Source organism: Pantoea sp. B566 (genome assembly GCF_024793925.1).
Taxonomy (GTDB): Bacteria; Pseudomonadota; Gammaproteobacteria; order Enterobacterales; family Enterobacteriaceae; genus Pantoea; species Pantoea ananatis.
On record NZ_JANUQL010000003.1, the window covers coordinates 2755013 to 2812683 of the forward strand.

General features: G+C 53.0%; 53 protein-coding genes (1 of these 53 cut by a window edge). 41 read left to right on the plus strand and 12 right to left on the minus strand.

The window, feature by feature from the left end:
- The 6 genes from rbsK to NYE92_RS14640 form a co-directional block, all read right to left on the minus strand.
- Positions 1-562, minus strand: partial view of a ribokinase gene (gene rbsK, locus NYE92_RS14615; protein WP_259019106.1) — the 5' portion only. It extends 368 nt beyond the left edge of the window; only the first 562 of its 930 coding nucleotides appear in the window; its start codon is at positions 560-562; the stop codon falls past the left edge of the window.
- A 61-nt stretch (positions 563-623) separates the two neighbouring features.
- The gene (gene rbsB, locus NYE92_RS14620) at positions 624-1499 is read right to left on the minus strand and encodes a ribose ABC transporter substrate-binding protein RbsB (protein WP_026020887.1); all 876 of its coding nucleotides are present in this window, start codon (positions 1497-1499) and stop codon (positions 624-626) included.
- 26 nt (positions 1500-1525) lie between these two features.
- On the minus strand, positions 1526-2497 hold the full coding sequence (gene rbsC, locus NYE92_RS14625) for a ribose ABC transporter permease (protein ID WP_013023916.1): 972 nt from the start codon (positions 2495-2497) through the stop codon (positions 1526-1528).
- A complete protein-coding gene (gene rbsA, locus NYE92_RS14630) occupies positions 2494-4002 on the minus strand; it encodes a ribose ABC transporter ATP-binding protein RbsA (protein ID WP_013023917.1) in 1509 nt (502 codons plus the stop codon). The genes rbsC and rbsA overlap by 4 nt, the downstream gene beginning before the upstream one ends.
- 7 nt (positions 4003-4009) lie before the next feature.
- Positions 4010-4429 carry a D-ribose pyranase gene (gene rbsD / locus NYE92_RS14635; RefSeq protein WP_014594925.1) on the minus strand — a complete coding sequence of 140 codons (420 nt, stop codon included), beginning with the start codon at positions 4427-4429 and terminating at the stop codon, positions 4010-4012.
- Between the two features lie 182 nt (positions 4430-4611).
- Positions 4612-5013: a YgiW/YdeI family stress tolerance OB fold protein gene (locus NYE92_RS14640; protein WP_019104646.1), complete on the minus strand. Its 402-nt coding sequence runs from the start codon at positions 5011-5013 to the stop codon at positions 4612-4614.
- A gap of 160 nt (positions 5014-5173) precedes the next feature.
- Here NYE92_RS14640 and qseB point away from each other — a divergent pair, with 160 nt between their 5' ends.
- Positions 5174-5845 (plus strand): quorum sensing response regulator transcription factor QseB, encoded by a 672-nt coding sequence (qseB, locus tag NYE92_RS14645; protein ID WP_014332976.1) that lies wholly within the window; start codon positions 5174-5176, stop codon positions 5843-5845.
- Positions 5833-7173 carry a quorum sensing histidine kinase QseC gene (qseC, locus tag NYE92_RS14650; RefSeq protein ID WP_104932996.1) on the plus strand — a complete coding sequence of 447 codons (1341 nt, stop codon included), beginning with the start codon at positions 5833-5835 and terminating at the stop codon, positions 7171-7173. Before qseB ends, qseC begins: the two co-directional genes overlap by 13 nt.
- Positions 7174-7204: 31 nt before the next feature.
- On the opposite strand, the gene kup is transcribed toward qseC, so the two are convergent.
- Positions 7205-9073 (minus strand): low affinity potassium transporter Kup, encoded by a 1869-nt coding sequence (kup, locus tag NYE92_RS14655; RefSeq protein WP_014332974.1) that lies wholly within the window; start codon positions 9071-9073, stop codon positions 7205-7207.
- A gap of 270 nt (positions 9074-9343) precedes the next feature.
- Between kup and ravA the strand changes: the two genes are divergently transcribed.
- The 5 genes from ravA (at position 9344) to mioC (ending at position 15672) form a co-directional block, all read left to right on the plus strand.
- Positions 9344-10840, plus strand: coding sequence for an ATPase RavA (gene ravA, locus NYE92_RS14660; protein WP_014332973.1), 1497 nt, complete (start codon positions 9344-9346; stop codon positions 10838-10840).
- Entirely contained in the window at positions 10837-12297 is a 1461-nt protein-coding gene (viaA, locus tag NYE92_RS14665) for an ATPase RavA stimulator ViaA (RefSeq protein ID WP_022623731.1), read from the plus strand. The genes ravA and viaA overlap by 4 nt, the downstream gene beginning before the upstream one ends.
- A 74-nt stretch (positions 12298-12371) precedes the next feature.
- A complete protein-coding gene (gene ovoA, locus NYE92_RS14670) occupies positions 12372-14510 on the plus strand; it encodes a 5-histidylcysteine sulfoxide synthase (protein WP_019104650.1) in 2139 nt (712 codons plus the stop codon).
- A 104-nt stretch (positions 14511-14614) separates the two neighbouring features.
- Entirely contained in the window at positions 14615-15076 is a 462-nt protein-coding gene (gene asnC / locus NYE92_RS14675; protein ID WP_013023927.1) for a transcriptional regulator AsnC, read from the plus strand.
- A gap of 155 nt (positions 15077-15231) precedes the next feature.
- Positions 15232-15672 carry an FMN-binding protein MioC gene (gene mioC / locus NYE92_RS14680; RefSeq protein WP_014594931.1) on the plus strand — a complete coding sequence of 147 codons (441 nt, stop codon included), beginning with the start codon at positions 15232-15234 and terminating at the stop codon, positions 15670-15672.
- A gap of 141 nt (positions 15673-15813) precedes the next feature.
- Here mioC and NYE92_RS14685 read toward each other — a convergent pair whose 3' ends face one another.
- Complete coding sequence (locus tag NYE92_RS14685; protein WP_133242604.1) at positions 15814-16038, minus strand: hypothetical protein; 225 nt, start codon at positions 16036-16038, stop codon at positions 15814-15816.
- Between the two features lie 66 nt (positions 16039-16104).
- Here NYE92_RS14685 and mnmG point away from each other — a divergent pair, with 66 nt between their 5' ends.
- The 13 genes from mnmG (at position 16105) to glmS (ending at position 29826) form a co-directional block, all read left to right on the plus strand.
- A complete protein-coding gene (gene mnmG / locus NYE92_RS14690) occupies positions 16105-17994 on the plus strand; it encodes a tRNA uridine-5-carboxymethylaminomethyl(34) synthesis enzyme MnmG (RefSeq protein ID WP_014332971.1) in 1890 nt (629 codons plus the stop codon).
- Between the two features lie 47 nt (positions 17995-18041).
- Positions 18042-18668 carry a 16S rRNA (guanine(527)-N(7))-methyltransferase RsmG gene (rsmG, locus tag NYE92_RS14695; protein WP_014332970.1) on the plus strand — a complete coding sequence of 209 codons (627 nt, stop codon included), beginning with the start codon at positions 18042-18044 and terminating at the stop codon, positions 18666-18668.
- A 688-nt stretch (positions 18669-19356) separates the two neighbouring features.
- Positions 19357-19737 carry a F0F1 ATP synthase subunit I gene (gene atpI, locus NYE92_RS14700; protein ID WP_014332968.1) on the plus strand — a complete coding sequence of 127 codons (381 nt, stop codon included), beginning with the start codon at positions 19357-19359 and terminating at the stop codon, positions 19735-19737.
- A gap of 8 nt (positions 19738-19745) precedes the next feature.
- Complete coding sequence (atpB, locus tag NYE92_RS14705; RefSeq protein WP_013023932.1) at positions 19746-20564, plus strand: F0F1 ATP synthase subunit A; 819 nt, start codon at positions 19746-19748, stop codon at positions 20562-20564.
- Positions 20565-20612: 48 nt separating this feature from the next.
- On the plus strand, positions 20613-20852 hold the full coding sequence (gene atpE, locus NYE92_RS14710) for a F0F1 ATP synthase subunit C (RefSeq protein ID WP_003849523.1): 240 nt from the start codon (positions 20613-20615) through the stop codon (positions 20850-20852).
- 103 nt (positions 20853-20955) lie between these two features.
- Positions 20956-21426, plus strand: a complete 471-nt coding sequence (gene atpF, locus NYE92_RS14715; protein WP_013023933.1) for a F0F1 ATP synthase subunit B — start codon at positions 20956-20958, stop codon at positions 21424-21426.
- Between the two features lie 14 nt (positions 21427-21440).
- Positions 21441-21974 (plus strand): F0F1 ATP synthase subunit delta, encoded by a 534-nt coding sequence (atpH, locus tag NYE92_RS14720; protein ID WP_006121199.1) that lies wholly within the window; start codon positions 21441-21443, stop codon positions 21972-21974.
- A gap of 14 nt (positions 21975-21988) precedes the next feature.
- The gene (atpA, locus tag NYE92_RS14725) at positions 21989-23530 is read left to right on the plus strand and encodes a F0F1 ATP synthase subunit alpha (RefSeq protein ID WP_013023934.1); all 1542 of its coding nucleotides are present in this window, start codon (positions 21989-21991) and stop codon (positions 23528-23530) included.
- 52 nt (positions 23531-23582) lie between these two features.
- Entirely contained in the window at positions 23583-24449 is an 867-nt protein-coding gene (atpG, locus tag NYE92_RS14730; protein WP_006121201.1) for a F0F1 ATP synthase subunit gamma, read from the plus strand.
- Positions 24450-24479: 30 nt separating this feature from the next.
- Entirely contained in the window at positions 24480-25877 is a 1398-nt protein-coding gene (gene atpD, locus NYE92_RS14735; protein WP_014332967.1) for a F0F1 ATP synthase subunit beta, read from the plus strand.
- 24 nt (positions 25878-25901) lie between these two features.
- Complete coding sequence (locus tag NYE92_RS14740; RefSeq protein ID WP_078829303.1) at positions 25902-26321, plus strand: F0F1 ATP synthase subunit epsilon; 420 nt, start codon at positions 25902-25904, stop codon at positions 26319-26321.
- A gap of 161 nt (positions 26322-26482) precedes the next feature.
- Positions 26483-27853 carry a bifunctional UDP-N-acetylglucosamine diphosphorylase/glucosamine-1-phosphate N-acetyltransferase GlmU gene (gene glmU / locus NYE92_RS14745; RefSeq protein WP_014604723.1) on the plus strand — a complete coding sequence of 457 codons (1371 nt, stop codon included), beginning with the start codon at positions 26483-26485 and terminating at the stop codon, positions 27851-27853.
- A gap of 143 nt (positions 27854-27996) precedes the next feature.
- Complete coding sequence (gene glmS / locus NYE92_RS14750) at positions 27997-29826, plus strand: glutamine--fructose-6-phosphate transaminase (isomerizing) (protein ID WP_014332965.1); 1830 nt, start codon at positions 27997-27999, stop codon at positions 29824-29826.
- A gap of 43 nt (positions 29827-29869) precedes the next feature.
- Here glmS and NYE92_RS14755 read toward each other — a convergent pair whose 3' ends face one another.
- Positions 29870-30253 (minus strand): hypothetical protein, encoded by a 384-nt coding sequence (locus tag NYE92_RS14755; RefSeq protein ID WP_022623732.1) that lies wholly within the window; start codon positions 30251-30253, stop codon positions 29870-29872.
- A 176-nt stretch (positions 30254-30429) separates the two neighbouring features.
- Here NYE92_RS14755 and pstS point away from each other — a divergent pair, with 176 nt between their 5' ends.
- The 6 genes from pstS (at position 30430) to NYE92_RS14785 (ending at position 36329) form a co-directional block, all read left to right on the plus strand.
- Positions 30430-31473: a phosphate ABC transporter substrate-binding protein PstS gene (gene pstS / locus NYE92_RS14760; protein WP_014332963.1), complete on the plus strand. Its 1044-nt coding sequence runs from the start codon at positions 30430-30432 to the stop codon at positions 31471-31473.
- Between the two features lie 86 nt (positions 31474-31559).
- On the plus strand, positions 31560-32522 hold the full coding sequence (pstC, locus tag NYE92_RS14765) for a phosphate ABC transporter permease PstC (protein ID WP_259019109.1): 963 nt from the start codon (positions 31560-31562) through the stop codon (positions 32520-32522).
- The gene (pstA, locus tag NYE92_RS14770; protein ID WP_013023942.1) at positions 32519-33409 is read left to right on the plus strand and encodes a phosphate ABC transporter permease PstA; all 891 of its coding nucleotides are present in this window, start codon (positions 32519-32521) and stop codon (positions 33407-33409) included. Before pstC ends, pstA begins: the two co-directional genes overlap by 4 nt.
- Before the next feature lie 44 nt (positions 33410-33453).
- A complete protein-coding gene (gene pstB, locus NYE92_RS14775; RefSeq protein WP_013023943.1) occupies positions 33454-34227 on the plus strand; it encodes a phosphate ABC transporter ATP-binding protein PstB in 774 nt (257 codons plus the stop codon).
- A gap of 17 nt (positions 34228-34244) precedes the next feature.
- A complete protein-coding gene (phoU, locus tag NYE92_RS14780; RefSeq protein WP_013023944.1) occupies positions 34245-34979 on the plus strand; it encodes a phosphate signaling complex protein PhoU in 735 nt (244 codons plus the stop codon).
- 111 nt (positions 34980-35090) lie between these two features.
- Positions 35091-36329: an MFS transporter gene (locus NYE92_RS14785; protein WP_014332962.1), complete on the plus strand. Its 1239-nt coding sequence runs from the start codon at positions 35091-35093 to the stop codon at positions 36327-36329.
- Between the two features lie 37 nt (positions 36330-36366).
- Here the strand turns inward: NYE92_RS14785 and xylB are convergent, their stop codons facing one another.
- Both xylB and xylA read right to left on the minus strand, forming a co-directional pair.
- Positions 36367-37812: a xylulokinase gene (gene xylB, locus NYE92_RS14790; protein ID WP_259019110.1), complete on the minus strand. Its 1446-nt coding sequence runs from the start codon at positions 37810-37812 to the stop codon at positions 36367-36369.
- A 17-nt stretch (positions 37813-37829) separates the two neighbouring features.
- On the minus strand, positions 37830-39152 hold the full coding sequence (gene xylA / locus NYE92_RS14795) for a xylose isomerase (protein WP_014332960.1): 1323 nt from the start codon (positions 39150-39152) through the stop codon (positions 37830-37832).
- Positions 39153-39506: 354 nt separating this feature from the next.
- On the opposite strand from xylA, the gene xylF reads away from it, so the two are divergent.
- The 12 genes from xylF (at position 39507) to NYE92_RS14855 (ending at position 53115) form a co-directional block, all read left to right on the plus strand.
- The gene (gene xylF, locus NYE92_RS14800; protein WP_019104653.1) at positions 39507-40499 is read left to right on the plus strand and encodes a D-xylose ABC transporter substrate-binding protein; all 993 of its coding nucleotides are present in this window, start codon (positions 39507-39509) and stop codon (positions 40497-40499) included.
- 26 nt (positions 40500-40525) lie between these two features.
- On the plus strand, positions 40526-42046 hold the full coding sequence (locus NYE92_RS14805) for a xylose ABC transporter ATP-binding protein (RefSeq protein WP_022623735.1): 1521 nt from the start codon (positions 40526-40528) through the stop codon (positions 42044-42046).
- Positions 42039-43220, plus strand: a complete 1182-nt coding sequence (gene xylH, locus NYE92_RS14810; RefSeq protein ID WP_259019111.1) for a xylose ABC transporter permease XylH — start codon at positions 42039-42041, stop codon at positions 43218-43220. Before NYE92_RS14805 ends, xylH begins: the two co-directional genes overlap by 8 nt.
- 92 nt (positions 43221-43312) lie before the next feature.
- On the plus strand, positions 43313-44488 hold the full coding sequence (xylR, locus tag NYE92_RS14815) for a D-xylose utilization transcriptional activator XylR (RefSeq protein WP_014332956.1): 1176 nt from the start codon (positions 43313-43315) through the stop codon (positions 44486-44488).
- Between the two features lie 386 nt (positions 44489-44874).
- A complete protein-coding gene (locus NYE92_RS14820) occupies positions 44875-45312 on the plus strand; it encodes a GNAT family N-acetyltransferase (protein ID WP_014332955.1) in 438 nt (145 codons plus the stop codon).
- Between the two features lie 321 nt (positions 45313-45633).
- Entirely contained in the window at positions 45634-46731 is a 1098-nt protein-coding gene (locus tag NYE92_RS14825) for an aldose 1-epimerase family protein (RefSeq protein WP_259019112.1), read from the plus strand.
- Between the two features lie 313 nt (positions 46732-47044).
- Entirely contained in the window at positions 47045-48055 is a 1011-nt protein-coding gene (locus tag NYE92_RS14830; protein ID WP_014332953.1) for an autoinducer 2 ABC transporter substrate-binding protein, read from the plus strand.
- 83 nt (positions 48056-48138) lie between these two features.
- On the plus strand, positions 48139-49623 hold the full coding sequence (locus tag NYE92_RS14835; protein WP_259019113.1) for a sugar ABC transporter ATP-binding protein: 1485 nt from the start codon (positions 48139-48141) through the stop codon (positions 49621-49623).
- Positions 49616-50617: an ABC transporter permease gene (locus NYE92_RS14840; RefSeq protein WP_105092043.1), complete on the plus strand. Its 1002-nt coding sequence runs from the start codon at positions 49616-49618 to the stop codon at positions 50615-50617. Before NYE92_RS14835 ends, NYE92_RS14840 begins: the two co-directional genes overlap by 8 nt.
- Positions 50614-51657 carry an ABC transporter permease gene (locus NYE92_RS14845; protein WP_014594941.1) on the plus strand — a complete coding sequence of 348 codons (1044 nt, stop codon included), beginning with the start codon at positions 50614-50616 and terminating at the stop codon, positions 51655-51657. Before NYE92_RS14840 ends, NYE92_RS14845 begins: the two co-directional genes overlap by 4 nt.
- A gap of 68 nt (positions 51658-51725) precedes the next feature.
- On the plus strand, positions 51726-52625 hold the full coding sequence (locus tag NYE92_RS14850; protein WP_014594942.1) for a MurR/RpiR family transcriptional regulator: 900 nt from the start codon (positions 51726-51728) through the stop codon (positions 52623-52625).
- 28 nt (positions 52626-52653) lie between these two features.
- Positions 52654-53115, plus strand: coding sequence for an OsmC family protein (locus NYE92_RS14855; protein ID WP_029570814.1), 462 nt, complete (start codon positions 52654-52656; stop codon positions 53113-53115).
- A gap of 98 nt (positions 53116-53213) precedes the next feature.
- Here NYE92_RS14855 and NYE92_RS14860 read toward each other — a convergent pair whose 3' ends face one another.
- Positions 53214-54149, minus strand: a complete 936-nt coding sequence (locus NYE92_RS14860) for an omptin family outer membrane protease (RefSeq protein ID WP_014332947.1) — start codon at positions 54147-54149, stop codon at positions 53214-53216.
- A 1094-nt stretch (positions 54150-55243) separates the two neighbouring features.
- Between NYE92_RS14860 and NYE92_RS14865 the strand changes: the two genes are divergently transcribed.
- The 3 genes from NYE92_RS14865 (at position 55244) to NYE92_RS14875 (ending at position 57610) form a co-directional block, all read left to right on the plus strand.
- Positions 55244-55432 carry a YjfB family protein gene (locus NYE92_RS14865; protein ID WP_014332946.1) on the plus strand — a complete coding sequence of 63 codons (189 nt, stop codon included), beginning with the start codon at positions 55244-55246 and terminating at the stop codon, positions 55430-55432.
- A 333-nt stretch (positions 55433-55765) separates the two neighbouring features.
- Entirely contained in the window at positions 55766-55981 is a 216-nt protein-coding gene (locus tag NYE92_RS14870) for a YdgH/BhsA/McbA-like domain containing protein (protein ID WP_013023962.1), read from the plus strand.
- A 306-nt stretch (positions 55982-56287) separates the two neighbouring features.
- Positions 56288-57610 carry a PAS domain-containing methyl-accepting chemotaxis protein gene (locus tag NYE92_RS14875; protein ID WP_014332945.1) on the plus strand — a complete coding sequence of 441 codons (1323 nt, stop codon included), beginning with the start codon at positions 56288-56290 and terminating at the stop codon, positions 57608-57610.
- Positions 57611-57671 lie beyond the last annotated feature (61 nt).

Consider the following 57671-nt stretch of genomic DNA (forward strand, 5'->3'; position numbering starts at 1 on the left):
CATTCGGCGTAATGATGTCGATAAGCGCTAACAAATCATCAGACAGTTTCGTTGCCGGAGCAGGATTTAAAATCACGCGGGTCTGATGCTGTCTGGCCAACGTCGCCGCAGCCAAAACGCTGTCCAGGGGCGATTCCAATTGCATCAGTAAGGCATCCGCCTGGGCAATGACCTGCTGGTGACGTTCAACATACTGCGGCGTCAATGCCGCGTTGGCGCCGGAATAGATGCCAATGTTATTTTCGCCTTCGCCATTCACGAAAATCATCGCCACCCCCGTAGATTTACCCTCGACGGCTTCTACTGGATGCGTATCAATATTGTCCTGCGCGAGCTGCTGGCAAATACGTTCGCCAATGTCATCAGCGCCAACACAGGCTATAAAAGCGATATTCGCACCCGCACGACCCGCGGCAACCGCCTGATTCGCGCCTTTACCGCCAAACGCAATCTGGTATTTCTGCCCGATCACCGTTTCTCCAGGGCGGGGAAAATGAGCCAGATTAAGAATGTGGTCAGCATTAATGCTACCAAGAACGGCCAGTTTTGCGTTTTTGCTCATTGGAGGAGTCCAAAATAAGTGCGCCACCGACGGGTGGCGCAATGCCCTGCTTTTCTTTGATTTATTTGGTAACCAGTTTCAGATCGACCGGATTGACCGCCTGCACTTTTTCACCTTTCAGCACTTTATCAGCAGTCTGAACGCCGATCATGCCAATTTTCTCTGGCATCTGAGCCACGGTTGCGGCCAGCTTGCCACCTTCAACGGCTTTCACGCCATCAGGTGTGCCATCGAAACCGACGACCATCACATCGGTTTTACCTGCAGTTTGCAGTGCACGCAGCGCGCCCAGTGCCATTTCGTCATTCTGTGCAAACACCGCCTGAACATCCGGGTGCGCCTGCAGCAGGTTCTGCATAACGTTCAAACCCTTGGTACGATCAAAGTCTGCCGGCTGGCTGGCCAGGATCTGGAATTTATGTGCGTCAGCAGCCTGTTTAAAACCTTCGCCACGTTCACGCGCAGCAGAGGTCCCTGCGATGCCTTCTAACTCGATCACTTTCGCGTTATCACCCAGTTTACGTGCGATGTAGTCACCCGCCATCTTGCCGCCAAAGCGGTTATCAGATGCAACGTGACTGACTACCGTACCCTGTGCAGCTACGCGGTCCAGGGTGATCACCGGGATCTTCGCCTGGTTAGCCATTTTGATGGCGTTGCCGACAGCGTCAGAATCGGTCGGGTTAATCAACAGCACTTTCGTCCCGCGCACGGTTAAGTCCTGAACGTTAGCCAGTTCTTTTGCCGGGTTGTTCTGTGAATCCAGCACGACCAGGTTGTAGCCCAGTTTATCGGCTTCTTTCTGTGCGCCGTCTTTCAGTGAAACGAAGAACGGGTTGTTCAGCGTAGAGATAACTAAGGCAATGGTATCTTTAGCCATTGCGCTGGCGCTGAGCGTTGCACCAAGGATCACAGCTAATGCAGTTAACTTTTTCATCATTTTATCCTGTATTAAGGTCTGAGTTATTTGCTGCTTTTATTGTCCACCAGCACCGCCAGCAGAATGACTACCGCTTTTACGATCATCTGGTAATACGACGATACACCCATCAGATTTAAACCATTGTTCAAAAAGCCAAGGATTAATGCGCCAATTAAGGTGCCAACAATCCGGCCCTTACCTCCGGCCAGGCTGGTACCGCCTAATACAACGGCGGCAATCGCATCCAGTTCATAGCCTGTTCCGGCTGTCGGCTGCGCGGACGAAAGACGGGCGACTTCGATAGAACCCGCCAGCGCCGCCAGCATGCCAGACAGCGAATAAACAATGACTTTGACCCGATTGACGTTGATACCGGAGAGACGTGTTGCGGCTTCATTCCCCCCCAGTGCATAGATGTAGCGGCCCAACCGCGTGTGGTGCAGCATGTACCAGGCCGCCACGAACACCAGCACCATCAGCCATACGGGTGTAGGAATCCCCAACGGACGACCAATACCAAACCAGCCGAACAGATCGGCATTGTCATTAAAGCCGGTATTCACAGGGCTGCCGTTGGTATAAACCATGGTGACACCGCGCAGTAACAGCATCATCACCAGCGTGGCGATAAAAGCCTGCACCTTACCGCGCGCGACAATGGTACCGGTCACCGCGCCAATGGCTGCGCCCAGCGCCAGCGAGGCCGCAACCGCAACAAAGGCATTCACCTCCATTCCCACCAGCGATGCCGCCACCGCACCTGTGAGCGCCAGTAGCGATCCCACAGAGAGATCGATACCTGACGTCAGAATAACCAGCGTCATGCCCACCGCCATAATGGCGTTGACCGATGTCTGCTGCAAAATGTTGAACAGGTTTGCCACGGTAAAGAAATTAGGGCTCTGGCTGGCGACCACGGCAATCAACACAATCAGCGCAATCAGCGACTTTTGCTCAAGCAGCCAGGCTTTGCTGAACCAGCGACGGTTAGACGGAACGGTTTGGGTGGTCATACAACTAAATCCTCACTGTGTTGCTTACCAACGGCTGCGGCCATCAGGCTTTCCTGGGTAGCGTCTTCACGGGTAAATTCGCCGCTTAAACGGCCTTCATGCATCACGACAATACGGTCACTCATGCCCAGAACTTCTGGCATTTCCGACGACACCAAAATAATGCTCAGCCCTTCTGCCTTAAACTGGTTAATGAGCTGATAGATCTCTTTTTTTGCCCCCACGTCAACACCGCGCGTCGGTTCATCGAGAATCAACACGTTGGGGCGCGTCATTAATCCGCGGGCAATCGCGACTTTCTGTTGATTACCGCCGGATAGCAGGCCAATCGGCTGCTCCATTGACGGGGTTTTAACGTTAAACAGACGGATAAAATCGCTGACGGCGAGCTGCTCTTCAGCGTGCCTGAGCCTGCCGCCCAGGTGACTGAAGTAGCGCAGTGCGGTCAGAGACATGTTCTCTTTGACTGACATGCCCAGCACCAGGCCATCGCGCTTACGGTCCTCCGATATATACACGATGCCATTGGCAAGGCCATCCTGCGGTGAGCGGGTCACCACTTCACGTCCACTCAGCCAGATCTGCCCGGCGCTGCGGGGCGCAGCACCGTAGAGGATTTTCATCAGTTCGGTGCGCCCAGCGCCCATCAGGCCAGACACGCCAAGAATTTCACCTTTGCGCAGGGTAAACGAGACGTTATCGACGCCAGGCCCGCTGAGGTTTTCGACTTTAAGGCGCACGTCGCCAGGCGCCTCGTCCAGATGGGGATACTGATCTTCGAGCTTACGGCCCACCATCATCTCAATGAGGCTTTCTTCGCTCAGATCGCTGACGGCACGCTCAGCAATAAACTGACCATCACGGAACACCGTGACATCATCGCAAATCTCAAAAATCTCTTTCATGCGATGGGAGATATAGACGATGCCGCATCCCTGTGCTTTCAGCTCGTTGATAACGCGGAATAACGACAGGGTTTCGGTATCGGTCAGCGCGTCGGTCGGCTCATCCATAATGATGACTTTCGACTCAAAGCTCAGCACTTTAGCGATCTCGACCATTTGCTGATCGCCGATGGATAAATCGCCCACCAGTTTGTGGCTGTTAAAACGTAAATTCAGGCGCTTTAGCAGCGCGTCAGCTTCAGCATACATCCGTTTCCAGTTGATGCAGCCCAGGCCATTAACGAATTCGCGGCCAAGAAAAATGTTTTCCGCGACGGTTAACTGGGGGATCAGGTTAAGTTCCTGATGGATAATACCAATGCCCGCTTCCTGAGAAGCCTTGGGTCCGCTAAACGTCGTTTCTTCACCCAGCCACAACAGTGAACCGGCATCACGACTGTAAATGCCGGTAAGCACTTTCATCATGGTCGATTTGCCCGCGCCGTTTTCCCCCACCAGCGCCATGACGCGTCCCGGCCAGACTGACAACGATGCGCCATTCAGTGCTTTGACGCCCGGAAATGATTTTTCGATGCCTTTAAGCTGCAGTAACGGTTGCATAATGGCCTCAGAAGGTCACACCTGCGCTCAGGATGACATTCGCAAACGGAGAACACTCTCCGCTGCGAATGACCGCCTGACTACGCTGTGTTTGTTGTTTGAACTGTTCGTGACTGATGTAGTGGATACTAATGGTATTTCCCTGGTGCTGTTGCAATGCGTCGAGCACGGCGATCAGTTCGCTATGGAGCTGCGGATTATGCTGCTTAATTTCTTCCGCGATAAAGGCGCTTTCCACCTGCATCTCATGCGTTACCGCTTCAACCACCTGCATAAATCCTGGCGTACCCGGTATCAGTGCCAGATCGATACGCTGCGTTTCTGCCGGAATCGGCAACCCCGCATCGGCGATCGTCAATGTATCCGTATGGCCCAGGCGGGCGATGACGTAAGAGAGTTCAGCGTTTAACAGGCGACCTTTTTTCATTTTTCCACTCCAGAGCGAAACGTTTCGCTTTCAGGAGTGTATTAAATGAAGGTTACAATTCAACCACTGAATAAGAAATTTGTGATCGCTATCGAAACGTTTCGCTGTTGCAGACCAGAATTTGAGTTAGGGGGCAATCAGAAGGGAAAAATGGACCGCCTGGGCGGTCCATTGGGGCAGAATCAGGGCAACTTTTTGACCTGTTTGACGTCCAGCTCGATGCTGTTGAAATCTTTGTCCAGTTCCCCGGTCAGTTCAACTCGGTCTTTGGGTGAAACGGTCAGCCCATTCCAGCGCTTATGATCGATTTCTACTTTCATCGTGCCGGTCTGATCACGGAACACGTAGTCTTCGTCACCAATCTGCTTTTCAAGCTGGCCACGAACGGTAATCCAGCTATCATCTTTCATCTCTTCAGCCTGTTTCACCGTTACAACACTGCTTTGATCGGTTTTGAAACCGCCCTGCTGCTGATGTGCGGCCGGCGCTGGCGCATTTGGATCAACAAATCCGCCTTGTTGTGCAGCAAAGACCGGCGCGGAAGCCAGCATGGTTACGGCTAATAGTGCAGCATACTTTTTCATTTTGTCACCTCTTGTCCATGAAGCAGTTAGGGTAGTGACTGTAGTAAAACATAGAGTTCTTAACAGGATCTTAAGGCAAAAATAAACGCAGTTTTTAGCCAAACTCACTGTACAACCCCCATTCGCCTTCGTATAAATCGCTTACTAAAAGGGAGAAGCGATGCGAATTTTACTGATTGAAGACGACCGCCTGATTGGAGACGGCATTAAAGCGGGACTCAGTAAGCTGGGATTCAGCGTTGACTGGTTTGTCTCTGGCGAGGCCGGTTTTCAGGCATTAACGGCGGCGCCGTGGGATGCGGTCGTACTCGATTTATCACTGCCTGAGCGTGACGGGCTGGACATATTGCGTCAATGGCGTCAGCAGGGGCACGATGTCCCGGTTCTTATCCTTACCGCCCGCGATGCGCTTGATCAACGCGTTGAAGGATTACAGATGGGGGCTGACGATTACCTGTGCAAACCCTTTGCCCTTACAGAAGTTGCCGCACGCTTACAGGCACTGATTCGCCGCCGCCACGGGCAACTCCAGCCCGAACTGCGTCATGGCGATGTAGTGTTGATTCCCGGTAATCTCAGCGTGGAAAGAAACGGCGAAAATATCGCGTTAAAAAGCCGTGAGCTGGCCCTGCTTGAGCTGTTTATGCGAAATCCGGATCGGGTACTGACGCGAAGCCAGCTCGAAGAAAAGCTCTATACCTGGGATACCGAAGTGTCGAGCAATGCGGTAGAAGTGCATATCCATCATCTGCGTAAAAAACTCGGTAACCGCTTTATCCGCACCATCCACGGCGTGGGCTATACGCTGGGGGAAAGCGAATGCGATCGATGAGTTTGTTTTTACGCCTTGGCATTGGTCTGGTGCTGATACTGGGCATTTGTTGGGGAGCGGCCACGCTCAGCGCCTGGTATAAAACACGTGACACCGTTAACGAGCTGTTTGATACGCAACAGATGCTGCTTGCTAAGCGCCTGCTGACCCTGGACTTCACGACGCTGAACGGCACGTCGCTGCCAAAAACGAAAAAGTTGCTGGATCACAATCGTGGCGAACAGGACGATGACGCGCTGGCTTTCGCGGTATTTGACCGGGAGGGAAAACAGGTCCTCAACGACGGTGATAATGGTAAAGATCTGCCCTTTAATGCGGATCATCAAGGTTTTCAGGATGGCCAGCTTAACGGGGATGACGATCTCTGGCGTTTTGTCTGGCTGACTACGCCCGATCAACGTTACCGCGTCGTGGTGGGTCAGGAATGGGAATACCGTGACGATATGGCAAAAGATCTGGTCGATGCCAGCATGTTGCCCTGGCTGATCTCATTACCTTTTATGTTGCTGATGTTAACGGGCCTGGTGTGGTATGAACTTCATCCGCTGAAGAAACTCAGCCACCAGCTTGCCGGGCGGGCACCTGACGATGATGCGCCCTTGCAGGCCGATCGCGTTCCCAAAGAGGTACGACCGTTAATTGACGCCCTGAACGGCCTGTTCAGCCGTATTCATACCATGATGCAGCGGGAACGCCGTTTTACCTCGGATGCCGCACACGAATTACGCAGCCCGCTCGCCGCACTGCGAGTGCAAAGCGAGGTCATTCAACTGGCCGCCGATGACGAGGCGATGCGCACTCACGCGCTGCAACAGCTGGATGCGGGTATTACCCGCGCCACTCGTCTGGTTGATCAGCTGCTTACCCTTTCCCGCATTGAAGCCGAGGATGTTCGCAATACGTTCCAGCCCGTCATGTTAAAAAAGGTGGCACAGGACACGCTGGCTTCACAGCTGCCACTGGCAGATAAGGCTGACATTACGTTGCGCCTTAACGCTGAAGCCGATCCGGTTATTTCGGGACACGCGTTGCTGCTGTCACTGCTGATCAGAAATCTGTTGGATAACGCTATCCGCTATACACCGCCGGGCAGCCGCGTTGACATCGTGCTCAGCCCGAATACGTTGAGGGTGGAGGATAACGGAAACAGTTTATCGGCAGCGGAGTTGCAGCGTTTAGGCGAACGTTTCTGGCGTCCGCCGGGGCAGGAGAAAAGCGGCAGTGGGCTGGGTTTATCGATCGTACGCAATATTGCCCAGTTGCACGGTATGTCGCTGCACTTCAGTCAACATCCCGGCGGCGGATTGTGCGTCACGCTGCACTGGTGAAACGCTGTGCCTGACAGGCAGGCACAGCCGTTTAAATCTCGACCTGGGTTCCCAGCTCGATGACCCGATTCGGCGGGATCTCAAACTGATCGGGCGCACGCAGCGCATTGCGTTGTAACGTCATAAACAGCTTGCCGCGCAGACGCAAATACCAAGGGCGTTTTCCAATGATCAGCGACTCATGGGACATAAAGAAAGAGGTCTCCATCATGCGGCAGTTAAGTCCTTCCAGGCCACAGCGGTGGAAAATCTCTTCAACGTTCGGCGTTTCACGCCAGCCGTAACTGGCTACCACGCGCCAGAAGGTGGGCGACAACTGCTCAATGGTGACGCGCCTGACGTTGTGTACGTATGGCGCATCTTCGGTACGCAGCGTTAACAGCACGACGCGCTCATGCAGCACCTTGTTATGCTTAAGGTTATGCAACATGGCAAAAGGAATCACGTTCAGCGCGCGAGACATGTAAACCGCAGTGCCGGGTACGCGAACAGGCGGTGACTTTTCCAGAGAAGCAATCATTGCTTCCAGGGAATTGCCGTGCTCATGCATGCGGCGCAGCAACCGAAAGCGTTCACTCTTCCAGGTTGTCATCACAATAAACATCATCAGCGCCAGCGTCAGGGGCAGCCAGCCGCCGGAGAAAATTTTAATCAGGTTGGCCGAGAACAGCGACACATCAATGCACAGCATCGCCACTAAAATCAGCCCCACCAGATAACGATTCCAGTGCCAGTTCAGTATCGCCACGGTCGCACACAGAATGGATGTCAGCACCATGGTGCCCGTGACCGCAATCCCGTAAGCCGCAGCCAGGTTACTCGAATGCTCAAAGCCGATGATGACAATCACGACAGAGAAATAAAGCAGCCAGTTAATCACGGGGATGTAGATCTGCCCCGACTCTTTTTCCGATGTATGGACGATGCGCATTGGCGGCAAATAACCCAGACGTACCGCCTGTCGGGTTAATGAGAAGACCCCGGAAATCACCGCCTGTGAAGCAATAACGGTGGCTAAGGTCGCCAGAATCAGCATGGGGATCAGCGCCCAGTCGGGAGCCAACAGGAAGAACGGGTTTTTAATCGCTTCCGGCTGCTTCAGTAACAGCGCGCCCTGACCAAAGTAGTTGAGCACCAGCGAAGGCAGCACCACCACAAACCATGCCAGCCGGATAGGGAATTTACCAAAGTGCCCCATGTCCGCATACAGCGCTTCGACGCCTGTAATTGCGAGCACCACCGCGCCGAGCGCAAAGAAGGAGACAGACTTGTATTCGACAAAAAAGTGCAGCGCCCAGTAAGGATTGAGCGCCTGCAATACTTCGGGATTATTGAGAATGCTGCGCGCACCCAACACGGCCAGGACAATAAACCACAACAGCATGACGGGCGCGAAGAGTTTACCCACGATGCCGGTCCCGTGTTTTTGAATGACAAACAACAGTGTCAGGACGGCGATGGCCATGGGCACGATGTAGCTATCGAGACTTGGCGCCGCAATTTCCAGACCTTCAATCGCCGACAGGACAGAAACCGCCGGGGTGATCACCACCTCGCCGTAGAAAAAACTGCCGCCAATCAGCCCCATAATCACCAGAATTGCGGTGGCTCGCCCGCCCGTATGTCGCCCCGCCAGGGACATCAGCGTCAAGATGCCGCCTTCTCCGGCATTGTCTGCGCGCATGACGTAGCTGATATATTTCAGCGATACCACCAGCACCAGCAGCCAGAAAATCAGCGAAAGAAAGCCAAAGACCGCATCCCGCTCCACGCCAAAGCCAAACTGCCCCGAAAGACATTCGCGTAAGGTATAAAGCGGGCTGGTGCCGATATCCCCGTAGACGACACCAATGGCAGCCAGCGTTAATCCGCCTAGTGAGTGCTTATTATCCGAGCTCATAAAATTATCTTTTGTTGGAGTCTGAGAGGCGCACAAGCCATCAAAAAGCGCACAGTATGCACGTATTCACAAAAATTCCTACACCGCCGTCCGGGTAACCGATGGTCATTCACTGTTTTTTGGTGCTGCATTAACATTTAAAGTCGCGCTGTCGAACCTTCTGAAACAAAAAAGCTGACATCGATTAACGCTTTCGCGCATCATACCCTATAGAGTATTGCGTTCGCTAAAACGCGGCGGCTCGACGATCGTAAGGACATTGATGTGATTATGGCTCAACCCCATCTTTTGGCAGAAAGAATTTCTCGTCTCAGCAATGCGTTAGAAAAAGGTTTGTATGAGCGACATCATGCCATTCGCCTTTGCCTGCTCGCCGCACTCAGCGGCGAAAGCGTATTTTTGCTGGGTCCGCCAGGCATAGCAAAAAGCCTGATTGCCCGTCGCCTGAAATGCGCCTTCCAGCATGCCCGCGCTTTCGAATATCTGATGACCCGCTTTTCTACTCCGGAAGAAGTCTTTGGTCCGCTGTCTATTCAGGCTTTAAAAGATGAAGGACGCTATCAGCGGCTGACCAAAGGCTATCTCCCCGATGCCGAAATCGTTTTTCTGGATGAGATCTGGAAAGCCGGCCCGGCAATCCTTAACACGCTGCTTACCGCCATCAACGAACGCCGTTTCCGAAATGGCGATAGCGAAGAAAAAATTCCGATGCGCCTGCTGGTCACGGCCTCCAATGAGTTGCCGGAAGCCGATAGCGGGCTCGAAGCCCTGTATGACCGCATGTTAATTCGCCTGTGGCTGGATAACGTGCATGAAAAGCAGAACTTCCGCAGCATGCTGACCCATCATCAGGATGAAAATGACAACCCGGTCGCCGAATCGCTGCGCATCAGCGACGAAGAGTATGTGCGATGGCAGCAAGGCATCAGCCAGGTCACCCTGCCCGATAACGTGTTTGAACTGATCTATCAGTTACGCCAGCAGCTGGAAAAGCTACCCGAGGCGCCTTACATCTCCGATCGCCGCTGGAAAAAGGCCATACATCTGTTGCAAGCCAGCGCCTTTTACAGTGGGCGAAACACCATTGCGCCACTGGATCTGATCTTATTAAAAGACTGTTTGTGGCATGACGTTGCATCCATGCAGCTTCTGGATCGTGAAATCGATCAGCTCATGACTCAACATGCCTGGCAACAGCAGGCGATGTTGCTCAGGTTGCAGCAACTGAAAGCCCGACGTCTGGCCCTGCAACAGCAGCAAAGCGTGGCTGCCGCCATTACGCTTGAGAAGCACAGCGGCATGTTCAGTCGTAAACCGCATTACGACATGCCCGAAAGCCTTACCGACGCGCAGTTAACGCTGATGCTGCAAAAGCCGCTCACGCTGCATGATATGCAGGTCACGCATCTGGTTATTGAGCGTGAAGCCCTGAACCACTGGTTACAGAAAGGCGGCGATATTCGCGGCAAATTAAACGGTATTGGATTTGCTCAAACGGTGGATATGCTGGTGGATGCGCAGCATTGCCTGGCGGTTCGCGATGTCAGCTTACAAACGGCAAGACTGACACTGCCCGGCAGCAGCAGCAGTGAGGCGTTGCCGGAAGAAATCAGTGAAGCGCTGGATGAACTCGACAACCAGCTGCGTCAACAACGCCACCTGTTCAGTCAGCAACAGCGTTGCCTGTTTATCAGTGATGACTGGCTGGCTCGCGTCGAAACCAGCCTGCAGGACGTTGCGGAACAACTTAAACAGGCGCGTAAATGATCTCACTGGAGACGCTGAGTACCCTGCTGTCAATCGGCGAGACCGAGCTGATTGAAGAGTTAATTCTGGCACTCCTCGCGTCTCCACAGCTGGCCCTGTTCTTTGAAAAATTTCCCGGCATGAAAAAGGCGCTGTTACGGGATGTTCCTCGCTGGAAGGCAGAAATTGATGCCGAACTCAAAGCCACGCCGGTCCCGGAAGCACTGGCGGAAGAGTTTCAGTTATTCCAGCGTATTCAGTTACTCAGCGATCGTGAATTCAGCCAGCAGCTTGATGAAACCCTTTCTCACCTTGAACGCCTGGCATCCCCCTTCCAGGAAGAAGCAAAACGACTGCTTCTTCATAACGATCCCGGCCATCTCAGCACTGCCCAGCATACGCTGTTCCTGCAACGCTGGCGGCTCAGCCTTACGCTGCAAACGTTAACGCTTAATGAGCAACTTCTTGAGCAGCAGCGCGAACGTCTGATGGCGGAGTTACAGCAACGTATGGCCCTGAGCGGGCAACTGGCACCTGTGCTGGCAGACGATGACGAAGCGGCAGCCGGACGGTTATGGGATATGGGCAAAGCGCCGCTTCAGCATGGCGATTACCAGTTGATGCTGCAATACGGCGAGTTCCTTGCACAGCAGCCCGAATTAATGAAGCTGGCCCAGCAACTGGGGCGGAGTCGTGAGGCAAAATCGGTTCCCTCCCAGGATGCGCCGATGGAAGCTTTTCATCATCTGGTGCGCGAACCGGATGCCGTACCGGAAGAAGTCAGCGGTATTCATCAAAGTGATGACGTATTACGCTTGCTGCCACCTGAACTGGCAGCATTGAGCGTCAGCGAGCTTGAACTTGAGTTTTACCGCAGGCTGGTAGAGAAGCGACTGCTTACTTACAAACTTCAGGGCGATGCCTGGCATGAAAAAATCACTCAACGTCCCGTCAGCCACCAGCAGCATGAAGAACAGCCTCGTGGCCCGTTTATCGTTTGTGTCGATACCTCAGGGTCAATGGGAGGGTTCAATGAACGTTGTGCAAAAGCCTTTTGTCTGGCCCTTCTCAAAGTGGCACTGGCCGATCGCCGTCGCTGTTACATCATGTTATTCGCTCATGACGTAATTGGTTACGAATTAACGGGCGATGACGGGCTGGAGCAGGCCATCCGTTTTCTCAGCCAACGTTTCCGTGGCGGAACCGACCTCGCAGCCTGTCTTTCCGCGGTGGTCAAACGGATGGAAGGCCCGTTGTGGCAGGATGCCGATGCCGTCATCGTGTCAGACTTTATTGCGCAGCGCCTGCCGGAAGAGGTGGTACGCAGCGTTAAACATCGCCAGCAGCAACAGCAGCAGCGCTTCCACGCCGTCGCCATGTCCACGCACGGTAAACCCGGAATAATGCGCATCTTCGATCATATCTGGCGTTTCGATACCGGCTTAAAAAGCCGCATTTTACGTCACTGGCGGCGCTAAGCGAGACAGCAGAAATTCCATTTTGCTTTATAGTAAATATCTGCAATTACTTATTCAGCAATCAGGAGTGTCCTGTGAACACCGTTCAACCCCATCGCGATTTACCTGCGCCAACCCGGACGCTGATGCTCTCTGGCCAAAATGTCGAACAAAAACGTGCCGAGCTGCTGGCTTACTTTAGTCAGACATGGGCGCTGTACGAAGATCTCTTTACCTGCCTCAACGATCAGCGCGCATGGTTTACGAAAGCGATTCCCCTGCGCCATCCGCTGATCTTCTACTTTGGCCACACCGCCACGTTCTACATTAACAAGTTAATGGCTGGACGTTATATCGATGACCGCATTGACGATCGCATCGAAGCCATGCTGGCTATTGGCGTGGACGAAATGAGCTGGGATGATCTCAACGACAACCACTACGACTGGCCTTCTGTAGAAGCCGTTCGCGACTATCGCGGTAACGTAAAAGCCTTAGTGACACAATTTATTCAGGAGATGCCGCTTGAACTGCCCATCACATGGGACAGCCCGGCCTGGGTGATCCTGATGGGGATTGAGCATGAGCGAATTCACCTGGAAACCTCCAGCGTGCTGATCCGTCAGCTGCCGGTCGAATGGGTGAAACCTCAACCGCAGTGGCCAGCCTGCGCGGAAGCGCGCCGCGATCGTCAGTTGGTGCCCACCAACGCACTGGTCTCCCTGCCCGGTGGCCACATCACGCTTGGTAAAACCGATGATACCTATGGCTGGGACAACGAGTACGGTACTCAGCAGGTTGAGCTAAAGCCTTTCAAGGCCAGCAAAATGCTGGTCAGTAACGCAGAGTTTTATGAATTTGTGCAGGCTGGTGGCTATCAGGAATCCCGCTGGTGGGATGAAGAAGGCCTGGGCTGGCGCCAGTTTGCACAGGCAGAAATGCCCACCTTCTGGGTGGGTAACGCTTCGATGCCCGATCAGCTGAAACTCCGACTGATGTGTGAAGAGGTACCCATGCCGTGGGACTGGCCTGCTGAGGTCAATCAGTTGGAGGCCGCGGCCTTCTGTCGCTGGAAAGCGGAAGAAACCGGTAAGTCAGTCCAGCTACCCTGTGAGGCGGAATGGTATCAACTGCGCGAACAGGTCGAAGGCGATCAGCCAGACTGGCAGCAGGCGCCAGGCAATATTAATCTGGCTTACTGGGCCTCTTCCTGCCCGGTCGATCGGTTCCCGCAGGGCGAGTTCTACGACATCGTGGGTAACGTCTGGCAATGGACAACCACCCCAACCAATGGCTTTGAAGGCTTTAAAGTCCATCCGCTCTATGACGATTTCTCAACGCCCACCTTTGACGGTAAGCACTCACTTATAAAAGGTGGAAGCTGGATTTCCACCGGCAATGAGGCGATCAAATCATCGCGTTATGCCTTCCGCCGTCACTTTTTCCAGCATGCGGGTTTTCGCTATGTGATTTCTTCCCACCAGGAAACCATGGCCTTAAACCCCTATGAAACCGACAGCATGGTTTCTCAGTACCTCGATTTCCAGTATGGCCCTCGCTATTTCGGCGTCGATAACTATGCAGAAGCCCTGGTCAAACTGGCGCTGTCGCACAGCCAGAATCGGGGAGAGGCGCTGGATATTGGCTGCGCCACGGGCCGGGCAAGCTTCGAACTGGCCCGCCACTTTGAGCATGTCACCGGCATGGATTATTCGGCCCGCTTTATTGATGTGGCGCTCCAGCTCACCACTGGCGAAGATTTCCGCTACGTGGTGCCTGAAGAAGGCGATCTGGTGGAATACCGTCAGGTACGACTTAAGGACTTTGCTATCACCAGTGAGCAGGCGAAGCGCATTCAGTTTGTTCAGGGCGATGCCTGTAACATGAAACCTCAGCCAGCACGTTACGATCTGGTCCTGGCCTCGAACCTGATCGATCGCCTGCGTCAGCCGGCACGTTTTCTTCAGGACGTCACGCCCATGTTGCGTTCTGGTGGGATCTTAGTGCTGTCGTCACCTTACACGTGGCTTGAAGCCTTTACCCCGAAGGAAAACTGGCTGGGCGGCGTACGTGAAAATGGAGAAGCCCTGACCACCCTGCAGGCACTGCAACGGTTGCTGGCCGCCGACTTTGAGCAAATAGGTTCACCACAGGATATGCCATTCGTCATCCGTGAAACGGCGCGTAAATTCCAGCATACGCTCGCGCAGGTCACTCTGTGGCGTAAACGTTAAGGCAACCGGCAGCGGCTTATGCCGCTGCCGGTGTGTTGCCAGTTACGTTATTTTGCTGCACATTCTCCTCAGTTCATTGAAGAAAAACGATAACGAGGACGATCATGCCCGAACATCTGCAACTGGATAACCTTGACCGGGGGATCCTGAATGCACTACTGGAAAATGCACGCACCGCGTATGCCGAACTGGCAAAACAGTTCAACGTCAGCCCGGGAACCATTCATGTCCGTGTCGAAAAAATGAAGCAGGCAGGCATTATTCTGGGAACGCGGGTTGAGATCGATCCCCGCCAGTTGGGCTTTGATGTCTGTTGTTTTATCGGCATTATTCTCAAAAGCGCCCGTGATTACCCGGCGGCGCTGAGTAAACTGGACGCGCTGGATGAAGTCGTTGAAGCCTGGTATACCACCGGGCATTACAGTATTTTTATTAAAGTCATGTGTCGATCTATCGATGCTCTCCAGCAGGTATTAATTAACAAGATCCAGACAATTGATGAAATCCAGTCAACAGAAACCCTGATCTCCCTGCAGAACCCCATCATGCGAACCATCAAGCCCTGATCTTTCCACCCGCTTGTGCACAATTTTATCCTTTAACGATCGGCCGCCTGACAACGGCTGTATCGCCCTTGTCAAAACTAATAACCTTGTTTTCCACAGGTGGATCACCGCTTGATCACAGCGTACAATGCTCACCTTGATCTCAGGAGAGCACGATGGCCGACATTACGTTAATCAGTGGCAGCACCTTAGGCAGCGCCGAATACGTTGCTGAACATCTCGAAGAAAAACTGCAGGAAGCGGGCTTCTCAACGCAGATGCTACACGGTCCTGAGCTTCATGATGTGCCCCTGCAGGGGATCTGGCTGGTCGTGAGTTCTACCCACGGAGCCGGAGAGTTGCCTGATAATCTGCAACCTTTTTATGACGCCATTGATGAAAGCCGTCCCGATCTGTCAGCCGTGCGTTTTGGCGCAGTCGGCATCGGCAACCATGAATACGATCTGTTTTGTGGTGCGATACGCAATCTTGACGCTCTGTTAATTACCTGTGGCGCACAGCGCATCGGCGAAAGGCTGGAAATTGATATTCTGCAACATGAGATCCCCGAAGATCCGGCTGAAGAGTGGGTGATGACCTGGAAAGACGCGATCTGAGCCGGTCAGGGATCGGGAAATCACGACGATCCCCAGCAGAAGATACTGTTTTTCCCCGGATCTGGTCTTTTATTTTGTGGATAACTACCCTGTTTAGTTGCGTATAACCGGTAGTTATCCAAAGAACAACGGGAGTTTACTTTATGAGCTGTGGATAAAGTCCTCTTTTGATCCCAGCTTATACGGATCAGGATCACCGATCATTAACAGGTAACGATCCTCGCTACGCACTTGTTTATCCTGTGCTTTTCGCAGATATCCACAAGAGATGGCGATCCTAATAAGAGATCTAACAGAAAGATCATACAAAGAATTAAGATCTTTTCTTTTAATACCTGTCGATCCCGCTGCTTTCACCTCAGCCATAATTTCAGTAGAATCCACGGCCCAGAGAGAACGATCTCTGACTATTCATCAACGAGGTACCACTTCATGTTTTATCAAGATCCTTTTGACGTCATCGTTATTGGTGGTGGTCATGCGGGCACGGAAGCTGCCATGGCAGCAGCCCGAATGGGTCAGCAAACCCTGTTACTGACCCATAACATCGATACGCTGGGACAAATGTCCTGCAACCCGGCCATCGGTGGCATCGGTAAGGGACATTTGGTAAAGGAAGTGGATGCCTTAGGCGGTTTGATGGCCGGTGCAATCGATCGGGCGGGTATTCAGTTTAGGATACTAAACGCAAGTAAAGGTCCTGCCGTAAGGGCGACCCGTGCTCAGGCGGACCGCGTACTCTATCGTCAGGCGGTACGTACTGCGCTGGAGAACCAGCCAAACCTGATGATCTTCCAGCAGGCCGTTGACGATCTGATCGTCGAGAACGATCGCGTTGTCGGTGCGGTAACCCAAATGGGCCTGAAATTCCGTGCCAAAACGGTCGTGCTTACCGTGGGTACCTTCCTCGACGGAAAAATTCATATCGGGCTGGATAACTACAGCGGAGGTCGTGCAGGCGATCCGCCGTCGATCCCTCTGGCAAAACGCCTGCGTGCTTTGCCACTGCGCGTTGACCGCCTGAAAACCGGTACACCGCCACGCATTGATGCACGCAGCATCGATTTTAGCGTACTTGCCCCGCAGCATGGCGATAACCCGATGCCGGTGTTCTCTTTCATGGGCAATGCCGGACAGCACCCACAGCAGGTGCCGTGCTGGATGACCTATACCAATGAAAAAACACATGATGTGATCCGTAATAACCTCGATCGTAGCCCCATGTATGCGGGGATCATCGAAGGGATCGGGCCACGTTATTGTCCGTCGATCGAAGACAAAGTCATGCGCTTCGCCGATCGCAACTCGCATCAGATCTTCCTTGAGCCTGAAGGACTGACCAGCAATGAGATCTACCCCAACGGTATCTCAACCAGCCTGCCATTCGACGTACAGATGCAGATCGTTCGTTCAATGCAGGGCATGGAAAATGCGAAGATCGTGCGCCCGGGTTATGCCATTGAGTATGACTTCTTTGATCCACGCGATTTAAAACTCACGCTGGAAAGCAAATTTATCGACGGCCTGTTTTTTGCCGGGCAGATTAACGGCACCACAGGCTACGAAGAAGCGGCAGCACAGGGATTGCTGGCGGGGCTTAACGCCGCGCGTCAGTCTGCTGACAAAGAGGGCTGGGCACCGCGTCGCGATCAGGCTTACCTCGGGGTACTGGTCGACGATCTTTGCACTCTCGGCACTAAAGAACCTTACCGCATGTTTACCTCACGTGCCGAATATCGCCTGATGCTGCGTGAAGACAATGCAGATTTACGTTTAACGGAAACCGGGCGTGAACTCGGCCTGGTGGATGATGCGCGCTGGGCGCGCTTCAACCAGAAGCTTGAAGCGATCGAGCAGGAACGCCAGCGACTGCGCGATATCTGGGTGCACCCTAAGTCCGAACATGTTGAGGCGGTGAATACCATCACCAGCTCTCCATTAACGAAGGAAGCCAGTGCTGAAGATCTGTTACGCCGCCCTGAAATGACCTATCTGAAGCTGATGGCACTTGATGCTTTTGGCCCGGCTTTGGCGGATGAACAGGCTGCTGAACAGGTTGAGATCCAGGTAAAATACGAAGGCTATATTGCGCGTCAGCAAGAAGAGATCGATCGTCAGTTGCGTAATGAGAATACGCTGCTGCCAGCCACGCTTGATTATCGTCAGGTCAGTGGCCTTTCTAATGAAGTTATCGCCAAGCTTAACGATCATAAACCGGTTTCAATCGGCCAGGCATCACGCATCTCAGGCGTCACGCCTGCGGCCATCTCAATTTTACTGATTTACCTGAAAAAACAAGGTCTGCTGCGCAAAAGCGCCTGATCTGAACCGGGGCGGGATTTTCCGCCCCCGCTGACTGGACTGATGCTGTGATCAACAAACTCACTTCGCTGCTGCAAGCGGCCAAAATTTCCCTTTCCGATCAACAAAAACAGCAACTGGTGGCCTATGTAGGGCTACTGGATAAATGGAATAAAGCTTATAACCTGACTTCGGTACGCGATCCTCAGCAGATGCTGGTTCGCCATATCCTCGACAGCATCGTGGTGGCGCCACATCTTCAGGGTTCACGTTTTATCGATGTCGGCACCGGGCCCGGTTTACCCGGCATTCCGCTGGCCATTGTGATGCCGGAGGCACATTTCACTTTGCTGGACAGCTTGGGTAAACGCGTACGTTTTTTACGGCAGGTGCAGCATGAACTGGGACTCACAAATATCGAGCCGGTCCAGAGCAGGGTCGAAGCCTTTCCTTCCGAACCGCCATTTGATGGGGTGATCAGCCGCGCCTTTGCGTCGCTGGAGGATATGGTGAGCTGGTGTCATCACTTACCCGCGGAAAATGGCCGTTTTTATGCGCTTAAAGGCGTGCGGCCGGATGAGGAAATCGCCAGCCTGCCTGCGGGCTATGCGCTGGACAAGGTGATTTCACTTCAGGTTCCCCAACTGGAAGGCGAACGTCATCTGGTTATCGTTGCCAGGAACAGTACGCCATAGCGCATTCAGGCACCGTAAAGCGTATCAACGCGCGGTGCCATGTAACCAAAGATGCGATGGTCTTTGGGTCATCTACTCTGCTTTTCCGGCTCACGTTGTTAAATCCTGACGCGGAAATTATCTGAAAAACTTTTTCACATTTAACTTTTATTTCACAAAGTTTTATCAAAATAATCACGAGTTTTTGGCGTTTTATCGGTGCGCACCGCGATTAATCATATTTAAGGCCACCCGCCTTTCGGCAAGAGTAATAGGCTTTTTACGATTCTGAAGGAGACTTCGATGTCAATAGACTATTTTCATCGGGAACAAAAAAACGTTACGGTATATTGCTTTTTAACTGATTGATAATAAGGTTTTTTATCCCTTATTTTGCGTTCGGATAATTGGGTCTTAATAAAACATAACGCGGTGCGAATGCTTATTATGTGATCTAAAGCACGCTTTAAAACTGAGTTGCTGCGGAACTTTTTACGGCTTTATCCGAAACGGGCTGCTCAGTATCTTTTGAAAAATAGTCATTCGGAAAGAAATTTAGATAATTGTTCACCTTTTCGTTACTTAACGATTGAAATCACAGGTACGGCCCGTATAATTTGCACGGCTTTTGCTACTTGACTCAAATGCACAAAGGCAGTCTTATACGACACGCGACATACCCCTAAAGGGGCAGGAGAGTATCAGCGTCATGTCAGTGTCTCTTTACAGTGTGAAATACGCCCGAACGGTGCTGGTGATTCAGCTAGTGACCATCGTCATCGTCGGTGCACTCTTTGCCCTGAAAGATGTCACATGGGGCGGCTCTGCTCTTGCTGGCGGAATGGCAGCCTGGCTGCCAAACGTGTTGTTCTTGTTTATAGCCTGGCGCCTGCAAGGGCAAACTCCGGCTTCGGGGCGCGTCGCGTGGAGCTTCGCTTTGGGGGAAATAGCCAAAGTGTTCGCGACCATTATTTTGCTCATTGTGGCGTTGGGTGTATTCGATGCGGTCTTCTGGCCGGTCGGGATCACCTGGTTATCGGTGCTGGTCGTTCAGATGTTGGCACCGGCGGTAATTAACAACAAAGGGTAAGAGGCATCATGGCTGCAGGAGAAATCTCTACTCCGCAAGAGTACATTGGTCACCACCTGACTCATCTTCAGTTGGACCTGCGTACCTTCGAGTTAGTGAATGCTCACGACGCTCCCGCGACGTTCTGGGTATTAAATATCGATTCCATGTTTTTCTCTCTGGTGCTGGGAGTTATCTTCCTGGTGTTGTTCCGTAGCGTGGCGAAAAGCGTCACCAGCGGTGTGCCAGGGAAAATGCAGGCGGCTATCGAACTGGTTGTCGGTTTCGTTGATAGCAACGTGCGCGACATGTATCACGGTAAGAGCAAACTTATCGCCCCGCTGGCTCTGACGATTTTTGTCTGGGTCTTCTTGATGAACTTCATGGATCTGCTGCCAATCGATTTGCTGCCCTATATTGGTGAGCACTGGTTGGGGTTACCGGCGCTGCGCGTGGTACCTTCTGCAGACGTGAACATCACGCTATCCATGGCGTTGGGCGTATTTATTTTGATTCTGTTCTACAGCATCAAAATGAAAGGCATTGGCGGCTTCACGAAAGAGCTGACGCTGCAGCCTTTTAATCACCCGATCTTTATCCCCATCAACCTTATTCTGGAAGGTGTTAGCCTGCTGTCCAAACCGGTTTCACTCGGTCTGCGACTGTTCGGTAACATGTATGCGGGTGAACTGATCTTTATCCTTATTGCCGGTCTGTTGCCGTGGTGGTCACAGTGGATTCTGAATGTGCCTTGGGCCATTTTCCACATCCTGATCATTTCGCTACAGGCTTTCATCTTCATGGTCCTCACGATTGTCTATCTGTCGATGGCATCTGAAGAACATTGATTTTTTTCTCAACAATACGCGTTTAACTGAAACAAACTGGAGACTGTCATGGAAAACCTGAATATGGATCTGCTGTACATGGCTGCCGCTGTGATGATGGGCCTGGCGGCAATCGGTGCTGCGATCGGTATCGGCATCCTCGGAGGAAAATTCCTGGAAGGCGCTGCTCGTCAGCCTGACCTGATTCCTCTGCTGCGTACGCAGTTCTTTGTTGTAATGGGTCTGGTGGATGCAATCCCAATGATCGCTGTTGGTCTGGGCCTCTACGTGATGTTTGCTGTCGCCTAAAGCCCCTGTGTTCACTCCGTACCTGGTGCGAGAGTGAACGGATTCTGCCGTTTATCGTTGATAGCGGCAGAAAAGTTAAATACTTAATTAGAGGCATTGTGCTGTGAACATTAATGCAACAATCCTCGGCCAGGCCATCGCGTTCATCCTGTTTGTCGCGTTCTGCATGAAGTACGTATGGCCACCGATTATGGCTGCCATCGAAAAGCGCCAGAAAGAAATTGCTGAAGGCCTTGCTTCTGCTGAACGCGCGAAGAAAGATTTGGATCTCGCGCAGGCTAATGCGACCGACCAGCTGAAAAAAGCGAAAGAGGAAGCTCAGGTCATTATCGAGCAGGCGAACAAGCGTCGCACGCAGATTCTGGACGAAGCCAAGACTGAAGCTGATAACGAACGTACTCGCATTGTTGCACAAGCGCAGGCTGAAATTGACGCCGAACGCAAGCGTGCACGTGAAGAACTGCGTAAGCAAGTCGCGTTGCTGGCAATGGCTGGCGCCGAGAAGATCATCGAACGTTCCGTGGATGAAGCTGCTAACAGCGACATCGTTGATAAACTGGTCGCTGAACTGTAAGGAGGGAGGGGCTGATGTCTGATCTGATTACTGTAGCTCGCCCCTACGCCAAAGCAGCTTTTGACTTTGCTGTTGAGCATCAAAGTATTGAACGCTGGCAAAAGATGCTGGCGTTTGCCGCAGAAGTGGCTGCCAATGAACAGATGGCCGACCTGCTTTCAGGTGCATTAGCACCCGAAGCGCTGGCTGCCTCGTTTAATGCAGTCTGTGGTGATCAACTGGATGAACCCGCACAGAACCTGATTAAGGTGATGGCGGAAAACGGACGTTTGACAGCGCTTCCGGCTGTACTGGCGCAATTCATTCAACTGCGAGACGCTTATGAAGCGACTGCCGAAGTGGATGTTATTTCTGCCAGCACGCTGAGTGACGACCAGCTGACTAAAATCAGCGCCGCGATGGAAAAACGTCTGTCACGCAAAGTTAAGCTGAATTGCAAAATTGATAAGTCTGTGATGGCAGGCGTGATCATCCGTTCGGGTGATCTGGTTATTGATGGCAGCGTACGCGGCCGTCTTGACCGTCTGGCTGACGTCTTGCAGTCTTAAGGGGACTGGAGCATATGCAACTGAATTCCACCGAAATCAGCGAACTGATCAAGCAGCGCATTGCTCAGTTCAATGTCGTGAGTGAAGCTCACAACGAAGGTACTATTGTTTCTGTAAGTGACGGTATCATCCGCGTACACGGCCTGGCCGATGTTATGCAGGGTGAGATGATTTCCCTGCCGGGAAACCGTTACGCTATCGCCCTGAACCTCGAGCGTGACTCTGTAGGTGCGGTGGTGATGGGTCCGTATGCTGACCTGGCCGAAGGCATGAAGGTCAAGTGTACTGGCCGTATTCTTGAAGTACCGGTTGGCCGTGGCCTGCTGGGCCGCGTGGTGAACACCCTGGGTGCACCTATCGACGGTAAAGGCGCGATCGACAACGACGGCTTCTCGCCAGTCGAAGTGATTGCACCAGGTGTTATCGACCGTCAGTCCGTAGACCAGCCTGTTCAGACCGGTTACAAATCTGTCGATGCGATGATTCCAATCGGCCGTGGCCAGCGTGAGCTGATCATCGGTGACCGTCAGACCGGTAAAACCGCAATGGCTATCGACGCCATCATCAACCAGCGCGATTCAGGCATCAAGTGTGTCTACGTTGCGATTGGTCAGAAAGCGTCAACCATTTCTAACGTGGTACGTAAACTGGAAGAGCACGGCGCGCTGGCTAACACCATCGTTGTTGTTGCCTCTGCGTCTGAGTCTGCTGCACTGCAGTATCTGGCTCCGTATGCAGGTTGCGCCATGGGCGAATACTTCCGTGACCGCGGTGAAGATGCGCTGATCGTTTACGATGACCTGTCTAAGCAGGCTGTTGCTTACCGTCAGATTTCTCTGCTGCTGCGCCGTCCACCAGGCCGTGAAGCATTCCCAGGCGACGTGTTCTATCTCCACTCTCGTCTGCTGGAGCGTGCATCACGCGTGAGCGCTGACTACGTTGAGCGCTTCACCAATGGTGAAGTGAAAGGCCAGACCGGTTCTTTGACCGCGCTGCCAATCATCGAAACTCAGGCGGGTGACGTTTCTGCGTTCGTTCCGACCAACGTAATCTCGATTACTGATGGTCAGATCTTCCTGGAATCTAACCTGTTCAACTCCGGTATCCGTCCTGCTGTTAACCCGGGTATCTCTGTATCCCGTGTGGGTGGTGCTGCTCAGACTAAGATCATCAAGAAACTGTCCGGTGGTATTCGTACCGCGCTGGCGCAGTATCGTGAACTGGCGGCCTTCTCCCAGTTTGCATCTGATCTGGACGATGCAACCCGTAAACAGCTGAGCCACGGTCAGAAAGTGACCGAGCTGCTGAAGCAGAAACAGTATGCGCCGATGTCGGTTGCGCAGCAGGGTCTGGTGCTTTTCGCAGCGGAACGCGGCTATCTGAACGACGTTGAGCTGGCAAAAATTGGTAGCTTTGAAGCTGCTCTGCTGGCGTTCGCAGATCGCGATCACGCCGAGCTGATGGCTGAAATCAACCAGTCTGGTAACTTCAATAACGATATCGAAGAGAAGCTGAAAGGCCTCCTCGAAACGTTTAAAGCAACCCAGTCCTGGTAATGTCTGGCGGCTTGTCTGAAAGGGCAAGCCGCAAGGCTTTGAGGAGAAGCTAATGGCCGGCGCAAAAGAAATACGTACCAAGATCGGAAGCGTAAAAAATACGCAGAAGATCACCAAAGCGATGGAAATGGTCGCCGCCTCCAAAATGCGTAAAACGCAGGAACGCATGGCGGCCAGCCGTCCGTATGCAGATACCATGCGCAAAGTGATTGGTCACCTTGCACTGGGGAATCTGGAATACAAGCACCCTTACCTGGATGAGCGCGACGTTAAGCGCGTCGGCTACCTGGTCGTTTCGACTGACCGCGGGCTTTGTGGTGGTTTGAACGTTAACCTGTTCAAAAAATTGCTGGCAGAGATGAAGGCCTGGTCCGACAAAGGCGTACAGAGCGATCTGGCCATTGTGGGATCGAAAGGCGTGTCATTCTTCGGCGCTGTTGGTGGCAATGTTGTGGCACAGGTCACTGGCATGGGCGATAAGCCTGCGCTGTCTGATCTTATCGGCCCGGTAAAAGTGATGTTGCAGGCCTACGATGAAGGCCGCATCGACAAGCTGTACATTGTTAACAACAAGTTCAACAACACCATGTCTCAGACTCCGACCATTACCCAACTGCTGCCGTTACCGCCAGCGGAAGGTGAAGAAGAGATGAAGGCGAAGACCTGGGATTACCTGTACGAGCCCGATCCGAAAGCGCTGCTGGATACGCTGCTGCGTCGCTATGTCGAATCGCAGGTTTATCAGGGTGTGGTGGAAAACCTGGCCAGTGAGCAGGCCGCACGTATGGTAGCAATGAAAGCTGCAACCGATAACGGCGGAAATCTGATCAAAGAGCTGCAGTTGGTTTACAACAAAGCTCGTCAGGCCAGCATCACCCAGGAACTTACCGAGATCGTCTCGGGAGCCTCCGCGGTTTAACCAGGTTTGGAATTAGGTAGAGGATTCAAGATGGCAGCTGGAAAGATTGTCCAGATTATCGGCGCCGTAGTTGACGTCGAATTCCCTCAGGATGCAGTACCGCAAGTGTACAGCGCTCTTGAGGTTAAGAATGGTGATGCTCGTCTGGTGCTGGAAGTTCAGCAGCAGCTGGGTGGTGGCGTGGTTCGTACTATCGCCATGGGTACTTCTGACGGCCTGAAGCGCGGTCTGGAAGTCACCGACCTGAAAAAACCGATCCAGGTACCGGTTGGTAAAGCAACCCTCGGCCGTATCATGAACGTGCTGGGCGAGCCTATCGACATGAAAGGCGACCTGACAGAAGAAGACGGCAGCGCAGTAGAGGTTTCCTCTATTCACCGCCCTGCGCCTTCTTATGAAGATCAGTCTAACTCGCAGGAACTGCTGGAAACCGGCATCAAGGTTATCGACCTGATGTGTCCGTTCGCTAAGGGCGGTAAAGTCGGTCTGTTCGGTGGTGCGGGTGTAGGTAAAACCGTAAACATGATGGAGCTGATCCGTAACATTGCGGCTGAGCACTCAGGTTACTCGGTATTTGCCGGCGTGGGTGAGCGTACTCGTGAGGGTAACGACTTCTACCACGAAATGACTGACTCCAACGTTATCGATAAAGTTGCGCTGGTGTATGGCCAGATGAACGAGCCGCCGGGTAACCGTCTGCGCGTGGCACTGACCGGTCTGACCATGGCGGAGAAATTCCGTGATGAAGGCCGCGACGTTCTGCTGTTCATCGACAACATCTACCGTTATACCCTGGCCGGTACGGAAGTATCCGCGCTGCTGGGTCGTATGCCATCTGCGGTAGGTTATCAGCCAACGCTGGCAGAAGAGATGGGTGTGTTGCAGGAGCGTATTACCTCCACCAAGACAGGTTCAATCACCTCCGTACAGGCCGTATACGTGCCAGCGGATGACTTGACTGACCCGTCACCAGCAACCACCTTTGCTCACTTAGACTCAACAGTTACCCTTAGCCGTCAGATCGCCTCGCTGGGTATCTACCCGGCCGTTGACCCGCTGGACTCCACCAGCCGTCAGCTGGATCCACTGGTTGTGGGTCAGGAGCACTACGACGTTGCACGTGGCGTACAGTCACTGCTGCAGCGTTATCAGGAACTGAAAGACATCATCGCCATCCTGGGTATGGACGAGCTGTCTGAAGAAGACAAACTGCTGGTGGCACGTGCGCGTAAGATTCAGCGCTTCCTGTCTCAGCCGTTCTTCGTAGCAGAAGTGTTCACCGGTTCTCCAGGTAAATACGTAACGCTGAAAGACACCATCCGTGGCTTTAAAGGCATCATGGAAGGTGAATTTGACCACCTGCCAGAGCAGGCCTTCTACATGGTTGGCGCCATCGAAGAAGCGGTCGAAAAAGCGAAGAAACTGTAATAACGGTTTCCCAGGAGGAAAATTATGGCTATGACTTATCACCTGGATGTTGTCAGCGCAGAGAGCCAACTGTTCTCTGGTCTGGTACAGAAAATTCAGGTGTCAGGTAGCGAAGGTGAACTGGGGATTTTCCCTGGCCATGCCCCGTTGCTGACTGCCATTAAGCCTGGAATGATCCGTATCGTGAAACAGCACGGCGAAGAGGAGTTTATTTACCTCTCTGGCGGCGTGCTGGAAGTGCAGCCTGGCAGCACCACCGTTCTGGCCGATACCGCGATTCGCGGTACCGATCTGGACGTAGCGCGTGCGCTGGAAGCAAAACGTAAAGCAGAAGAGCATATGAACAGCAGCCACGGCGACGTGGACTACGCTCAGGCTTCTGCGGAACTGGCGAAAGCCATTGCGAAACTGCGCGTGATCGAGCTGACCAAAAAAGCGATGTAATCCGGCTTTGTGCGTCACGAAATGCCAGCCCATTGGGTTGGCATTTTTTTTGCGTGACGGTAAAGCAAAAGGATGCTGGCTAATTTCGGGCCGAGAAAAATGTAGTAATCTCAGTGCTAAATCGTTTAACTTTCTTCAGTCTACAATCAGTCAGGATAGATATGTCTAACAGTGCGATGAGTGTGGTGATTCTTGCGGCTGGCAAGGGCACCCGTATGTATTCCGATCTGCCGAAAGTGTTGCATATGCTGGCAGGAAAACCGATGGTTCAGCACGTCATTGATGCCGCAAAGGGCCTGGGTGCAAAGCATGTGCACCTGGTATACGGGCACGGTGGTGACCAACTCAAAGCAACGTTAAACGACAGCACAGTAAACTGGGTGCTACAGGCAGAGCAGCTGGGTACGGGCCACGCTATGCAGCAGGCGGCCCCTCACTTCTCCGATGACGAAGACATCATGATGCTCTATGGTGATGTCCCGCTGATTTCTGAAGCTACCTTACAGCGTCTGCGCGAAGCAAAACCCGCGGGCGGTATCGGTTTATTAACGGTCGTCCTGGATAATCCCACCGGTTACGGTCGCATCGTACGCGAGAATGACACCATCGTAGGCATTGTTGAACAAAAAGATGCCACGCCTTCTCAACTGACCATTAACGAAATCAATACCGGTATCCTGATCGCCAATGGCGGCGATCTTAAGCGCTGGCTGTCCCAGTTGAATAACAATAATGCTCAGGGCGAATTCTACATTACCGATATTATTGCCCTGGCGCATGAAGAAGGTCGGGTGATTAATGCAGTGCATCCGGCCCGCAATAGCGAAACTGACGGTGTCAATAATCGCCTGCAACTGGCCACGCTTGAGCGGACTTACCAAAGCGAGCAGGCTGAAAAACTGCTGTTGGCAGGCGTCATGCTCCGCGATCCTGCGCGTTTCGATCTGCGTGGCACCCTGCAGCATGGCCGTGATGTTGAAATTGACACCAACGTTATCATTGAAGGCCAGGTGACGCTGGGCAACCGGGTCAAAATTGGTGCTGGCTGCGTCATCAAAAACAGCGTTATCGGGGATGACTGTGATATCAGCCCCTATTCGGTGATCGAGGATGCAAATCTGGCTGCAGACTGTACCGTAGGGCCATTTGCGCGTCTGCGTCCGGGAAGTGAGCTGGCTCAGGCCGCGCACGTAGGTAATTTTGTCGAGATGAAGAAAGCCCGACTGGGTAAAGGGTCCAAAGCGGGTCACCTCTCTTACCTGGGCGATGCCGAGATTGGTGCCAATGTGAATATTGGGGCGGGAACGATCACCTGTAATTACGATGGCGCGAATAAATTCAAAACGATCATTGGCGATAACGTCTTTGTAGGATCGGACACGCAGCTGGTCGCGCCGGTCAATGTGGCGGCAGGCGCGACTATCGCAGCGGGCACCACGGTAATGAAAGATGTCTCTGCAGCCGATCTGGTCTATAACCGTAAAGAACAGAACCATAAAGCCGGTTGGCAACGTCCGCAGAAGAAAAAATAATTTTACGGCCCGTGATAAACGGGCCGCTTGCAGTGCCAAAACTATAATCCCCACTCTCTACAAGGCTCGGGGAACCGGCAAAGCCGGACTATCAGGTCATATGACAACGCAATGGCGAACAGCCATGAAGTCAGGAAATAACTATGTGTGGAATTGTTGGTGCAGTAGCACAACGTGATATCGCAGAAATTTTGTTAGAAGGGTTACGCCGCCTGGAGTACCGCGGTTATGACTCAGCCGGTCTTGCCGTCGTCGATCAGCAGGGGCACGTAACGCGCCTGCGTCGTCTGGGAAAGGTTCAGATGCTGGCTGCTGCCGCTGAAGAACAGCCCCTTGTCGGCGGAACAGGCATTGCTCACACCCGCTGGGCAACCCATGGCGAGCCCTCAGAAGCCAACGCGCATCCGCACGTTTCTGAGCACATCGTTATCGTCCATAACGGCATTATTGAAAACCATGAGCCCCTGCGTGAAGCGCTGATGGCGAAGGGTTATCACTTCGCCTCAGAAACCGATACCGAAGTGGTGGCGCATCTGGTCCATCTGGAACAGAAACAGGGCGGCTCGCTGCGTGAAGTTGTACAGCGCGTGATCCCTCAGCTGCGCGGCGCCTATGGCATGGTGATTATGGACAGCCGCGATCCGTCGCTGCTGGTGGCGGCTCGTTCCGGAAGTCCGCTGGTCATTGGCCGTGGTGTGGGTGAAAACTTTATCGCTTCTGACCAACTGGCGCTGCTACCGGTCACTCGCCGCTTCATTTATCTGGAAGAGGGCGATATCGCTGAAATTAGCCGTCGTGATGTCACCATCATTGATGGCAACGGCAATAACGTCCGTCGTGAAGAGATTGAGTCCAGCGTGCAGTATGATGCGGGCGACAAAGGCCAGTATCGTCACTACATGCAGAAAGAGATCTATGAGCAACCGAATGCGATTAAAAATACCTTAACAGGGCGTTTTAACCACGGTGAAGTGGATCTCAGTGAACTGGGGCCAAATGCAGAAGCCCTGCTCAGCAAGGTTGAGCATGTTCAGATCATTGCCTGCGGCACCTCATATAACTCCGGTATGGTTTCGCGTTACTGGTTCGAGGCGCTGGCAAACGTCCCTTGCGACGTCGAAATCGCGTCTGAATTCCGCTATCGCAAATCTGCTGTGCGTAAAAACAGCCTGCTGATTACCCTCTCTCAGTCGGGTGAAACCGCTGATACGCTGGCTGCGCTGCGCCTGTCCAAAGAGCTGGGTTATCTGGGTTCGCTGGCTATCTGTAACGTCGCGGGTTCGTCGCTGGTGCGCGAATCCGATCTGGCGCTGATGACCAAAGCGGGCACTGAGATTGGTGTCGCCTCCACAAAGGCCTTTACCACCCAACTCACCGTGCTGCTGATGCTGGTGGCAAAACTCGGCCGCCTCAACGGCATGTCCGCAGAAAAAGAGCATGAGATTGTTCATGGTCTGCAGGCGTTGCCAAGCCGCATCGAGCAAATGCTGGCGCAGGACAAGTTGATAGAAGATCTGGCGGAAGATTTCTCCGATAAACATCACGCGCTATTCCTGGGCCGTGGCGATCAGTATCCGATCGCTATGGAAGGCGCGCTGAAGTTAAAAGAGATCTCTTACATACATGCTGAAGCTTATGCCGCGGGCGAACTCAAGCACGGTCCGCTGGCACTGATCGATGCTGACATGCCGGTCATCGTGGTGGCACCGAACAACGAGCTGTTAGAGAAGCTGAAATCGAATATCGAAGAGGTGCGCGCGCGCGGCGGTCTGCTGTACGTGTTTGCCGATCAGGATGCCGGTTTCAGTGACAGCGAGGGAATGAAGATCATTCCCTTGCCGCACGTTGAAGAGGCCATTGCGCCTATCTTCTATACCGTGCCGCTCCAGCTACTCTCCTATCATGTCGCCCTGATTAAAGGCACCGATGTGGATCAGCCGCGTAATCTGGCGAAATCGGTCACGGTCGAGTAAAGCCTCTCACGCGTGAATCCCACCAGGGATTCACGCGTTCCATTTATTTGATTTTGCTGCTGACTTGCTCAATTACGCGCTGCTGATCGCTGATTTTACGGTTAGCCTCATCGAGTGAGCGTTGCAGGTTATTGATCGTATCTTCATTTTTACTGAGCTTTTGTGTGAGCTGGTTGAGGGTATCAGTCTGGTTTTCTTGCGTTTTTAATAATTTCTCTACATTATCCTTCGTTTTACTCACATCCTCAGCATTGACAGAAGCTTGTCTGACCGCGCCACCACTATCAATTGTGGCCAGAGTGCCTCTGTTATCTGTCATTGCAAAAGATTCATCCGAATGAATCTGCGGTACGTCGTACGCCTGGGCGCTGGCCAGCGTACAGAGGACGACGATATTGCCTACCAGAAGCTTCTTCATAAATTTCATCGAACATGTCCTTTTCAATAGTGGGCTTGTAAAAATTAGCAATAATTGTGTCTGTCATATAACTGTAATATTAACTACATTTTTCTGTCACTAAACTGTCCTATTTTCCCTCCTGCAGCAATCACTGACTCTTACTAAAAAGGCACTTAGCCTGACTTTTCTCCCCTGGAGGGAACATGACACTGATGCGTAGCACCGTAGCCCGAATCCTCGCCGCCTCTCTTGCCGTTAGTGCGGTTTCTGCCTTTGCAGCCACCGATCTGACTGGTGCTGGCGGTACATTCCCGGCGCCGGTTTATGCCAAGTGGGCAGCAGAGTATCAGCAAGCCACCGGTAGCAAAATTAACTATCAGGGCATTGGTTCATCTGGCGGTGTAAAACAAATTATCGCCAAAACCGTTGATTTCGGTGCGTCCGATGCGCCTATGAAAGACGAAGATCTGCAGAAGAATGGGCTGTTCCAGTTCCCTACCGTGATCGGTGGTGTGGTGCTGGCGGTTAACCTGCCAGGCGTAAAATCTGGCCAACTGACGCTGGACGGAAAAACCGTAGGTGATATCTATCTCGGCAATATCAAGAAGTGGAACGATCCAGCGATCGTTAAACTGAACCCGGGCGTGAAACTGCCAGACACCAACATCAACGTGGTGCGCCGCGCGGATGGTTCAGGTACCTCTTTCGTTTTCACCAGCTACCTGGCGAAAGTGAATGAAGAGTGGAACAGCAAAATTGGTAAAGGAAACACCGTTAACTGGCCAACCGGTCTGGGCGGTAAAGGTAACGACGGCGTTGCGGCGTTCGTTCAGCGTCTGCCAGGCTCCATTGGTTACGTTGAGTACGCGTATGCCAAACAGAATAACCTGACCTACACCAAGCTGATGGATGCAGACGGTAAGGCCGTTGCGCCAAGCGAAATCAGCTTCTCTAATGCCGCAAAAGGCGCAGACTGGAGCAAATCGTTTGCCCAGGATCTGACCTTCCAGAAAGGCAATGATGCATGGCCGATCACCTCAACCACCTTTATCCTGATTTACAAAGACCAGGCTAATGCGGCGAAAGGTGCCGAAGTACTGAAATTCTTCGACTGGGCTTATAAAGACGGCGGCAAAACGGCTAACGCCCTGGATTATGCCACCCTGCCTGAGAGCGTAGTTCAGCAGATCCGTGCCGCATGGAAAGCCAATATCAAAGACAGTTCAGGTAAAGCGCTTTACAAGTAAGTGAATGACCCTGGCCGGACATCAGTCTGGTCAGCCTTCAGGGGCGGCGTCTGCCGCCCTGATAACTTCTGAGGACTGAGACTTCTATGGCTGTAACGAAGTCGGCATTCAAAGCCCCAGGCAAGCAAGGTGACAGAGTTTTCGGTGCACTGGTAAAACTCTCTGCGCTGATCGTCTTGTTACTGATGGGCGGCATCATTGTCTCCCTGATCTTCTCTTCCTGGCCGAGCATACAGAAATTTGGTTTCGCGTTTTTGTGGACCAAAACCTGGGACGCCCCTAACGAACAATTTGGTGCGCTGGTACCGATTTACGGTACGCTCGTCACCTCAATTATTGCCCTGATTATTGCGGTACCGGTCAGTTTCGGTATTGCGCTTTTCCTTACTGAACTCGCACCAGGCTGGTTACGTCGTCCACTGGGGACCGCCATTGAGCTGTTAGCGGCGATCCCCAGCATTGTTTACGGCATGTGGGGCTTATTTGTTTTTGCGCCACTGTTCGCACAGTACTTCCAGACGCCGGTTGGCGATGTGATGTCGGGCATTCCTATCATTGGCGAGCTGTTTTCTGGCCCCGCATTTGGTATCGGTATCCTGGCCGCAGGCGTTATCCTGGCCATCATGATCATCCCCTACATTGCCTCGGTAATGCGCGACGTGTTCGAACAGACGCCGGTGATGATGAAAGAGTCGGCTTACGGCATTGGCTGTACGACCTGGGAAGTGATTTGGCGTATTGTTCTGCCCTTCACCAAAAATGGGGTGATCGGCGGTGTCATGCTCGGTCTGGGACGTGCACTGGGTGAAACCATGGCCGTGACCTTTATTATCGGTAATACCTACCAGTTAGACAGCGCCTCGCTGTTTATGCCTGGCAACAGTATCACCTCCGCGCTGGCAAACGAATTCGCTGAAGCAGAATCAGGCGTACACGTTGCGGCCCTGATGGAGCTGGGTCTAATTCTGTTTGTGATTACCTTTATCGTGCTGGCGATTTCAAAGTTAATGATTATGCGGCTGGCCAAAAGTGAAGGAGCGCGATCATGACAACAATGGAAGTACAGGCTCGCGCTGAGCTGGAAGCGTCACGTCGTAAGATGCAGTCGTGGCGCAGTACCAAAAACAAAATTGCGCTGACAATGTCCTTACTGACCATGGCTTTTGGCCTGTTCTGGTTAGTGTGGATTCTGTTTACTACGGTAAGCCGTGGCATTGATGGTTTGTCATGGTCGCTGTTTACGGAGTCCACTCCGCCGCCAAACACCGCGGGTGGTGGCTTAGCCAATGCCCTGGCGGGAAGCGGTTTACTGATTTTCTGGTCTACCTTCTTCGGTACGCCGTTGGGCATTATGGCCGGCGTTTATCTGGCGGAGTACGGACGCAAATCAGCACTGGCAGAAGTGATTCGTTTTATTAATGACATTCTGCTGTCCGCTCCGTCGATTGTGGTTGGCCTGTTTGTCTACACCATCGTCGTGGCGCAGATGCACCACTTCTCCGGCTGGGCGGGCGTGATTGCGCTGGCGCTGCTGCAGGTTCCGATAGTGATTCGAACCACGGAAAACATGTTGCGACTGGTACCAGACAGCATGCGCGAAGCCGCCTATGCGTTGGGTACGCCGAAATGGAAGATGATCTCGGCGATTACGCTCAAGGCGTCGGTTTCCGGCATCATCACCGGTGTCCTGTTAGCGATTGCCCGTATCGCCGGTGAAACCGCGCCGCTGCTGTTTACTGCGCTGTCGAATCAGTTCTGGAGCACCGACATGATGCAGCCCGTGGCTAACCTCCCGGTCACCATATTTAAATTCGCCATGAGCCCGTTTGCCGAGTGGCAGAGCCTGGCCTGGGCTGGCGTATTGATTATTACCCTGTGCGTGCTGCTGCTGAATATCGTAGCAAGAGTGGTTTTCGCCAAGGGTAAACACGGTTAACTACCGACACTGCCCTGTGCGGTGTCGATTAAGAGAGAAAAACAATGAGTACTGCGACTGCGTCAGCCGGAAAAATCGAGGTTCGTAATCTGAATTTCTATTACGGCAAGTTTCACGCTCTGAAAAACATTAATCTGGATATTGCTAAAAACCAGGTCACGGCGTTTATTGGGCCATCAGGCTGCGGTAAATCCACATTGCTGCGCACCTTCAACAAAATGTATTCGCTCTATCCGGATCAGCGTGCCGAAGGTGATATTCTGCTGGATGGCGACAATATTCTGGCGTCGCATCAGGATATCGCACTGTTGCGGGCGCGCGTTGGCATGGTGTTTCAGAAGCCAACGCCTTTCCCAATGTCGATTTATGACAATATCGCTTTCGGCGTGCGCCTGTTCGAAAAGCTGTCCCGTGCCGATATGGATGAGCGCGTGCAGTGGGCCCTGACCAAAGCGGCCCTGTGGAACGAAACCAAAGACAAGCTGCACCAGAGTGGCTACAGCCTGTCGGGTGGGCAGCAGCAGCGTCTGTGCATTGCCCGCGGCATCGCTATCCGTCCGGAAGTGCTGCTGCTGGATGAGCCATGCTCAGCCCTGGATCCGATTTCCACCGGCCGTATCGAAGAATTAATTACCGAACTGAAGCAGGATTATACGGTTGTGATCGTGACCCATAACATGCAGCAGGCTGCACGGTGTTCCGACCACACGGCATTTATGTATCTGGGCGAACTGATTGAGTTCAGCGACACCGACACGCTGTTCACCAAGCCGGCACAGAAACAAACAGAAGACTACATCACAGGTCGCTACGGCTGATTTGACAGGAGATCGCCATGGACAGTTTAAATCTGAATAAACACATCTCCGGTCAGTTCAACGCTGAACTGGAGCACATCCGCACTCAGGTGATGATTATGGGCGGGCTGGTCGAGCAACAGCTGACCGATGCGATTACCGCCATGCATAACCTGGACGGTGAGCTGGCCCAGCGCGTCATCGATGGCGACCAGAAGGTCAACATGATGGAAGTGGAGATTGATGAGGCTTGCGTGCGCATCATTGCCAAACGCCAGCCTACTGCGATTGACCTGCGTCTGGTTATGGCAATTATTAAGACCATTTCCGAGCTGGAACGTATCGGCGACGTGGCCGAGAAAATCAGCCGTACCGCACTGGAGAAGTTTGGTCAGCAACATCTGCCTCTGCTGGTCAGCCTGGAATCCCTGGGCCGCCACACCGTACAGATGCTGCATGACGTACTGGACGCGTTTGCACGTATGGATCTTAACGAAGCCGTTCAGATCTACCGCGAAGATAAAAAAGTGGATAAAGAGTACGAAGGGATTGTGCGTCAGCTGATGACTTACATGATGGAAGATCCCCGTACGATTCCCAGCGTGTTAACTGCACTGTTCTGCGCCCGCGCCATCGAGCGTATTGGTGACCGCTGCCAGAACATCTGCGAAATTATTTTCTACTTCGTCAAAGGTCAGGATTTCCGTCACGTCGGCGGAGACAAGCTTGATGAGCTCTTATCCGGCGACGACGGCAGTAATAAACCTTCTTGATTCTGCACAACCGTGTGCTATTCAGGCGCACGGTTGCGGCTATTCTGCATAGACCTCATCAGCATCGCTCTTTATACTTGCGCCAGTTTTTTAACCAACGGGTGCTGACTCATGTCCTCTTCTTCCTCTTCTAAGCAGAGCGTTACGCCTGCCAAAGCGATGCTGGCTGCCGTCAGCGGTTATGCCATGGATGGATTCGACCTGCTGATTCTGGGATTTATGCTGCCTGCCATTAGCCTGTCGCTGGCGCTTGATCCCTCACAGGCGGGCTCGCTGGTGACCTGGACGCTGATTGGTGCCGTGATTGGCGGCATCGTGTTTGGCCATCTCAGCGATCGTTACGGGCGTATTCGTGTCTTAACCATTACGATACTTATGTTCTCCGTTTTTACCGGCCTGTGCGCGGTGGCTCAGGGTTACTGGGATCTGCTGGCGTACCGCACACTGGCTGGAATGGGGCTCGGCGGCGAGTTTGGTATCGGCATGGCGCTGATTGCGGAAGCCTGGCCGGCAGAGAAGCGCAACCGCGCATCGGCGTGGGTCGGGATCGGCTGGCAACTGGGGGTTCTGCTGGCGGCGTTTATCACGCCGCCGTTGCTAAGTGTTATTGGCTGGCGCGGGATGTTCCTTGTGGGGCTGCTGCCCGCGCTGGTGTCGTTTATCATTCGCCGCAGCATGGGCGAACCTGAGAGCTTTACCCGTCAGATCATACATGTTCCCTCGCTGTCTTTTCCCGCCCGACTGAAATTGCTGGTTAAAGACCGCGCCACCAGCAAGGCCAGTCTGGGGATCTTTATTCTCTGCTCCGTCCAGAACTTTGGTTATTACGGCCTGATGATCTGGATGCCGAGCTACCTCTCATCAAACTTCGGTTTCAGCCTGACAAAATCCGGCCTCTGGACGGCAGTAACCGTGGTCGGCATGACTTTTGGCATCTGGTTGTTTGGCGTGCTGGCGGACCGCTTTGCACGTTGGAAAATTTTCCTGCTTTATCAGTTCGGCGCAGTCGTGATGGTTGTGGTTTATGCGCAACTGCGCGATCCCACCGTTATGCTGTTTACGGGCGCCCTGATGGGGCTGTTTGTTAATGGCATGATCGGCGGATACGGTGCACTAATCTCGGATACCTTCCCACCGCAGGTGCGCGCGACCGCGCAAAATGTGTTGTTTAACCTGGGACGTGGCGTCGGTGGATTCGGCCCGCTGGTGATCGGCCTGCTGGCAGGCAAGTTTTCTTTCGTGGCAGCCATTACCTTACTGGCGCTCATCTACCTGCTGGATATTGTGGCAACGCTGTTCCTGCTGCCGAAGAAGCAGAGTCAGGACGATGCGCTGGGGGCAATTGGTTAAGTGAAAAGGGGGCAACACAGTTTGCCCCCTTTCTGGATTACGCCTGCATCAACGGCAGCAGCTGCTGATACAGCCGGCTGAACGTCTCACGTCTTGGCTGATAAAGCGCATGGCGCGCCGGGTCCGGCTGGTGGCGCTGCACCTGCTTCAGGGCAGGCACGGTCAGATTCTCATCCAGCGCCATTTGCGCCAGACGGGCTGCGCCCAGCGCGGGTCCGACATCGCCACCTTCGCAGTAATCCAGCGTCTGTCCGCTGATATCCGCCAGCATCTGGCGCCAGTAGCCGCTACGGGCGCCGCCGCCAATCAGCATGATACTGCTGGGCGTCACACCACATTCGTGTACCACATCCATGCCTTCGGCCAGTGCAAAACCAACGCCTTCCAGCACGGCTTGCGCCAGCTCGGGTCGTCCGTGCTGGTGGGTAAAGCCAAAGAAGCTGCCACAGGCGTGCGGATTATTATGCGGCGTGCGTTCCCCCGACAGATAAGGCAAAAACCACAGCAGCGGCGCATCCTGTTTTGCCCGCTCCGCCTCTGATAATAAATGAGGAACATCGTCGCAGCCGGTCAGCGCAGCCGCCCAGTCAAGGCAGGACGCAGCACTGAGCATCACGGACATCAGATGCCAGCGCTGTGGCAGGGCATGACAAAAGCTATGAACGGCACGTTGCGGATTACTGAGATAGCCGTCGCTAACCACAAAATAGACGCCGGACGTTCCCAGCGACAACATGCCTTGCCCCGGCGCTGTCATACCGACACCCACTGCGCCGGCAGCGTTATCGCCCCCACCTGCCACCAGCGGCACCTGAGGCAGTTTCCAGCGCTGTGCGATATCCGCTGACAGCGCACCGGTAATCTGATTACCTTCAAACAGCGCAGGCATGTGGTGACGCGCCAGCCCGCAGGCCGCCAGCATCACATCACTCCAGTCACGCTTTTCCACATCCAGCCACATTGTGCCCGCCGCATCTGACATATCGCTGGCAAATTCGCCGCTCAGTCGCCAGCGCAGGTAATCTTTGGGTAACAGCACTTTTGCGACCTGAGCAAAAACGTCAGGCTCATGCTCTTTCAGCCACAGCAGCTTTGGCGCGGTGAAGCCCGGCATCATCAGGTTACCGGTGATCTGACGCGATTCAGGCACCCGTTGTTCCAGCTCACGGCACTGATCGCCGCTGCGTCCGTCATTCCAGAGAATGGCCGGGCGCAGCACCTGATGCTGTGCGTCAAGCAGCGTAGCGCCGTGCATCTGCCCGGTCAGGCCAATCGCTTTTACCCCACTCAGATCGTGCTGCTGGGTCAGTGCCTGTATCGCGCGGTCTGTCGCCAGCCACCAGCTTTCGGGATCTTGTTCGCTCCACAACGGCTGCGGGCGGGAAACCGTCAAGGGTGAGGTTTCCACCGCAACAACCACGCCTTGCTCATCCAGCAGCACAACCTTAACGCCGGATGTGCCGATATCGATCCCGATTACCATGTCGCGCTCCTTACGGATTAAAAATCATAGAGATAGTGATTCACCAGGTTTTCCAGCTGCTCCTGACGTCCACTGTTGTGCTGCGGGTTAAACTGCTGCTGATGCGCATGGGCCGCCAGCGCGTCCAGAGAGAACTCGCCTTTCAAAATCTGCTGACCGAACTCACCGTTCCAGCCGCTGTAGCGCTGCGCAACGCGTTTATCCAGCTCACCGTCAGACAGCATGCGCGCCGCGACTTTCAACGCCAGTGCCATGGTATCCATCGCGCCAATGTGACCATAGAACAGGTCATACTTATCGGTGCTCTGACGGCGCACTTTGGCATCAAAGTTTAGGCCGCCGGTCGTGAAACCGCCTGCTTTGATGATTTCGTACATCACCAGCGCGTTTTCTTCCACGCTGACCGGGAACTGGTCCGTATCCCAGCCGCACTGCGGATCACCACGGTTAGCATCCACCGAACCAAACACGCCAAGGGCAATGGCCGTTGCAATTTCATGATGGAAAGCGTGGCCGGCCAGCGTCGCATGGTTCGCTTCGACGTTCACCTTAATCTCTTTTTCCAGACCAAACTGCTTCAGGAAGCCATAAACCGTGGCGACATCATAATCATACTGATGCTTGGTGGGTTCCTGCGGCTTAGGTTCGATCAGCAGCGTGCCCTGGAAGCCGATTTTGTGCTTGTGCTCCACCACCATTTGCATAAAGCGGCCGATCTGCTCGCGCTCCTGGCGCAGGTCGGTATTTAACAGGGTTTCATAACCTTCACGACCGCCCCACAGCACATAGTTTTCGCCGCCCAGCGTCTGGGTGGCTTTCATGGCACTGCATACCTGGCTGGCTGCCCAGGAAAACACCTCCGGATCGGGACTGGTTGCAGCGCCTGCACCATAACGCGGATGGGTGAAGCAGTTCGCTGTGCCCCACAGCAGCTTAAGCCCGGTTTCCTGCTGCTTTTCCAGCAGTTTATCGGTCATGACGGCCAGGTTTTCGCGATAGCTTTTCAGCGAATCCCCTTCCGGTGACACGTCTACATCGTGGAAGCAGTAATAGGGCACGTTCAGCTTGTGAAAAAACTCAAACGCCACGTCCGCTTTGAGTTTTGCCAGATCCAGCGCCTCGCCCGCTTTCTGCCACGGACGATCAAACGCACCCGCGCCAAACATATCGGCACCGTTCCAGCAGAACGTATGCCAGTAACAGGCGGCGAAGCGCAGATGCTCGGCCATGGTTTTACCCATGATCACTTCATCCGGATTGTAGTGGCGGAACGCCAGAGGATTGGTGGTTTTTGTTCCTTCGTAGCGAACGCGATCAAGCTGGTCAAAATAAGCGTGCATGGTTTGCTCCTTAGCATCGGCCCCGAATGGGTTACCCAGAAGCGTTATTGTGCGTACCCGCTCTCAGCGCGCTCAATTACGATATTTCACACAGCCGGTAAGATAATTATTTATTGTGCACTTGCTCGCAAAAAAATATGAAGGCTTTATGACGCCCGACAGGTCTTATCTCGCAATCGGTGAGTCTGAAAATGTAAAATTTTCGATCGCGCTCATAAATACAGAAATAAACCAAAAAACGTAATAGCGGGATAAAAATCAGTAATTGCTGGCAGCAGAAAATAAGGTGAACAATTCATCCGCCTGGTTCATAGCCTTACAACGACAATAACCGTACCCTACAGGATGACCATGATGAAAATGAAACCTGCATTACTCGCTGCCCTTGCAGCGCTGGCCCTGTTCAGCCAGGCCAGTCTGGCAAAAGAAGTCAAAATTGGCATGGCAATCGACGATTTGCGCCTGGAGCGCTGGCAAAAAGACCGTGACATCTTTGTCAAACAGGCTGAGGCGCAGGGCGCAAAAGTCTTCGTGCAGTCAGCCAATGGCAACGAAGAAACTCAGATGTCGCAAATTGAAAATATGATCAACCGTGGCGTTGATGTGCTGGTTATCATTCCCTACAACGGTCAGGTATTGAGTAACGTAGTGGCAGAAGCCAAACGTGAAGGGATTAAAGTGCTTGCCTATGACCGCATGATAAATAACGCCGACATCGATTTTTATATTTCCTTTGATAATGAAAAAGTGGGTGAAATGCAGGCGGAAAGCCTGGTGAAAAAGGTACCAAAAGGAAATTACTTCCTGATGGGCGGCTCACCTGTAGATAATAACGCCCGCCTGTTCCGCGCAGGACAAATGAAGGTGTTAAAACCTTACATCGATAACGGCAGCATTAAAATTGTTGGCGATCAGTGGGTGGATGCCTGGCTGCCGGAAAACGCGCTGAAAATTATGGAAAATGCCCTGACCGCCAATAAAAACAATATTGACGCAGTTGTCGCCTCTAACGATGCCACTGCGGGCGGTGCCATTCAGGCGCTAAGCGCTCAGGGGCTGGCCGGTAAAGTGGCCATTTCCGGACAGGATGCGGATTTGGCTGCCATCAAACGCATTATGAACGGCACCCAGACCATGACCGTGTACAAACCCATCAAAGAGCTGGCTACCGAAGCCGCGAAGATTGCCATCGAGCTGGGCAACGGTCAGACGCCAGCCAGCAACGCCACGCTCAATAACGGCCTGAAAGACGTGCCAGCGCGCCTGCTGACACCGATTGAGGTCAACAAAGACAACATCGACAGCACCGTGGTGAAAGACGGTTTCCACAAGAAAAGCGAACTCTAATCGCGCTACGCGAAGGAGAGTAAACGATGTTGCTGGAAATGAAGAACATCACCAAGCGCTTTGGCGCGGTGAAGGCGCTGGATAACGTCAGCCTGCAGCTGGATGCCGGTGAAGTGCTGTCGCTGTGCGGTGAAAACGGCTCTGGCAAATCGACGCTGATGAAAATCCTGTGCGGGCTCTATCCGCACGGGGATTTCGACGGGCAGATTCGCTTTGCCGGGGAGGATATTCAGGCGCAAACCATCCGCGATACCGAACGCAAAGGCATTGTCATCATCCATCAGGAGCTGGCGCTGGTGCGGCAGCTCACGGTGATGGAGAACATCTTTCTCGGCGCAGAGCTGGGGCGCTTCGGCATGGTAGATGATGAAACCATGACGCTGCGCTGCCAGCAGCTGCTGGAGCGCGTCAAACTCAACGTCTCGCCGGATACGCGCGTGGGTGAGCTTGGCCTGGGGCAACAACAGCTGGTGGAGATTGCCCGTGCCCTTAACAAACAGGTGCGCTTACTGATCCTGGATGAACCCACCTCATCGCTGACCGAGCAGGAGACGACAGTGCTGCTCAGCATCATCCAGAACCTGCGCGAACACGGCATTGCCTGCGTGTACATCTCGCACAAGCTCAACGAAGTGAAGGCTATCTCGGACACGATCTGTGTCATTCGCGATGGTCAGCACATCGCCACCCGGCCAGCGGCAGGCCTGAGCGAAGATGACATCATCACCATGATGGTCGGACGCGAACTCACGGCGCTTTATCCTCATTCGCCTCACGACATTGGCGACACGGTATTGCAGGTCGATAACCTGACAGCCTGGCATCCGGTTAACCGTCACGTGAAGCGGGTGAATAACGTCTCCTTCACCCTGCGAAAGGGCGAAATTCTCGGCATCGCCGGATTAGTCGGTGCAGGCAGAACCGAAACCGTGCAGTGCCTGTTTGGCGTCTGGCCGGGACGCTGGCAGGGCGACATCGCGATCAATGGCCAAAAAGTCACGATTCGCGACTGTCAGCACGCTATCGCGCACGGCATTGCCATGGTGCCGGAAGATCGTAAAAAAGACGGCATCGTGCCGCTGATGGGCGTAGGCAAAAACATCACGCTGGCCGCGCTGGACCAATTCAGTCACCGGCTTTCCACCCTTGATGAGGCCGAGGAACTGCGCGCCATCAACGCCGCCATTGCACGACTGCGGGTGAAAACCTCTTCGCCTGAGCTGCCGATTGGTCGCCTCAGCGGCGGTAATCAGCAAAAAGCGATTCTGGCGAAGTGCCTGCTGCTCAACCCGAAAATCCTGATTCTGGACGAGCCGACGCGCGGCATTGATGTTGGGGCGCGCCAGGAGATCTATGTGCTGATCAACGCCCTGGTAAAGCAGGGCATCTCGGTAATTGTGATTTCGTCTGAGCTGCCTGAAGTGCTGGGCCTGAGCGATCGCATTCTGGTTATGCATGAAGGGCAAATCAAAGCCGATCTGATTAACGACAATCTGACTCAGGAGCAGGTGATGGAAGCCGCCCTGCGGAGTGAACATTATGCTTAACAGCGAGAGTAAACCTGCCGTAGCGGCACCGGCTAACAAGCACGTATCCAGCAAGCTCGGCCTGCGTAACCTGCAGGTGCTGGTGATGCTGGGGGCGATTGTCTTGATTGCCCTGTTCTTTACCTGGACCACCGACGGCGCCTGGCTCAGTCCACGCAACGTCTCTAACCTGCTGCGCCAGACGGCGATCACCGGCATTTTGGCCGTTGGCATGGTGTTTGTGATTATTTCCGCCGAGATCGATCTGTCTGTTGGATCCATGATGGGCCTGCTGGGCGGCGCGGCGGCGATCTTCGATGTCTGGCTGGGCTGGCCGCTGCCGCTGACTATCGTGGTCACGCTAGTCCTGGGGCTGTTGCTCGGCACCTGGAACGGTTGGTGGATAGCTCATCGCAAGGTCCCTTCATTTATCGTTACCCTGGCCGGTATGCTGGCGTTTCGCGGCATTCTGGTGGGCATCACCGATGGCACTACCGTGGCACCGACAAGCCCGGCGATGTCGCAGATCGGGCAAAGCTATCTGCCCGGCGGTATCGGTTTTGGCTTTGGCTTTGCCGGCCTGGCGCTGTTTATTCTGTGGCAGTGGCGGCTGCGGCTGCGCCGTCAGCAACTGGGTCTGGCTCAGCCAGCCGCCACCGGCACCGTAGCACGGCAGGCCATTACCGCCGTTCTGGTTCTGGGCGCGATCTGGCTGCTGAATGATTATCGCGGCGTACCGACACCGGTCCTGCTGCTGGCATTGCTCATGCTGGTGGGGATGTTTATGGCCACCCGCACCGCCTTCGGGCGGCGTATCTATGCTATTGGCGGCAACATTGATGCCGCGCGGCTCTCCGGCATCAACGTGGCGCGCACCAAGCTGGCGGTATTTGCCATCAACGGCCTGATGGTGGCGATTGCCGGGCTAATCCTCAGTTCGCGCCTGGGGGCCGGTTCGCCTTCCGCCGGGAATATCGCCGAGCTGGATGCGATCGCGGCCTGCGTTATTGGTGGTACCAGCCTGGCCGGCGGTGTCGGTTCCGTCGCGGGCGCGGTGATGGGCGCGTTTATTATGGCCTCGCTGGATAACGGCATGAGTATGATGGATGTGCCGACCTTCTGGCAGTACATCGTTAAAGGTGCGATTTTGCTGCTGGCCGTGTGGATGGACACTGCAACGCGCCGCCGCATGTAATCGTGTGAACGATCACACTGTGGCGCAAACCATTTCTGTGGCGCATCCGGCTGTGCTATGCAATGCGCTGGGAGTTAAAGGGATGTGCCACTATGCATGAAAAACGATACCGCATTACCCTGCTGTTTAACGCCAACAAGGTTTACGATCGTCAGGTGGTAGAAGGCGTTGGCGAGTATTTACAGGCTTCGCAGACCAACTGGGATATTTTCATTGAGGAGGACTTCCGCTGCCGCATTGAGAATATCCATGAATGGCTGGGCGACGGCGTCATCGCAGATTATGACGACAGTGCCATTGAGCGTTCGCTGGCGGACGTGGCAGTGCCGATTGTCGGCGTAGGCGGCTCTTATCACCGTGAAGAGGATTATCCGCCAGTACACTACATCGCCACCGACAACAGTGCGCTGGTGGAAAGTGCCTTTCTGCACCTGAAAGCGCGCGGCATCAACCGTTTCGCCTTTTACGGTTTACCGGCTTCCAGCGGCAAACGCTGGGCGCAGGAGCGCGAACTGGCGTTTCGTAAAATGGTGATGCGCGAACGTTACATGGGCGTCGTCTATCAGGGCATGGAGACTGCCTCTGAGAACTGGCAGCATGCACAAAACCGCCTGGCCGACTGGCTGCAAACGCTTCCACCCCATACCGGCATTATTGCCGTCACCGACGCCCGCGCGCGTCATCTGCTGCAGGCCTGCGAATACCTGAAGATTCCGGTGCCGGAGAAGCTGTGCGTGATTGGTATTGATAACGAAGAGCTGACGCGTTACCTGTCGCGGGTAGCGCTGTCCTCCGTGGTTCAGGGCTCGCGCCAGATGGGTTACCAGGCCGCCAAACTGCTGCATCGCCTGCTGGATAAGCAAACCCTGCCTCTGCAGCGTATCTTAGTACCGCCGGTAAAAGTCATTGCCCGCCGCTCTACGGACTTTCGCTCACTGCACGATCCCGCCGTGATCCAGGCGATGCACTTTATCCGCTTCAACGCCTGCAAGGGCATTAAGGTAGAGCAGGTGCTGGATGCGATTGGCATGTCGCGCTCAAACCTGGAGAAGCGTTTCCGGGATGAAACCGGCGACACGATTCATGCCATGATCCACCGTGAGAAGCTGGAGAAGGCAAGGGAGCTGCTGGCGGGCTCGTCGCTGAGCATCAATGAGATCTCCCAGATGTGCGGCTACCCGTCGCTCCAGTATTTCTACTCCGTGTTTAAAAAAAGCTATGCCACCACGCCGAAGGAGTACCGGCAGGAGAATGGTGAGGTGATGTAGATGCTTAACGCTTGCCTGGATCGCTGCATGAGGCAATAAGGTTAACCGCATCATTCGATCTTTTCACGAGCAACACTCGCGTATTCTGCTGAAGCTGGATGGCAAGAAACGGACAAAGGCACAGTAAAAAAACGCTCACCAAGGGTGCCAGCTGACTCCCTTTCAAAAGGACAGGAAAACCGCCAGCGCGAAAATATCGTCTTAGTTTTTTGGTCACACCGTCTCACTTCTGCGCATCGGCTTGACGATGATCTTAGTGAAGATGCCCTGCTGATAGCACCTGTCGTTATCATTACTGATAGTGCACCAATGTGCCTGCAAGAGTCGGGTAAAGCTCACCCGCATTGTCATCGCTTAGTTGTTGTTTTAACCAAAAGGAATTTCCAATGCTCAAGGTCCGCAAAGCCATACCAGAGGATTACTCTGCCTGGCTAACCCTCTGGAAAGGTTATCTGCATTTTTACGGACAGAACCTGGACGATGCCGTCACGTTATCTACCTGGCAGAGAATACAGTCGCCCGAATCAGCGTTAATGTGTTGGCTGGCCGAATTTGATGGCAAGGTGACGGGCTTCGTGGTCTGCGTGATACATGAAGGCACATGGTTTACACAGCCCGTATGCTATCTGGAAGATCTCTTCGTTGAAGAAAATGCGCGTGGCGTGGGAGCGGGAAAAGCGCTCATCACGCGGGTCTGCGATGAAGCCCGTGAGGCGGGCTGGGCAAAGGTGTACTGGGTGACAAATGAAAATAACCCCGCGCGTAAACTCTACGACAAGCTAGCCCAGGTTGATGATGTTGTTCGCTACAACATCAGGTTCTGAAAACCGACCTCTCAGCACCTTCCCAATCGCACAGGATACTGCCCTTATTAAAATAATCAGGGCAGAGATTAATAACCCCTCTCCCCTTATTATTGGCATCTGCCAATAATAAAAATAATCTGTGATAAATATCTCAATATTATAGTATTAAGATTCATTGCGACCCTTATTCATTTTCCCTCTGTTTTCAACGGCGCAGGAAGGCTTCTCCAGCGGCTGACATTCCGAAAATAGAAAACCCCCCATTGAAATAAACTGTGCGCGATCACAAGATGGATGGGTTTACTAAAAAACAATAATCAGTAAATTTTGAGGCCAGTTATGCAACACACACTGTTACCGACCACCTTCCAGCTCCAGAAGGCATTTTTCCGTATTCAACCCGTAGAGATCGTCAAGGCAGCGGGGTGCAGCGCGACGTTATTTACCTATGAATCAGGAATCGAAGCCGTGCGGCTGAAAAATGCCCGCGGTCATCTGGTGGTGCTTCCTTATTTTGGTCAGATGATCTGGCAGGCCATGTTTGATGGCGTTGACCTGACAATGCAAAGCCGTTTTACCGAGCCACGTCCTGCCAGCGATATTGTCGGCACCTACGGCTGCTTTATGTATCACTCAGGGCTGCTGCGCAACGGTAACCCCACAGCGGAAGACACGCACGCTCTGCACGGTGAAATGCCTGTTGCACCTATGCAGCGGGCACGTATTGAAACGGGCGAGGATGCGCAGGGGCCATGGCTGGCGCTGGTGAGTGAGCGTGAATACCTGATGGGATTTGGTGACCATTATCTGGCCCAGCCGCGGGTGGTTATCCGTCCGGACAGCGCAACCTTTGAAGTGTGCATGGAGGTAGAGAACCTGTCGCGCAATCCCATGGATCTGATGTACATGTGCCATGCTAACTTTGCCTATGTCGAAGGCGCTCGCATCATTCAGCCTGCGGCCTTTACGGCGGCCGACACGGTGATCCGTTCGTCAGTACCGGCCATCGTGAAAGCGAATGATGCCTATCTGGCAAGGCTTGAGCAGCTCAGGCACGATCCCGCCAGCACAGAAGTGCTTAGCGCTGAGTTGCAGCCCGATCCTGAACTGGTTTTCTACATCAAAAATCTGCGTAAAGCCGAGGATGGTCAGGTCCATGTCATGCTCAGGCGGCCGGAAGGTGATGCCTTTACGGTGAACTATAACCCGGAACACTTCCCGTTTCTGACGCGCTGGATTCTGGCGAATAACATGCAGAAGGTGTGCGCCTTCGCGATGCCGGCGACCTGCGGCGTTGAAGGTTATCTGGCAGAAAAGCGTGCCGGGAATGTGCGGTCACTGGCCGGAGGGGAACGGGCCTGCTTCAGCATGACGCTCGGCTACCTTAACGCGCAGGAAAGCCAGCATGAAGAAGCCCAGATCCACGATTCAGTTTGATCGCTGCCGCGATTTTGTTAATGAAATGTGTGAGCTTTATCAAAGAAGGAATCTTTATTAGTGGCAGGTAATTTACTTTGCTATTCATTTAAGTAAATTCTTGAGTGTACCAGGACAATTATGCGGTTTGTTTTGGAAAACGGGAAAAACCCTTAACCGGTAGAACGGTTTATTTTCTCTTTTTATTACTACGAATACCCACTTTTCAGGGTTGATTATTTATTTGCTGTCGTCATTGCTGGCAGCTGACGCTTTATATCAATTTCTGACAAGAGAAGATTTCATCATGTTAATGATAACCAGGGGTAGCAAAATGAATCGCCGCAATATAATTAAACTGTTAAGCATCTCTACGCTGTTATCCGTCTCAGTAAGTTTAGCCTTTCCCATGTCCGCACTGGCCTCCGAAACCAAAACCATGGTGACCGTGGTGAAAGAAGCCGGTGTGCCCTGGTTCAATATCCTTAATCAGGGATTAAAAGAGGGCGGCGAAAAAAACAATCTTAAAACCTCAATGGTGGGACCCACGCGAGCCGATCCTGCGCAGCAGGTGAAGCTGATTGAAGATTTGATTGCCAAAAAAGTTGATGTGATTGGTTTGGTTCCGCTGGATACCAAAGTCACAGCGCAGGTCGTGAAGCGTGCGCGTGATGCGGGCATCATGGTGATCACTCAGGAAGGTCCAAACCAGGAAGGCAAAACCTGGGATGTGGAGCTCATGAGCGCGAAAGCTTACGGCGAAGCACAGATGAAAGCCCTGGCGCGCGAGATGGGTGAAAAAGGGGAATATGTCGTGCTGGTCGGCACATTGACGACCACGGGTCACAATCAGTGGGCCGATGCCGCTATCGCCTACCAAAAAGAGCACTACCCGAATATGAAACTGGCCGCCGACCGCTTTCCTGGCGCGGACTTTATCGATGAATCCGAACGGGTTACGCAGGATATTCTGAAAGCACATCCGAACGTGACGGGCATTATGTCGATGGGCTCGAACGGTCCGATCGGTGCAGGTAACGTGCTGAAAAAACGTCATCTGGAGAAAAAAATCGCCCTGGTGGGGACCACTATTCCCTCCCAGGCGCGGGCATACATTATGTCTGGTGTGATTCGTGAAGGTTTCCTGTGGAGTCCGAAAGAAGCCGGGCTGGCCATGACGGATGTGGCCCGCCTCGCGCTGGATAATGCGGAATTCAAAACCGGCATGACCATTCCGGGTTTGGGGGAAGCCACTGTGGATAACGAAAACAAGGTGATCATGGTGGACCGCATCCTTCAGATCACCAAAGCCAACGTTAACGATCTAGTCAAACTCGGTCTGTAATTCTCACCATCAATGCTGATGCTGGCCAGGTTCAACAGAACCCGGCCAGTTCCCCGTATTCTGATTAGGTAAGGGATAGTGCTATGCCTGCATTTTTACAACTCGATGGCATATCGAAAATATTCGGCGGCGTGCATGCACTTTCAGATGTCAGCCTCACGCTTGAAGAGGGCGAGGTACATTGTCTGTGCGGACAGAATGGCTGCGGTAAGTCGACGTTGATCAAAGTGATGTCTGGCGTACATCAGCCCGAGCCGGGTGGCCGTATTACGATTAGCGGAAATGAGGTTTCGCCGCTAACGCCAGTAGAAAGCACCCGTCTGGGCGTGCAGGTGATCTATCAGGACCTGTCTCTGTTCCCTAATTTAACCGTGGCGGAGAACATTGCCATCGGTCAGCATACCGGCCGCTTTAAACGGGTTAACTGGAAAAAGATTTATGAGATAGCGGCCGAAGCGGTTGCGCGCATTGGCGTTTCGCTCGACCTGAATAACAAAGTGGCTGATATCTCTATTGCTCAGCGTCAGCTGGTGGCAATTTGCCGGGCGATGGCGGCGAATGCCCGGCTGGTGATTATGGATGAACCCACATCCTCCCTGACGCGCCATGAAGTGGACGCCTTACTGAAGCTCACCCTGCAGCTTAAACAGCGCGGCATCACGATTGTTTTTGTCAGCCATCGTCTGGATGAAGTGCTGGAAATTGCCGATCGCGTGACCGTGATGCGCGATGGCGTGAAGCTGGGCACCTTTGATGCCCGTGAGATGTCAGACCGTAAACTGGCCACGCTGATGACGGGTAAAGAGTTCCATTATGAATCCGTTGCCAAAGACAGACCGCAAACCGAAACGGTGCTCGAAGTCAGCAACTTGTCCCGTAAAGGTGAGTATCGGGATATTTCGTTTGATATCCGGCGTGGCGAAATTCTCGGTCTCACCGGCCTGTTGGGGTCGGGACGCACCGAATTAGCGCTGAGCCTGTTTGGTCTGACGCGCCCACATCAGGGCGAAATAAAACTCCACGGTCATGCCGTACAAATGCGATCTAACCGCGATGCTATTGAACACGGCATTGCCTATCTGTCAGAAGATCGTCTGGGACTGGGCCTGGTACTGGAGCAGTCCATTAGCGCTAACATTACGCTTTCTGTAGTGGAGAAGCTGGTGAACAAAGCCGGACTCATTCGTGACGACCTGTATGAGCAAACGGTCAACGACGCGATTGCCTCCCTGTCTATCAAAGCCGGTAATCCCGACAACAAAGTCAAAACCCTGTCAGGCGGCAACCAGCAGCGGGTGGTGCTGGCAAAATGGCTGGCGACGCAACCCAAACTGCTGATCCTGGACAGCCCCACCGTGGGCGTCGATATTCATGCCAAAGACGGTATTTACGCCATCGTGCGGAAACTCGCCGCCAGCGGTATCGCCATCATCATGATTTCCGATGAGATTCCCGAGATTTATTATCACAGCGATCGGGTGTTAGTGATGCGCGGCGGCAGGCTTAATGGGGAATACTTCCCTGGCCGCTGCAGCGAAGAAGAATTAAAGGAGGCAGTAAATGCGTGATTTCCTCCCGCGTTTTATTCACACCCACGAATGTCGCCTGCTGGCGGTAATGACCCTGATGATTGTGTTCCTGACCGTATTCACCACGGAGTTCGCAACCTTACAAAACCTCCTGGACGTTTCAGGCGCAACAGCCTTTATTGGCATCATGGCTGCGGGCCTGCTGGTGGTGATTATTACCGGCGGCATCGATCTCTCTTTTGCGGCCACCGCCTCCATTACCCAGTATGTCGCCCTGACCTTAGCGAACAATATGGGGCTGGGCTGGGTGGGCATTTTTGCCGTTGCTATCGGCCTGGGCATCGTACTGGGTTTTATCAATGGCGTGCTGGTTAACGTGCTGCGGACCTCCGCGCTGATTATCACCATTGCAACGCTAAACGTTTTCTTCGGCATTCTGCTGACGGTGACCAGCGGCCAGGACATTTTCATGCTGCCGGACTGGTTTAACGCCGGGTTTGAACTGGTGTTCTATACCGATGCGCAAGGGGCTACCTATGCGCTGAACTTCCAGATTATCGCTCTGGTTCTGGCGTTTGTGTTGACGTGGCTGCTGCTCAACCGAAGTAACACCGGCCGACAAATCTATGCCACCGGTGGCAACCCGGATGCCGCGCAACGCGTAGGCTTCAACGTGTTCAAACTGAATATGCTGGTTTATGGCTACATGGGGGCGCTGGCTGGTCTGGCGTCGCTGGTTCAGGCACAACTTGCCCAGTCAGTTTCCCCGACGGCACTGGTTGGCAGGGAACTGGACGTGGTAGCGGCGGTGGTCATCGGCGGTGCCAGCCTGACCGGCGGTAAGGGAACCGTTCTGGGCACCGTACTGGGCGTGGTGCTGATTGCAGTGATGCAGAATGGCCTGATCCTGCTGGGTGTTTCATCTTACTGGTCGTTGTTCAGCACCGGCCTGGTGATCATCGCCGCTATGATCATGATGGCCAGAGAAACCCGCAAACAGAACAAGCTCGTCGATGAAGGAGCAGTATCATGAAGCAGACTGGCAACGTGTTGGAGCAGGTGGAAAAACGGCTGGGAACCACCAACGTCCGGCTGCTGTTTATTCTGATAGTTATGGTGATCGGTCTTGGGCTGCTTGAAGGCGACAAACTGTTTGCGGCGGCAGGTTTGCGATCGATGGGCTTCCAGCTGCCGGAACTGGGATTTCTTGCACTCGCCATGATGATTCCTATGCTTTCCGGCGGTATTGATCTTTCGATCATCGCCACCGCCAACTTGTGCGCGTTAACGGTCGCCTACACCTTGACCACCTTCATGCCTGAAATGCAGGGAGCATCAGGGGATCTGCTACAAATTGGCGCACTGCTGCTGGGCCTGGTGTTGTCAGCGCTGGTGGGTTTGCTGAATGGCGTGCTGGTGGCCTACCTGCGCGTGCCGCCGATGCTGGCGACGCTGGGCACAATGACGGCTGTGAAGGGTATTGCCATCGGATTCAGCCATGGCGATGTGATTTCCGGCTTTCCGGCGCCGATTGTGTTTATCGGCAACGGTACGGTGTTTGGCATCCCTTTTGCACTCATCATTTTTGCACTGGCGATTATTCCGTTAAGCATTTTCGTCAATAAAACCCCACTGGGCAAATCGATTGCCATGATCGGCTCCAATGAAAGAGCGGCCCATTATTCCGGCATTAACACGCGCAAAAGCCTGGTATGGGTTTATCTGATCTCGGGCTTATTTGCCGGTATCGCGGGCATTATCATGATGGCGCGTTTCGATTCGGCGAATGCGGCCTACGGTGAAAGCTACCTGCTGGTCGCTATTCTGGCTGCGGTGCTGGGCGGGGTCGATCCGCTGGGTGGATTTGGCCGGGTCAGCGGCGTGATTCTGTCGCTGCTGATTCTGCAGTTGGTGTCTACCGCCTCGATTCTGCTCGATCTTAGCCAGTTCATCACGCTCGCGTTGTGGGGCGCGATTTTGATAGTGGCATCGGGCGGTGTTGTGCTTAAAGAGTGGCTCTCTGAGCGGCGGAAGCTCCGCAATAAAGCGCCTGCTGTCACACGAAAGGCGTAAGTTTTGTAAACCCTGTTGATGCATCGCCATGCCGACCATGGGGCGACGTGGCGATCGGACCTCATGACATGATAGATTTAAAAAATAATCATCCAACAAGGTATGTCATGAGTAATCGAGCTGATGATGTCAGTGCTATAGGTCCCCGGTTACGACTAATGATCGCCTCATTAACTTCTCTTGAAGCCCGGTTGGTTCACGCCGTGTTATCAAGCGATTTTGATGAGAATGTCTCTATCAAAGCCATTGCCAGCCGTTGCGAAATGTCAGAGGCGATGGTGGTGAAGACAGCAAAGAAGCTGGGTTTCAAGGGTTTCAAAGAGTTACGCATAAAAGCAGCCCTGTATAACCGCCTGCCCATCACCGAAATGCATCAGGAGCTTTCTCCCAGCGATACCACGCGTGAGATCGTCAGTAAGGTCTTTCGCACCTCTGTTCAGGCTATTGAAGAAACACTGGCTATCCTGGATATGGCGGCCTTTGAAAAAGCCGCAGATCTGCTGGCAAACGCCCGCCAGCGAGACTTCTACGGCTTCGGCGGCTCGGCGCAAATCGCGCGGGATGCGGTGCATAAGTTTTTGCGCATCGGCACGCGGTCGGCCGCCTACGACGATCCGCATATGATGTTGATGTCGGCTGCCTTACTGAACGAACAGGATGTGGTTGTCGCCATTTCACATTCTGGCCGCACTAAAGACATTATCGAAGCGGTGAAGGCCGCGCAGCTGCAAGGCGTCCCGGTCATTGCCATTACTAATTCCATTGGTTCACCACTGGCTAACCTTGCCGATACCGTTATCTGCTCGACCGCCCAGGGCTCGCCGCTGACCGGTGAAAACGCGGCTGCGCGCATCGCGCAGTTAAATATCCTGGACGCGCTGTTCGTTGTCGTCGCGCAGCGTGACTATGCCCAGGCCGAACGCCAACTGGGCCGCACGATGCTGGCCGTTGCCCATAAACGCAAATAGCGATAACCACTTTTCACAGGAGCCTCGAATGGCAACACGGGAGCATCATTATCAGGTCAACGTGCGCTGGACGGGTAATCGCGGCGCCGGAACGCAGTCTTACACGGCCTATGACCGAAACGGCGAACTGTCCGGTGAAGGTAAAGCCACGGTCGCACTTAGTGCCGATCCGGCATTTCGTGGTGATGCCGCGCGCTGGAATCCAGAGGAGCTCTTGCTGGCGTCAGTATCGGCCTGCCATAAGCTGTGGTATCTGCATCTTTGCGCCGATGCCGGCATTATTATTGACGCTTATGAGGATTCAGCTGAAGGCACCATGGTCGAAGGGGATCGTGGCCATTTTACCCGCATTACGCTAAAACCCAGAGTGGCGCTGCGTAATAAAGATGATGTAGCCCGAGCCGAAGCACTGCATCATCACGCCCACGAAGCCTGTTTTATCGCAAATTCGCTGAATTTTCCGGTGAGTTTTGAACCGATATTTGTTTAATGGTGGATGGGACAAGAAGTTCGCAATTGATAAAGGCCGGAGCTGAACAGGGTAAAATCAGGCGAAACAGCGCTTCGCCTGTGAATGTCCGAACATGATCAGAACCGATACTGCAAGCCTGCTGTCACAGTGTAGTTATGGTTAGCAATACCTGCCGCATCGCCGTCAATAGTCCCTGACTGGCCGCTGACGTTATCAAAAATTTGTGTGCTCCCTTTGCCTTCTTCGTATTTACTGTAGGTAAATTCAGCAAACACTTTGGCATTCGGCGTAACGTAATAACCTGCGTCAATGGAGGCACCGTAGTAACGCGAACTTGATGTTTTTTCACGGAACGTTAACTGGCGAACATAATGTTCGTCATTATCATGGGCGTTAACCCAGTCGCTGAATTTAAGCAGAGTACCGAATTCAAAGTTATTTATTCTGTAGCGCCCAGTCAGTCCTACATACGGCATTGAAAAGCGCTGACTGTAACCGATGCCAGTTTGATCGCGTGGAAAATCACCGACCAGAGTACCATTGTTGTAATCAAATGAGCCGCCAATAGCAGTCCAACTGAAACGGGTCTCCTGATAGCCAGCTACGGCGCCTACTCGATAGTTATCTCCCTGTAGGAACCACCCTTTCAGATTGAGGTCATACTCATTAGCATGATTCATGCGCGTATAAGGATGTGAAGAATGATCGGTCCAGTTCCCTTGATTACTGTCTTGCCAGTCGTAATCGTCCAGACGACCCGAACCAGTGGCAAGCGAAGTCCATCCCCGTGCATTAAGCGTCAGGAACGAGTATGCATCCCAGGAAATGTCGCCCTTCAAAATAGCCACATTTTTGATCTTCCAGTCCAGTTGACTGATTTTACGACCCGTATCGGGGTCGTAAACAAGCTCCCCAGCTTTTCCACCCAGCATACCTGTTGAGGCAGATACACTAAGACTCTCAGCGGAGAGATTAGGTGTAAATGACGTTTCTTCGGCCTGAACACCTACTGCAACCCCTGCCATCATCACTGCAAAAACACTCTTTATCATTTTTATCACCCTGTTTTTTTATTAAAAAACCCTGAAAATCAGTTCCAGAATAAAATAGAATTATCTGATTAAACAAGTGAAAAAATTATGAAGCTTCGTAGAATTTAATACCGCCTAAATGAGGTAAGTCATGATAAAATATCTGTACTAGCTCGTTATTTCACGTCCAGAATGAAGAGTTAAGGGTGTGAGTGTTACAATTCTATCCTGGTCTGGCTAAAGAGAAATACGCTGATTAATTGTCGGCGTTTTTCCCTAAGATCGCGAATCTTATTAGGCGCCCGGTTGTAGATTTACTCATGAAATGCAGTTTTCTTTGGTAAATTAATTTGCGGTAATCTCAGTTTTACTTCATTGATTTGAAAATAAACTTCACAAGCTCCCGTTACCTGGAAAAGATCTATACCCAATTGTTTAATATATGCATTCCTCATCGGTGCTCCTCATAGGCGCAGCGCACGTAAATGTGCAGTAACGACTGTCGCCATAAGCACCAGATTACACCAGGCCATGTTATCCTTATTGACTTGATTAAGTCGTCGAATGTAAGCGAATTTATTAAGTGATTACTCACTAAAATCTGCTTTGAGAGTCATTGGTCTCATTACGATTGTTGACGATAGCGGTTATCATCGTTGGCACCATGACATAATAAAATATAAACGGGGGTTAAACAGATGTGGGGAGAGATCTATTGATTCTCCTCTAATGATAGGTTTCTGGCGTTTGAACTTATCTATAGAGAGGTTTTTTTGTTGAATTTACACATTATCAAATGTCTTAAAATAAGTGTATTTTTAGCATGGCTATGGTGATTGAAATAAAAAATTATTTCTTATCTTCATTCAGAGGATTAACCTGTGAGTAAATGCTCAGCTTCGGTATGCATGGAAATATTGAACTCAGTAGTCATGTGAGTTTACTCAATAGTGTACGGGAGATACCTCGTGCTGCCTTTCCCCTTTACACTCCGATCCGGCAGACACCTTAAAGTATTAGCGCCTCAAGCCGATACTTTATGCGCAACTGGCGAAATCCGTCGCCGGTATTATGTGACCCCCATTCGGGGCTCAGTCAACATAAGGAGCAACTGCATGGATATTCAGCAACTCACAACGCTGTCTGCAGGGTTGGAGCAATGGCAGGCACGTGGTGAAGCCAATGCGACGCTGTTAAAGAAAACCCTGAACCAACAGGCAGATACCATCACGACATTGGTTGAAGGCGTCACCGCGCTTCCTGCTAACCCGGCGGTAGGGCGCAATATCAACACCACCGCCTGACGGATCCCCCGGGCGGCTTTTGTTGTGTCGCCCGTTTTAAATGCACCACGCAATCAATTGTTTTGCGTTGAGTGTGCCCGGCTAACCGCCTTCTCAACGCCTCCATGACAAGCAACTCATCCCTCATCCGCTTTCTAAAACCTGCTATGGCAACCATTACCCATGTTCTTCAGTCAATCCGGCAGAACCCAAAACAGCAAAGCGCTATCAGTGCAATAGATAGCATGATCACAATAACGGCACTTATTGTTAACTATGTATTAATAACATTGGTTATCATTATCCCCATCGAAAGCGAACCGCTTTCCCGCTTACAAGATAAGGAACAGGATTATGAAAACCATGAAAACACTTTCACTTGCCGCCGTTGCTGCGCTCTCACTGATGTCAGCTTCCGCTTTTGCGCAAACCGTTACCGCCACCGGTTCAACGCTCGATGGCACAGAAGCGAAAATTGCTGCCCAGGCTGAGCAGCAGGGCGCACAGTATAAAATCATCGAAGCCAATACCAACGATCGTGTTCACATGACTGCTGAGCTGTATAAATAACAGCGTTATGTTGAGCAAAGCGAAAGAGCTGCCTGATGGCAGCTTTTTTTTTGGGTTTTATCGCGGACGATGAGAACGTCTTCTTTCGCCGATAGCGCTATTGACCTGAAGTGCACATGTTTCTCAGCACAATGACAGTTTTCCCCTTTTAACGCGGTCATCAGGCAGCGCTGCGTCCGGTATTCAGCCCTGTATCGAAGTTATTAACCTTGTCACAATCTGTTGCTTGTTTATCCGCCATTGTCTCAAGCCCGTTCTTTATCCTGCCGATAACTCATCCAGACCACTCAATATGGCAGTATAAAAATGACAATATTAAAAAAACTATTTTCTGTTTTTCCTAAACACCAGCATAAACACGCCGCCGATTCGCTCAGAGCACTGGACGATGCGGTTCCGATCATCGAATTTACCCCAGATGGCATCATTCTTCGCGCAAATGCCCTGTTTCTGAGCAAGATGGGTTACGACGCGAAAGAGATTGTGGGTCGTCACCACAGTATGTTTTGCCCGCCATCAATGGTGAACTCAGCCGAGTACCGCCAGTTCTGGCTGCGCCTTGCCAGCGGCAAGAGCTTTAGTGGTAAATACCTGCGCCTGGGCAAAGACAGCCATCCGGTCTGGCTGGAAGCCAGCTATGTGTCAGTAAAAGACAAACATGGCCGCGTCATCAAGGTGATTAAGCTGGCAGCAGATATCTCCGAGCGTATCAGTGAGGCACAGCAGCAGGATGCGCTGGTGCAGGCCATCAGCCGTTCAATGGCGGTCATCGCGTTTAATAAAGCCGGTGAAGTGCTGGAGGTAAATGAAAACTTCCTCAAAGCAACGGGCTACAAGGCAGACGAGGTACTGGGCAGGCATCACCGGATGTTCTGCTCTGAGGAGCTGCGTAACAGCCAGGAATATCAGCAGTTTTGGCAGCGTCTGAATCAGGGAGAATTTTTCTCTGGGCAGTATCCGCGGCTCAATCGTAATGGCGAAACTATCTGGCTGCGCGCAACCTATAATCCGGTTTTTGATGCAGAGGGGCGGATGTACAAGATTGTCAAATTCGCCAGTGATGTCACCGAGCAGGTATTGCAGAACCAGCAGGAAAATGAGGCGGCTCAACACGCGTGGAAGATGGCGCAGCAAACCCGCGAAAGCTCGGTAACGGGCGCGGATGTGATTGAAGACAGCGTCAGAACGATGGCCGAAATTGCGAAAGAGATGAACAGCGTATCCGCAGATGTCTTTGGCTTAAACGGACAGTCGGATCGTATTGCTGATATGGTACATACCATTCGCAACATCGCCGAGCAGACGCGTTTCATCGCCCTGAATGCGGCAATTGAGGCGGCCAGGGCCGGCACGTCTGGACGCAGTTTCGCCATTGTGGCAGCTGAAGTCCGGACCCTGGCGGCCCGAATTAATGAAGCAACCGAAGAGATAGGGCGCGTGGTGTCCAGCAATAATCAGCTGGCCAAAAAGGTGCTGGAAGATATCGAAAATAACCTGAAAAACACGGCTCGCGGCGTTAATTTGATGCGTCAGGCCGGAGAGGTGATAGCCAGCATTCAGAGTAATTCAGCGCGAGCCGAGGAAGCGGTCAGAAACGTGTCTCGTTCAGCGTCACCGCGTGTCGCGTAGTTTTTGTTATGCCGGATCGCCTGTTTGCACGGGCGATCCCCCTTTTGACCTGCCGTTTTCT

Excerpts from the sequence above, each read along its gene's own strand:
- rbsA (WP_013023917.1), bottom strand. The coding sequence starts at position 4,002 with ATGCAACCGTTACTGCAGCTTAAAGGCATCGAAAAATCATTTCCGGGC.
- atpI (WP_014332968.1), top strand. The coding sequence starts at position 19,357 with ATGTCAGTGTCTCTTTACAGTGTGAAATACGCCCGAACGGTGCTGGTG.
- atpD (WP_014332967.1), top strand. The coding sequence starts at position 24,480 with ATGGCAGCTGGAAAGATTGTCCAGATTATCGGCGCCGTAGTTGACGTC.
- viaA (WP_022623731.1), top strand. The coding sequence starts at position 10,837 with ATGATCTCACTGGAGACGCTGAGTACCCTGCTGTCAATCGGCGAGACC.
- asnC (WP_013023927.1), top strand. The coding sequence starts at position 14,615 with ATGCCCGAACATCTGCAACTGGATAACCTTGACCGGGGGATCCTGAAT.
- xylA (WP_014332960.1), bottom strand. The coding sequence starts at position 39,152 with ATGCACGCTTATTTTGACCAGCTTGATCGCGTTCGCTACGAAGGAACA.
- qseB (WP_014332976.1), top strand. The coding sequence starts at position 5,174 with ATGCGAATTTTACTGATTGAAGACGACCGCCTGATTGGAGACGGCATT.
- mioC (WP_014594931.1), top strand. The coding sequence starts at position 15,232 with ATGGCCGACATTACGTTAATCAGTGGCAGCACCTTAGGCAGCGCCGAA.
- NYE92_RS14850 (WP_014594942.1), top strand. The coding sequence starts at position 51,726 with ATGATAGATTTAAAAAATAATCATCCAACAAGGTATGTCATGAGTAAT.
- atpB (WP_013023932.1), top strand. The coding sequence starts at position 19,746 with ATGGCTGCAGGAGAAATCTCTACTCCGCAAGAGTACATTGGTCACCAC.
- NYE92_RS14870 (WP_013023962.1), top strand. The coding sequence starts at position 55,766 with ATGAAAACCATGAAAACACTTTCACTTGCCGCCGTTGCTGCGCTCTCA.
- NYE92_RS14845 (WP_014594941.1), top strand. The coding sequence starts at position 50,614 with ATGAAGCAGACTGGCAACGTGTTGGAGCAGGTGGAAAAACGGCTGGGA.
- atpA (WP_013023934.1), top strand. The coding sequence starts at position 21,989 with ATGCAACTGAATTCCACCGAAATCAGCGAACTGATCAAGCAGCGCATT.
- NYE92_RS14805 (WP_022623735.1), top strand. The coding sequence starts at position 40,526 with ATGTTGCTGGAAATGAAGAACATCACCAAGCGCTTTGGCGCGGTGAAG.
- NYE92_RS14825 (WP_259019112.1), top strand. The coding sequence starts at position 45,634 with ATGCAACACACACTGTTACCGACCACCTTCCAGCTCCAGAAGGCATTT.
- NYE92_RS14830 (WP_014332953.1), top strand. The coding sequence starts at position 47,045 with ATGAATCGCCGCAATATAATTAAACTGTTAAGCATCTCTACGCTGTTA.
- pstC (WP_259019109.1), top strand. The coding sequence starts at position 31,560 with ATGGCTGTAACGAAGTCGGCATTCAAAGCCCCAGGCAAGCAAGGTGAC.
- NYE92_RS14855 (WP_029570814.1), top strand. The coding sequence starts at position 52,654 with ATGGCAACACGGGAGCATCATTATCAGGTCAACGTGCGCTGGACGGGT.
- NYE92_RS14875 (WP_014332945.1), top strand. The coding sequence starts at position 56,288 with ATGACAATATTAAAAAAACTATTTTCTGTTTTTCCTAAACACCAGCAT.
- NYE92_RS14840 (WP_105092043.1), top strand. The coding sequence starts at position 49,616 with ATGCGTGATTTCCTCCCGCGTTTTATTCACACCCACGAATGTCGCCTG.
- mnmG (WP_014332971.1), top strand. The coding sequence starts at position 16,105 with ATGTTTTATCAAGATCCTTTTGACGTCATCGTTATTGGTGGTGGTCAT.
- xylB (WP_259019110.1), bottom strand. The coding sequence starts at position 37,812 with ATGGTAATCGGGATCGATATCGGCACATCCGGCGTTAAGGTTGTGCTG.
- pstS (WP_014332963.1), top strand. The coding sequence starts at position 30,430 with ATGACACTGATGCGTAGCACCGTAGCCCGAATCCTCGCCGCCTCTCTT.
- NYE92_RS14835 (WP_259019113.1), top strand. The coding sequence starts at position 48,139 with ATGCCTGCATTTTTACAACTCGATGGCATATCGAAAATATTCGGCGGC.
- rbsC (WP_013023916.1), bottom strand. The coding sequence starts at position 2,497 with ATGACCACCCAAACCGTTCCGTCTAACCGTCGCTGGTTCAGCAAAGCC.
- NYE92_RS14865 (WP_014332946.1), top strand. The coding sequence starts at position 55,244 with ATGGATATTCAGCAACTCACAACGCTGTCTGCAGGGTTGGAGCAATGG.
- pstB (WP_013023943.1), top strand. The coding sequence starts at position 33,454 with ATGAGTACTGCGACTGCGTCAGCCGGAAAAATCGAGGTTCGTAATCTG.
- NYE92_RS14740 (WP_078829303.1), top strand. The coding sequence starts at position 25,902 with ATGGCTATGACTTATCACCTGGATGTTGTCAGCGCAGAGAGCCAACTG.
- xylR (WP_014332956.1), top strand. The coding sequence starts at position 43,313 with ATGCATGAAAAACGATACCGCATTACCCTGCTGTTTAACGCCAACAAG.
- qseC (WP_104932996.1), top strand. The coding sequence starts at position 5,833 with ATGCGATCGATGAGTTTGTTTTTACGCCTTGGCATTGGTCTGGTGCTG.
- pstA (WP_013023942.1), top strand. The coding sequence starts at position 32,519 with ATGACAACAATGGAAGTACAGGCTCGCGCTGAGCTGGAAGCGTCACGT.
- NYE92_RS14860 (WP_014332947.1), bottom strand. The coding sequence starts at position 54,149 with ATGATAAAGAGTGTTTTTGCAGTGATGATGGCAGGGGTTGCAGTAGGT.
- xylF (WP_019104653.1), top strand. The coding sequence starts at position 39,507 with ATGAAAATGAAACCTGCATTACTCGCTGCCCTTGCAGCGCTGGCCCTG.
- atpG (WP_006121201.1), top strand. The coding sequence starts at position 23,583 with ATGGCCGGCGCAAAAGAAATACGTACCAAGATCGGAAGCGTAAAAAAT.
- NYE92_RS14640 (WP_019104646.1), bottom strand. The coding sequence starts at position 5,013 with ATGAAAAAGTATGCTGCACTATTAGCCGTAACCATGCTGGCTTCCGCG.
- NYE92_RS14820 (WP_014332955.1), top strand. The coding sequence starts at position 44,875 with ATGCTCAAGGTCCGCAAAGCCATACCAGAGGATTACTCTGCCTGGCTA.
- glmU (WP_014604723.1), top strand. The coding sequence starts at position 26,483 with ATGTCTAACAGTGCGATGAGTGTGGTGATTCTTGCGGCTGGCAAGGGC.
- NYE92_RS14755 (WP_022623732.1), bottom strand. The coding sequence starts at position 30,253 with ATGAAATTTATGAAGAAGCTTCTGGTAGGCAATATCGTCGTCCTCTGT.
- rbsB (WP_026020887.1), bottom strand. The coding sequence starts at position 1,499 with ATGAAAAAGTTAACTGCATTAGCTGTGATCCTTGGTGCAACGCTCAGC.
- xylH (WP_259019111.1), top strand. The coding sequence starts at position 42,039 with ATGCTTAACAGCGAGAGTAAACCTGCCGTAGCGGCACCGGCTAACAAG.
- ravA (WP_014332973.1), top strand. The coding sequence starts at position 9,344 with ATGGCTCAACCCCATCTTTTGGCAGAAAGAATTTCTCGTCTCAGCAAT.
- NYE92_RS14785 (WP_014332962.1), top strand. The coding sequence starts at position 35,091 with ATGTCCTCTTCTTCCTCTTCTAAGCAGAGCGTTACGCCTGCCAAAGCG.
- kup (WP_014332974.1), bottom strand. The coding sequence starts at position 9,073 with ATGAGCTCGGATAATAAGCACTCACTAGGCGGATTAACGCTGGCTGCC.
- phoU (WP_013023944.1), top strand. The coding sequence starts at position 34,245 with ATGGACAGTTTAAATCTGAATAAACACATCTCCGGTCAGTTCAACGCT.
- atpH (WP_006121199.1), top strand. The coding sequence starts at position 21,441 with ATGTCTGATCTGATTACTGTAGCTCGCCCCTACGCCAAAGCAGCTTTT.
- glmS (WP_014332965.1), top strand. The coding sequence starts at position 27,997 with ATGTGTGGAATTGTTGGTGCAGTAGCACAACGTGATATCGCAGAAATT.
- atpE (WP_003849523.1), top strand. The coding sequence starts at position 20,613 with ATGGAAAACCTGAATATGGATCTGCTGTACATGGCTGCCGCTGTGATG.
- rbsD (WP_014594925.1), bottom strand. The coding sequence starts at position 4,429 with ATGAAAAAAGGTCGCCTGTTAAACGCTGAACTCTCTTACGTCATCGCC.
- NYE92_RS14685 (WP_133242604.1), bottom strand. The coding sequence starts at position 16,038 with ATGGCTGAGGTGAAAGCAGCGGGATCGACAGGTATTAAAAGAAAAGAT.